This window comes from Cricetibacter osteomyelitidis (assembly GCF_004340985.1).
Taxonomy (GTDB): domain Bacteria; phylum Pseudomonadota; class Gammaproteobacteria; order Enterobacterales; family Pasteurellaceae; genus Cricetibacter; species Cricetibacter osteomyelitidis.
The window spans coordinates 1-50502 of the sequence record NZ_SLYB01000017.1 but is presented as its reverse complement, the minus strand read 5'-3'; the positions used below and the strand labels follow the sequence as shown (position 1 = coordinate 50502).

Annotated in this window: 44 protein-coding genes, 1 other RNA gene and 1 pseudogene; 15 read left to right on the top strand and 31 right to left on the bottom strand. The window is 40.7% G+C overall.

The window, feature by feature from the left end; all coding sequences use genetic code 11:
* Positions 1-125: 125 nt before the first annotated feature.
* From dapB to EDC44_RS08680, 4 genes are all read right to left on the bottom strand, one after another.
* Positions 126-938: a 4-hydroxy-tetrahydrodipicolinate reductase gene (dapB, locus tag EDC44_RS08695; RefSeq protein WP_131977509.1), complete on the bottom strand. Its 813-nt coding sequence runs from the start codon at positions 936-938 to the stop codon at positions 126-128.
* A 67-nt stretch (positions 939-1005) separates the two neighbouring features.
* Positions 1006-2097 carry a 23S rRNA (cytidine(2498)-2'-O)-methyltransferase RlmM gene (gene rlmM, locus EDC44_RS08690; protein ID WP_131977506.1) on the bottom strand — a complete coding sequence of 364 codons (1092 nt, stop codon included), beginning with the start codon at positions 2095-2097 and terminating at the stop codon, positions 1006-1008.
* A gap of 11 nt (positions 2098-2108) precedes the next feature.
* Complete coding sequence (locus EDC44_RS08685; RefSeq protein ID WP_131977503.1) at positions 2109-2507, bottom strand: DUF423 domain-containing protein; 399 nt, start codon at positions 2505-2507, stop codon at positions 2109-2111.
* A 9-nt stretch (positions 2508-2516) separates the two neighbouring features.
* Entirely contained in the window at positions 2517-3410 is an 894-nt protein-coding gene (locus EDC44_RS08680) for a transcriptional regulator GcvA (RefSeq protein WP_131977500.1), read from the bottom strand.
* Positions 3411-3862: 452 nt separating this feature from the next.
* On the opposite strand from EDC44_RS08680, the gene EDC44_RS08675 reads away from it, so the two are divergent.
* A complete protein-coding gene (locus EDC44_RS08675; RefSeq protein WP_131977497.1) occupies positions 3863-4897 on the top strand; it encodes a branched-chain amino acid aminotransferase in 1035 nt (344 codons plus the stop codon).
* Between the two features lie 66 nt (positions 4898-4963).
* Here EDC44_RS08675 and EDC44_RS08670 read toward each other — a convergent pair whose 3' ends face one another.
* The 5 genes from EDC44_RS08670 to proQ all read right to left on the bottom strand — a co-directional run bounded on the left by EDC44_RS08670 (position 4964) and on the right by proQ (position 10477).
* Positions 4964-5596, bottom strand: coding sequence for an MBL fold metallo-hydrolase (locus EDC44_RS08670; protein WP_131977494.1), 633 nt, complete (start codon positions 5594-5596; stop codon positions 4964-4966).
* A gap of 60 nt (positions 5597-5656) precedes the next feature.
* Positions 5657-6217, bottom strand: a complete 561-nt coding sequence (gene mepK / locus EDC44_RS08665) for a peptidoglycan L,D-endopeptidase MepK (RefSeq protein ID WP_131977491.1) — start codon at positions 6215-6217, stop codon at positions 5657-5659.
* A 113-nt stretch (positions 6218-6330) separates the two neighbouring features.
* Entirely contained in the window at positions 6331-7746 is a 1416-nt protein-coding gene (locus tag EDC44_RS08660; RefSeq protein WP_131977488.1) for a L,D-transpeptidase family protein, read from the bottom strand.
* Positions 7747-7752: 6 nt separating this feature from the next.
* Positions 7753-9786, bottom strand: a complete 2034-nt coding sequence (gene prc / locus EDC44_RS08655; RefSeq protein ID WP_131977485.1) for a carboxy terminal-processing peptidase — start codon at positions 9784-9786, stop codon at positions 7753-7755.
* A gap of 46 nt (positions 9787-9832) precedes the next feature.
* Positions 9833-10477 carry an RNA chaperone ProQ gene (proQ, locus tag EDC44_RS08650; RefSeq protein ID WP_131977464.1) on the bottom strand — a complete coding sequence of 215 codons (645 nt, stop codon included), beginning with the start codon at positions 10475-10477 and terminating at the stop codon, positions 9833-9835.
* A 223-nt stretch (positions 10478-10700) separates the two neighbouring features.
* Here proQ and EDC44_RS08645 point away from each other — a divergent pair, with 223 nt between their 5' ends.
* The gene (locus EDC44_RS08645) at positions 10701-11963 is read left to right on the top strand and encodes a paraquat-inducible protein A (RefSeq protein ID WP_131977461.1); all 1263 of its coding nucleotides are present in this window, start codon (positions 10701-10703) and stop codon (positions 11961-11963) included.
* A complete protein-coding gene (locus tag EDC44_RS08640) occupies positions 11935-14592 on the top strand; it encodes a PqiB family protein (protein ID WP_131977458.1) in 2658 nt (885 codons plus the stop codon). Before EDC44_RS08645 ends, EDC44_RS08640 begins: the two co-directional genes overlap by 29 nt.
* A gap of 194 nt (positions 14593-14786) precedes the next feature.
* Here EDC44_RS08640 and EDC44_RS08635 read toward each other — a convergent pair whose 3' ends face one another.
* From EDC44_RS08635 to selD, 3 genes are read right to left on the bottom strand one after another with little or no spacing between them, the layout of a single operon-like run.
* A complete protein-coding gene (locus EDC44_RS08635; RefSeq protein ID WP_131977455.1) occupies positions 14787-15395 on the bottom strand; it encodes a 7-carboxy-7-deazaguanine synthase QueE in 609 nt (202 codons plus the stop codon).
* Positions 15395-15820 carry a 6-carboxytetrahydropterin synthase QueD gene (gene queD / locus EDC44_RS08630; protein ID WP_131977451.1) on the bottom strand — a complete coding sequence of 142 codons (426 nt, stop codon included), beginning with the start codon at positions 15818-15820 and terminating at the stop codon, positions 15395-15397. The genes EDC44_RS08635 and queD overlap by 1 nt, the downstream gene beginning before the upstream one ends.
* 3 nt (positions 15821-15823) lie before the next feature.
* A complete protein-coding gene (gene selD, locus EDC44_RS08625; protein WP_131977448.1) occupies positions 15824-16876 on the bottom strand; it encodes a selenide, water dikinase SelD in 1053 nt (350 codons plus the stop codon).
* A gap of 116 nt (positions 16877-16992) precedes the next feature.
* Here selD and gntR point away from each other — a divergent pair, with 116 nt between their 5' ends.
* On the top strand, positions 16993-17991 hold the full coding sequence (gene gntR, locus EDC44_RS08620; RefSeq protein ID WP_131977445.1) for a gluconate operon transcriptional repressor GntR: 999 nt from the start codon (positions 16993-16995) through the stop codon (positions 17989-17991).
* 58 nt (positions 17992-18049) lie between these two features.
* Here gntR and EDC44_RS08615 read toward each other — a convergent pair whose 3' ends face one another.
* Positions 18050-18571 (bottom strand): gluconokinase, encoded by a 522-nt coding sequence (locus tag EDC44_RS08615; protein WP_131977442.1) that lies wholly within the window; start codon positions 18569-18571, stop codon positions 18050-18052.
* 238 nt (positions 18572-18809) lie between these two features.
* Between EDC44_RS08615 and idnD the strand changes: the two genes are divergently transcribed.
* The 7 genes from idnD to cydC all read left to right on the top strand — a co-directional run bounded on the left by idnD (position 18810) and on the right by cydC (position 27651).
* On the top strand, positions 18810-19844 hold the full coding sequence (gene idnD, locus EDC44_RS08610; RefSeq protein ID WP_165870246.1) for an L-idonate 5-dehydrogenase: 1035 nt from the start codon (positions 18810-18812) through the stop codon (positions 19842-19844).
* Positions 19845-19863: 19 nt separating this feature from the next.
* Positions 19864-20628: a gluconate 5-dehydrogenase gene (gene idnO, locus EDC44_RS08605; RefSeq protein ID WP_131977436.1), complete on the top strand. Its 765-nt coding sequence runs from the start codon at positions 19864-19866 to the stop codon at positions 20626-20628.
* A 24-nt stretch (positions 20629-20652) separates the two neighbouring features.
* Positions 20653-22002 carry a GntP family permease gene (locus tag EDC44_RS08600; protein ID WP_131977433.1) on the top strand — a complete coding sequence of 450 codons (1350 nt, stop codon included), beginning with the start codon at positions 20653-20655 and terminating at the stop codon, positions 22000-22002.
* Positions 22003-22123: 121 nt separating this feature from the next.
* Positions 22124-22969, top strand: a complete 846-nt coding sequence (locus EDC44_RS08595; protein ID WP_131977430.1) for a co-chaperone YbbN — start codon at positions 22124-22126, stop codon at positions 22967-22969.
* 66 nt (positions 22970-23035) lie between these two features.
* Positions 23036-23989, top strand: coding sequence for a thioredoxin-disulfide reductase (gene trxB / locus EDC44_RS08590; RefSeq protein ID WP_131977427.1), 954 nt, complete (start codon positions 23036-23038; stop codon positions 23987-23989).
* A gap of 147 nt (positions 23990-24136) precedes the next feature.
* A complete protein-coding gene (gene cydD / locus EDC44_RS08585; protein WP_131977424.1) occupies positions 24137-25924 on the top strand; it encodes a heme ABC transporter permease/ATP-binding protein CydD in 1788 nt (595 codons plus the stop codon).
* Positions 25924-27651 carry a heme ABC transporter ATP-binding protein/permease CydC gene (gene cydC, locus EDC44_RS08580; RefSeq protein ID WP_131977421.1) on the top strand — a complete coding sequence of 576 codons (1728 nt, stop codon included), beginning with the start codon at positions 25924-25926 and terminating at the stop codon, positions 27649-27651. The genes cydD and cydC overlap by 1 nt, the downstream gene beginning before the upstream one ends.
* Positions 27652-27669: 18 nt before the next feature.
* Here the strand turns inward: cydC and ffs are convergent.
* An RNA gene (ffs, locus tag EDC44_RS08575) (signal recognition particle sRNA small type) lies at positions 27670-27768 on the bottom strand.
* A gap of 193 nt (positions 27769-27961) precedes the next feature.
* Between ffs and EDC44_RS08570 the strand changes: the two genes are divergently transcribed.
* Entirely contained in the window at positions 27962-28870 is a 909-nt protein-coding gene (locus tag EDC44_RS08570; protein ID WP_131977418.1) for a mechanosensitive ion channel family protein, read from the top strand.
* Between the two features lie 117 nt (positions 28871-28987).
* Here EDC44_RS08570 and EDC44_RS08565 read toward each other — a convergent pair whose 3' ends face one another.
* The 8 genes from EDC44_RS08565 to EDC44_RS13100 form a co-directional block, all read right to left on the bottom strand.
* Complete coding sequence (locus EDC44_RS08565) at positions 28988-29458, bottom strand: YccF domain-containing protein (RefSeq protein WP_207896752.1); 471 nt, start codon at positions 29456-29458, stop codon at positions 28988-28990.
* Positions 29459-29492: 34 nt separating this feature from the next.
* Positions 29493-29822 (bottom strand): hypothetical protein, encoded by a 330-nt coding sequence (locus tag EDC44_RS08560; RefSeq protein WP_131977415.1) that lies wholly within the window; start codon positions 29820-29822, stop codon positions 29493-29495.
* Positions 29823-30071: 249 nt separating this feature from the next.
* Positions 30072-30986, bottom strand: coding sequence for a siderophore ABC transporter substrate-binding protein (locus EDC44_RS08555; protein WP_131977412.1), 915 nt, complete (start codon positions 30984-30986; stop codon positions 30072-30074).
* A gap of 36 nt (positions 30987-31022) precedes the next feature.
* Positions 31023-31784: an iron ABC transporter ATP-binding protein gene (locus EDC44_RS08550; protein WP_131977409.1), complete on the bottom strand. Its 762-nt coding sequence runs from the start codon at positions 31782-31784 to the stop codon at positions 31023-31025.
* On the bottom strand, positions 31775-32734 hold the full coding sequence (locus EDC44_RS08545) for an iron chelate uptake ABC transporter family permease subunit (protein ID WP_131977406.1): 960 nt from the start codon (positions 32732-32734) through the stop codon (positions 31775-31777). Before EDC44_RS08545 ends, EDC44_RS08550 begins: the two co-directional genes overlap by 10 nt.
* Positions 32727-33680 carry an ABC transporter permease gene (locus EDC44_RS08540; RefSeq protein ID WP_131977403.1) on the bottom strand — a complete coding sequence of 318 codons (954 nt, stop codon included), beginning with the start codon at positions 33678-33680 and terminating at the stop codon, positions 32727-32729. Before EDC44_RS08540 ends, EDC44_RS08545 begins: the two co-directional genes overlap by 8 nt.
* 109 nt (positions 33681-33789) lie before the next feature.
* Entirely contained in the window at positions 33790-36102 is a 2313-nt protein-coding gene (locus EDC44_RS08535; protein ID WP_131977400.1) for a copper-translocating P-type ATPase, read from the bottom strand.
* A complete protein-coding gene (locus tag EDC44_RS13100; RefSeq protein ID WP_131977397.1) occupies positions 36102-36500 on the bottom strand; it encodes a cation transporter in 399 nt (132 codons plus the stop codon). The genes EDC44_RS08535 and EDC44_RS13100 overlap by 1 nt, the downstream gene beginning before the upstream one ends.
* An 89-nt stretch (positions 36501-36589) precedes the next feature.
* On the opposite strand from EDC44_RS13100, the gene cueR reads away from it, so the two are divergent.
* Positions 36590-36979 carry a Cu(I)-responsive transcriptional regulator gene (cueR, locus tag EDC44_RS08525; protein ID WP_131977394.1) on the top strand — a complete coding sequence of 130 codons (390 nt, stop codon included), beginning with the start codon at positions 36590-36592 and terminating at the stop codon, positions 36977-36979.
* Here the strand turns inward: cueR and dinB are convergent.
* From dinB to greA, 4 genes are all read right to left on the bottom strand, one after another.
* Complete coding sequence (gene dinB, locus EDC44_RS08520) at positions 36965-38044, bottom strand: DNA polymerase IV (protein WP_131977391.1); 1080 nt, start codon at positions 38042-38044, stop codon at positions 36965-36967. The two genes, cueR and dinB, sit on opposite strands and share 15 nt — an antisense overlap.
* 83 nt (positions 38045-38127) lie before the next feature.
* Positions 38128-39696, bottom strand: coding sequence for a DUF2813 domain-containing protein (locus EDC44_RS08515; protein ID WP_131977388.1), 1569 nt, complete (start codon positions 39694-39696; stop codon positions 38128-38130).
* A gap of 228 nt (positions 39697-39924) precedes the next feature.
* Positions 39925-40221 carry a ribosome assembly RNA-binding protein YhbY gene (gene yhbY, locus EDC44_RS08510; protein WP_131977385.1) on the bottom strand — a complete coding sequence of 99 codons (297 nt, stop codon included), beginning with the start codon at positions 40219-40221 and terminating at the stop codon, positions 39925-39927.
* A gap of 14 nt (positions 40222-40235) precedes the next feature.
* Positions 40236-40712 carry a transcription elongation factor GreA gene (gene greA / locus EDC44_RS08505; RefSeq protein ID WP_131977383.1) on the bottom strand — a complete coding sequence of 159 codons (477 nt, stop codon included), beginning with the start codon at positions 40710-40712 and terminating at the stop codon, positions 40236-40238.
* 163 nt (positions 40713-40875) lie between these two features.
* On the opposite strand from greA, the gene dacB reads away from it, so the two are divergent.
* Positions 40876-42324, top strand: coding sequence for a serine-type D-Ala-D-Ala carboxypeptidase (gene dacB, locus EDC44_RS08500; protein ID WP_131977380.1), 1449 nt, complete (start codon positions 40876-40878; stop codon positions 42322-42324).
* 46 nt (positions 42325-42370) lie between these two features.
* Here dacB and EDC44_RS08495 read toward each other — a convergent pair whose 3' ends face one another.
* From EDC44_RS08495 to yfbV, 4 genes are all read right to left on the bottom strand, one after another.
* On the bottom strand, positions 42371-43750 hold the full coding sequence (locus EDC44_RS08495; protein ID WP_131977377.1) for an L-serine ammonia-lyase: 1380 nt from the start codon (positions 43748-43750) through the stop codon (positions 42371-42373).
* 78 nt (positions 43751-43828) lie between these two features.
* Positions 43829-45340 (bottom strand): amidophosphoribosyltransferase, encoded by a 1512-nt coding sequence (gene purF / locus EDC44_RS08490; protein ID WP_131977374.1) that lies wholly within the window; start codon positions 45338-45340, stop codon positions 43829-43831.
* A gap of 23 nt (positions 45341-45363) precedes the next feature.
* Positions 45364-45855, bottom strand: a complete 492-nt coding sequence (locus EDC44_RS08485) for a CvpA family protein (protein ID WP_131977371.1) — start codon at positions 45853-45855, stop codon at positions 45364-45366.
* Between the two features lie 73 nt (positions 45856-45928).
* Positions 45929-46369: a terminus macrodomain insulation protein YfbV gene (gene yfbV, locus EDC44_RS08480; protein ID WP_131977369.1), complete on the bottom strand. Its 441-nt coding sequence runs from the start codon at positions 46367-46369 to the stop codon at positions 45929-45931.
* 85 nt (positions 46370-46454) lie between these two features.
* On the opposite strand from yfbV, the gene EDC44_RS08475 reads away from it, so the two are divergent.
* Positions 46455-47630: an MFS transporter gene (locus EDC44_RS08475; protein ID WP_131977366.1), complete on the top strand. Its 1176-nt coding sequence runs from the start codon at positions 46455-46457 to the stop codon at positions 47628-47630.
* Between the two features lie 268 nt (positions 47631-47898).
* Here EDC44_RS08475 and EDC44_RS12985 read toward each other — a convergent pair.
* Positions 47899-50502 (bottom strand): annotated as a pseudogene (locus EDC44_RS12985) (hypothetical protein); the annotation flags it as partial.

Below are 50502 nucleotides of genomic sequence, written 5' to 3'. Positions count from 1 at the left end.
AGACGGTATTTTTGAGCATAGGCATTTCCTTTTCGATAGACCTATTAGAGCAAACCTCTAGATGTATGTCTAGAGGTTTGTCAGCGGTCTGAAGCAAGGTTCGACCTTGCTTTTTTGTTGGGCTTTTACAGATTATTCAAATCCAGTACATCGGTCATATCAAATAATCCGTGATCTTTTGTAGCAATCCATTTCGCTGCCCGCACTGCACCGTTGGCAAATGTCATTCGGCTGGATGCTTTATGAGCGATTTCTACCCGCTCGCCTTCATCGGCAAACCATACGGTATGTTCACCGACTACATCACCGGCACGTATGATTGCAAAACCGATTTCATCGCGTTTGCGTTCGCCGGTAATACCTTCGCGAGCAAATACACCATGCGTTTTTAGATCACGACCTAAGGTTTTAGCGATATGTTCACCCATTGAAAGTGCGGTACCGGATGGAGCATCTACTTTATGATGGTGATGGGCTTCAATCACTTCGATATCACAATAATCCCCCATCACTTTGGCGGCTTTCTCCAATAATTTAAACACTAAATTTACGCCCACGCTGTAATTTGAAGCAAACACAATACCGATTTTTTCGCCGGCAGCTTTGATCGCCGCCTTGCCTGCATCGTCAAATCCTGTGGTGCCGATAATCATATTTTTGTTATTCAACGTACAAAACGCAATATGCGCCAACGTGCCTTCCGGACGGGTAAAATCAATCAGAATATCAAATTGATCCTTTTGACTCGCTAAGTCATCAGTGACTTTTATGCCTAATGTCCCCACACCGGCCAATTCTCCGGCATCTGCCCCGTTCAAACTTGATCCTTTACGCTCAAAAGCCGCCCCGAGTTCAACGCCGTCTGCATTGTGGACAGCCTGAATTAATTGGCGTCCCATACGACCGCCCGCCCCTACGATTCCGATTTTTAATGTCATGTTGTTTTTCCTTCTGTAAGATCAATATTGCTATGTATTAAAATTTCTGTAATTTAAACCGCACTTTTTATTGCTTCAACTGCAAATGCACCGTAATTTCTTCTCTATCGTGATACAAATGCTTGGCTTGAATTCGGAATTTTAAGCCGTTGGAAGAAACTTCGTCAGCCAGTTGCTGTAAACATTGCTGCACTTCAAGATAGCGTTTTTTCATGGGCAGTTTCAAATTAAAAATAGTTTCGCGGCACCAACCGTTTACTAACCATTTCGCAATCAGTGACACAATACGGCTTGGCTGTTCCACCATATCACATACCAGCCAATCTATTTTACGGCGTTTCGGCGGTTGAAATTTAAAACCGTCTTCCGGACAATGTTCGATTCTGCCCGTATCGTGCAGACTGGCGGCCATTTTGCCGTGATCTACGGCATAAACAAATAAACCGCGTTTCACTAATTGATAAGTCCAACCACCGGGACAAGCGCCAAGATCCACACCGTACATATTTTCATTAAGCCGTTGACGTTCCTGTTCGGCGGGAATAAAGGTTAAAATCGCTTCTTCCAATTTCAGTGTAGAACGGCTTGGCGCCTCTGCCGGAAATTTAAGCCGCGGAATTCCCATAAAATGTGATGAATGATTGTTATTATAAGAATACCCGACATAGCAACTATTGGATTCAATGAAAAAAATATGCAAAGTCAGACCGCTCTTTTTCACTTCTTTATAATTCAACCAGCCTTGTTTTTTTAGCGCTTGACGTAATGGCACGGTGAATTTCCGACAAAATCCGGAAAGCTCTTTGGCTTCATTGGTATCGGCGGTTTCCACCCAAAGTTCGGTGCTTTGTTTTAAATTGATCTGCCCGGCAATTTGTTGATATTGCTCGATAATCGGTGAAATACGATCTGCCGGCTCCAGTTCATTCAATAAATCGGAAATGACGATCATTTGGCGGGCAAAGATTAGCCGATTAAAAGGAATTTCTCTGGCTAAACGATCAGCTTCATCCGGCTGATAACATTCAAAAATCACATAGCCACTACTTTCCACCACGCGGGCAAAACCGAACACGCCAAGTGCGATGGCTTTTTCGGTAATTTCTGCAGCCACTTCTTTCTCAAAGCCGATACGGCAATATAACGCTAATTTATTCAAAGGATTATCTCTTATTTTTGAGTAAAACTGTTGCGGATGGCAATAAATAATAACGTTAACCAGCCGATTAAAAAGGCAATTCCTCCCATTGGCACTAACATAACTACATTTTTATTGCCTGATAACGCCATAAAATAAAGGGTAAAGCTAAATAATACAATGCCTAAAGCCCAAAAAATACCGATAATATTCACCGCACTTTTACGACAAGCGGGAGCATTTTGTGCGGTAGCACTCACATAAAAGCCTAAGGCTAATAACGCAACGGTATGAAATGATTGATAACGCCAGCCCTTATCAATCCAATCCGCTTGCTGCAAAGTCAATTCCAATCCATGTGCGGCAAATGCACCGAATGCCACACAAATAAAGCCACTGACTGCACTTAAAATTAAAAGACGATTTCCCATATTTTCTCCTTATTCTACTTTTTTGCTTGCCATTGCCTGTAAAATCCATTGCTCGAATGCCTGCACTTTGCTTTCTTTCGTTTTTGTCTGCGGAATGACTAAATAAAATGCTTTCGGATCTTCAAGCTCACTCGGTAATGCAATTTGTAATTTATTTTGAGCAATCTCCTGTTGAGCCAACATTCTATTGGCTAATACAATACCTTGTCCCAGAATAGCCGCTTGCAATGCCATAAATGTGTGGCTAAACAACAATCCGTGCTGTACGTTTACGTCTTCAACGCGTAATTGCTCTAACATCATTTGCCAATTTTCTCGGCTATGTACATGAATTAAGGTATGATTTTTTAAATCATCAGGATGATAAATCGGATTTTCAGCCAACAACTTAGGTGAAGCGAGAATTTGTAGGTTTTCTTGCGCCAATAATTCGGATTGCAGATCATTCCAATGCCCGTAACCATAATAAACGGCGACATCAATTTCATCATTTAGACGACTTTCATCTTGATCAACGCCTTTTATGCGTACTTCAATTTCCGGATATTGTGCGTTAAATTCGGCAAGTCGGGGCACCAACCAATGAATACCAAATGTTTGCGGTACACTAATCGTTAAATGTTGTACATTTTTTTGTTGTACCAATTTATCGGTGACATTTGCCAATTTATTCAAAATGCAGCGAATATCATTAAAATAATTTGTACCGAGTTCCGTCAGTTCCAATGCTCGATTTTTACGCTTGAATAATTGAATGCCTAAAAAATCTTCTAATAGTTTTATTTGATGACTCACCGCCGCTTGGGTAACGAACATTTCTTCCGCGGCTTTGGTAAAGCTTAAATGGCGTGCCGCCGATTCGAAAGCTTTCAGTGAATTTAAGGGGGGCAATCGTTTAAACATTATTTTCCTTTTACACAATAATTACTCTTTACTTGAAGACAACTCTTTCAGATTAGTTTTTTCTATCCGTAGGATAAAAAAATATCAGTTGTCCGACAAAATTATTATCACTAGAATGCACGCATACTTAATGAGTAGCGATTCCTTACTTGTTAAAGAGTTTTTACATTTAAGTATGATGTTGTGTTTGCATATTAAGTAACTTGTTGTTACTTATTTACTTCCTGTATATTTTTAACCTGAATTTAGGTTTTCAAATATAAGCCGCTCAAGATATTGGGCGGCATTTTTTATTTGCCAGAATTCTACCACAATTTCCACCGCACTTTTACGGCTAATTTCCTGAAAATCACAAGAATTTTTTATATAATAGTTTTCAAGGCGTTAATATTGGCGTATAGTAAAAAAATTCTCTTTTTATCAAGCTACAACATTAAAAAAAGGACTCAACAATGCTTAAAGATCTAGACTGGGCGAATTTAGGATTCGGTTACACTAAAACCGATTATCGCTACATTGCATATTGGAAAGACGGCCAATGGTCAAAAGGTGAATTAACTCAAGATAACGTATTACATATTAGCGAAGGTTCCACTGCCCTTCACTACGGTCAGCAATGCTTTGAAGGTTTAAAAGCCTACCGCTGTAAAGATGGTTCAATTAACTTATTCCGTCCTGATGAAAATGCAAAACGTATGCAACGCAGTTGCGAGCGTTTATTAATGCCCAAAGTGCCGGTGGAAATGTTTGTGGATGCTTGTAAACAAGTGGTACAAGCCAACCAAGATTGGGTTGGTACTTACGGCAGCGGTGCAACCTTATATCTACGTCCGTTTTTAATCGGTGTGGGTGATAATGTAGGCGTGAGTCCGGCAACGGAATATATTTTCAGCATTTTCTGCTGTCCGGTAGGTGCTTACTTCAAGGGCGGTATGAAACCGACTAATTTCTTAATCTCCCGTGAATATGACCGTGCGGCACCGCACGGCACCGGCGCGGCTAAAGTAGGCGGTAACTATGCGGCAAGTTTATTACCGGGCAAATATGCAAAATCACATAACTTTGCGGACTGTATTTATTTAGATCCGGCCACACATACAAAAATTGAAGAAGTAGGTTCGGCAAACTTCTTTGGTATCACCAAAGATAATAAATTTATCACGCCATTATCACCGTCAATTTTACCGAGTATCACCAAATATTCATTACTCTATTTGGCAAAAAACCGCTTAGGTATGGAAACAATTGAAGGTGATGTATATGTAGATCAGATTGATCAATTTGTAGAAGCCGGTGCTTGTGGTACCGCAGCAGTTATTACGCCGATCGGTGGTGTGCAAGATGGTCAAGATAGCACTAAATTCCATGTATTCTATTCTGAAACCGAAGTAGGTCCGGTAACCAAACGTCTGTATGACGAATTAGTGGGTATTCAATTCGGTGATGTGGAAGCACCGGAAGGTTGGATTGTGAAAGCAGTCGAATAACTTAACTGAAGATTAGCAGATCAAATAGCGATAAATATTACTTTATCGCTATTTTTTATTACTAACTTACTGACGGGTAAAAGGATTATTTTCTTTTTCTTGACCAATTGTCGTATAAGATCCATGCCCTGCTACAATAATCATTTTATCATCAAGCATATATAACTTTTCTTTGATGGATTTTAACAAATCGGCATAATCCCCTTGCGGAAAATCGGTACGGCCGATACCGCCGTTAAATAACACATCTCCGGTAAATGCAATGTTATTATCATGATCAATAAAACCGATATGTCCCGGTGTATGCCCCGGTAAATGCAACACTTCAAAACGCAAATCGCCCACCTGAATTTTTTCGCCTTCCGTATCTAACCAACGATCCGGCTTAAATGTTGCTATTTCAAATAAACCAAATTGTTGAGATTGTTGCGGTAGCATATTGAACCAAAACTCATCGGCACTATTAGGACCTAAAATCTCAACTGCAAAGTGCTGTTTTAATTTCATCGCCGCGCCCACATGATCAAGATGACCATGTGTAAGCAGTATCACTTTTAAATTTAAACCTAATTCTTCAATACGCCGAATTAATTTTTCCGCTTCACCGCCCGGATCAATAATGGCAGCATTTTTCTGTTCATCCCACACCAACGTGCAATTCTGTTGAAATGCCGTAACCGGAATAATATCAAGTTTCATGTTATCCCCTACTTAATCAATAAAAAACCGCACAAAGTGCGGTCTGTTTTAGCCAAATTTTTATGAACCACGCCATGTGCGAACAGGACCTGTGTCAATATGCACAAAATTACTATAAGGATAATAACCGACACCGCCGTTATTTAAACTCTCTGCGGCACGACGCACTTTTGCAAGCGGTACGCCTTCAATTTTAAAATCAATAGCTTGACCGCGAACATGATAACTATTGCTTGCAACACCACGACTACGACGATGCATTACGGCATTAGTATATGCCGAGCGATAACCACAGATAATTTGAATTTCGGTATTGCGTAACCCTAAAGCACTTTGAATACGATACAATTTAGTAAACAGTTTTGGATCCATGCGACGCACTTGACCACTTCGACGATCACGCATCAGATAATTTAATTTATTTAAATTTGCGGAAGAAAAACCGGCACGTTCAGAAAAGCCTCCGCTAAACGTATCGCCGGTATTAATATTTCTAAAACGTAAAATTCTTGGTTTTGGTGTCGATAACGCCGCCAGTACCGTATTAGGTAAGCAGGTTACTCCCAATACAACTCCGCCTAACGACAGCCACTTACGCCGCTGCTGATCAATTCCGCTCATATTAAATTATCCTTATCACAATAGGTACAAATTCAACGTACCGTATTTTCGACAGCACGTTGAGAAAAAAGTTTAAAAAAACTTAATAAAAATTTATATTACAAAAAAACTAATTACATCAAATACTTTTTAATAATATCCCAATTAATATCTTTTGGCACGGCAACTTTGTCATAGCCATAAATATCCGGTGCGGTTTTTACTTGCCCGTCATCAACCCAAGCCGTTACATAATACAAATAAACCGGATTATCCGATTTAATGGTTGCCCAGGTGGTTTTACGACTGTCTAATACGGTTTGCTTTTTATTATCGGACCAACCCGCTTCTTTCAATAAAATAGTTGCAAGCTGATCAGCTTTCTCCACACGTACACAGCCGGAACTCAACGCACGCTTATTTTTACTAAACAATTTGCGTGATGGCGTATCATGTAAATAAATGGCATCGGAACTCGGCATATTAAATTTATAACGACCTAATGCCGTATTATCACTTGGTTTTTGCCGCAAATGGTACGGGAATTTCGCACCAATAGACGACCAATTAATACTCGACGGGCTAATGACCTGACCTTTGCTATTTAAGATCTCATAACCATAGCGTTGTAAATAACTAGGATCTTTACGAATTTTTGGTAACAAATCTTCATTAATTAAGCGAACCGGTGCATTCCAAGGCGGATTAACCACCACATTGCTTAATTTGCTGTACATGACCGGAGTTCTACGTTCATTTTTACCCACAATAACACGAGAATTCAGCACTAATTGTCCATCACGAACATAATTCAACTGATAGGTGGGAATATTAACAAAAATGCCGTTTTCAAAACTTGGTATTACGCGTAAACGCTGGGCGTTAATAGCCAGCCTAGCCAATTCATTCGTATTATTTTCCGTCATTAAACGTTGTACCGTTTGACGGTATAATTTATTACCGTTGGAAAGATTCTGCACAAATTGCAAATCTGTTTTATTTTTAACCGCACTTATCCATTCGGCAATCTGTTCTTTACTTGGTTGTTGTGCTTTATAACTCCCGCCATATAACCAGTTCTGTGCATTTTCTGATACGTTTTTCGCATAATACATATAATCTAAGAATGCATCACTCAACAAAATATCATAAGCCAATGATTGCGGTTCTTTATGATTAAACAGGCTGATTTGTTCTAAATTTTTTGCGGATTTACTCGAAATACCGCTGGCTACCATTGCCGCATAGTCATGCAAAAATTGTTTTTCTGCATTTTTATCAGACCATAGGAATGTATAGTCATTTTCAGCATACAGACGGGCAATTTCAGATTTAAATTGTAAGTTAGTCTCAGTTCCAATCACTTGTTGCAATTTAGCTTCTGCTTGAGCTTGCCACTCGCCGGTCAAACGTTTTTCCTCTTCCGGCGTTAATACGGCGAGCGGATCGTTTTTTGCCATCATTTGTAACTGAGCACATGCGGTGACCGAGAAGATACAAGATGTCAAAATAGTTACTTTTGCGAGTTTAGATGTGGACTGAATAAACATAAAAAATTACTTTCCTTCCTTATTTTGCATCAAATTGACTAAATCCGCTGCCATTTTTTCTGCTTCTTTTAAGATAAAATCAGGCGCCTCATAGTCTTTCGGTAAGGCATCTAAATTTTTCAAGGCTTTTTTTCCTTCACGCTTAAAGCGGGCATTTAAATCTTTCAAACGTTTGGCATCATCTTTATCATTTTCCGCTTTACGCGTTACATAATTCAATGAAAGCCATTTGCGTTCCGACAATTCTTTTGCTCGTGCGATATCTTCTTTTAAAGTGATAAATTCAGGATTCTTAGCCACACGTTCATCGTGTTTTTGTTTTAACGCACCGACCAATTCCCGAGCATTGCCCGCTTTCGAGTAAGTTGCCGCCGGCACTTTATCCCAAGGTAAGGCATTGTCTTCTTTCGATTCGCCGAATTCATCCATATCAATTAATGATGGAAATTCAACATCCGGTGCCACCCCTTTAAGTTGGGTACTACCGCCATTGATACGGTAGAATTTTTGAATTGTATATTGTAACGAGCCTTTTGGTTTTTGATCCAAATCGTACACGAAATTCAATCCGCGGCTTTGTTGTACAGTTCCTTTACCAAAAGTATTTTGTCCGACTACAATACCACGATCATAATCCTGGATCGCTGCGGCAAAAATTTCTGATGCGGATGCACTGAAACGATTGATCATCACCATTAACGGACCTTTGTACACTTGAGCACTGTCCGGGTCTTCATGTACACGAATGCGATCATAAGCATCTCGTACTTGCACCACCGGACCGTCACTGATAAATAAGCCGGTCAATTCCACTGCTTCCGTTAACGCACCGCCGCCGTTCTCACGTAAATCAATAATCACCGCTTGCACTTTTTTCTTTTCCGCATCGGCAAGTAATTTGCGTACATCTTCCGTTAAACCGATATAGAATCCCGGAATTTCAATGGTCGCAATATTCACACCATCGACTTTCGCCATTTCTAATTTTGCCGCACTGTCTTCCAAGCGAACTTTATCACGTACGATAGTTATAACTTTGGTTTTTCCGCCTTTTGCAGGTTCGATTTCAAGGCGAACTTTCGTACCTTTTTTACCTTTAATTTTGTCGACCACATCATCTATACGCCAACCGATAACATCTTCGATTTCACCGGTTGCTTGTCCGACACCGACGATTTTATCGCCGATTTGTAACTTTTTGCTACGTTCTGCCGGAGCACCTTTCACCAAACCTTTAATAGTGGTTTCACCGTCTTCCGATTGCAACGTCGCACCAATCCCTTCTAAAGATAAATTCATGCCTTCGTTAAAACTTTTTGCCTGACGAGGTGCTAAATAGCTGGTATGCGGATCAATTTCACGGGCAAATGCATTTAAAAATGTTTGTGTAATATCATCAGCTTTGGTTTGGGTTAAACGTTTAATGCCCAGATTATAACGTTTTACCAAAGTTTTCTTGATGTCAGACCATTTTTTATCTTTTAATTTTAATGAAATTACATCATTTTTTACACGAGCTAACCACAATGCTTTAGCTTCGTCTTCCGATTTTGGCCATGCGGCTTTTTTACGATCGATTTCAAGTTGATCGTCACCGGTCAAATCAGGTTCTTTGTCGATTAAAGAAAGCGCATATTGATAACGTTCGTATAATCGTTTAGTCATCAATTCATACACGGCAAATGCATCGGTCAACTTGCCTTGATTCAGGTCATCATCCAACGTATTGGCATATTTCTGACGCAACTCATCTACATCGGATTGTAAAAAAATGCTATGACTCGGATCGAGATAATCTAAATAACGATCAAAAATTAAATTGGAAAATGCGTCATTCAAGTCGAATTTTTTATAGTGTGACTGCACCAAACGAGCCGTTGCCCGCTTAGTAGCTAAATCGTTTTCTTCCGTCGGAGCCGGTAAAACAATTTCACTTGGTTTAATTTTCGGTTCAACCGCTTGAGTAAATGTACTATTAACAAGTAATAAACTGCTTAATACAAAACTCGCCAAATAAGTTTTTGATGTGGTTAATTTCATTATTTCTAAATATCTCTTAATGACAAAATAACTATGTAAAAATAAATTAAGCAAATAAACGATCGGTCGTGACATTAATCACCAACCCGTTATCCAATTGCACTCGCACCGCATCCTTCAAAACTTCTAATACAATCGCATTTTGTGTACGTTCGCCCGCTTTTACTTTCACTACGCTGTTTGCTTTCAATGTTGCCATATCCACTGCAACTAAATCCAATTTTGGTTTACGCGGTGCTTTTGGTTTATCGGATCTGACTTGATTTTCAACAGATTTACGCTGCGGACGTTTTTCTTTTTTATATTTTGCTGCATCCGGATTTGCCGCACGCTCCGCTGCACGTTTTTCCGCCAGTTTAGCTTTAGCTTCCGCTAATTGCTGTGCCGCATGAGCGGCGTGTTCTTGTTCTAATGCACCGCAATCGTTGCCTTGTAAATCCACGCGTACCGCTCCCACTTTGCAACCGTGTAAATAACGCCAGTTTGCCGTATATTGACGTAATGCATGGCGAAGCTGCGTTTTGCTGACCCGTTCATCATCCGCCAAGGCTTCCGCTAAATCTTGGAAAATACCGATTTTAAGTGGTTTGGCTTCACCTTCCAGAGAAAAACAAAGCGGAAATTTTTCTGCTAAGTACGCAATAATTTCTTTATTATTTGTTAATTTTTGGATTTCAACATTTTCAGACATACAAATTTTACACCGTTATCAAAATAAAATAATTATTTATCAGGTTCCCCCCAATATCACATAACGGCATAGTTTAGCTTAATTTAGCAAAAAATGACAATTATTAATCACTGATTTTGTAAAAATCTTGTAAAAATAACCGCACTTTACATTTCTGACCTTGAGAAATTTTATCAAATTTATATACTACTCTAACCTATATATGACTGAACGAGAGATCCTAATGTCGGCAGAAAACTTAGCTTTAAAAAACGTGAAACAAATTATCCGCTGCAATGATTGTAATGCGGTAGTTTCCGTTCCCTATTTATCGCCGACTCAGAATGCCATTTGCCCCCGTTGTCACTATAATTTGCGTTCCGGTAATCGTTGGACTTTAAGACGTTGTAATATCATAGCCGTGGCAATTTTATTCTTAATTCCTTTTGCGTTATGGTCACCGCTAATTGATATTGACTTATTGGGCGAACATATCGGTGCCAGTGTTTGGCTGGGAATTTGGAAAATGGCCACAGCAGGTTATGAATACACCGCATTTTTAGTGTTTATTTGTGCGATTTTCACCCCGATTTTCTTTGTGCTGTTAGTGGTGATTTTGCGGATATTGCAAGTTTTTAAGCGTCGTTCCCGTTTGGTACTAACAACCTTAAGCTATATTAAACCCTGGGTAATGTTTGATGTGTATTTTCTCTCGCTGTGCGTGGCTGCATTTAAAGTACGGTCTTATGCTCCGTTAGAATTAAATATCAATTTAATTGCTTTTATCAGCACCACCATTTTAATGACATTGCTGTTTATTAAGCTCAACTTACGGGCGCTATGGGAAGAATTTTATCCGGAACTAAATCCCTTAGAAAAAGTCGGCGAAAATGCACCGCACTTTTGTACTAACTGCGAATATACTTTTAGCACGCCGACTCACAACCGCAAACATCAGGATATTTGTCCCCGTTGTCACGACCGCATTAATTTAGACGATAACGTACGATTGCAAAAAACCTGGGCGACTCTGATTGCCGGGATGATTATGCTGATTCCGGCTAATGTGTTGCCGATTTCTTATACTTCCCTTGCGGGTGCGGTGAGCGGTGATACGCTGATGTCCGGTGTGATTACATTTATGGAAATGGGGAGTTATTTCATTGCTTTTGTGGTGTTTACCGCCAGTATTTTTGTACCGTTCAGCAAAGTGATTATTATGCTTTATTTGCTGATTTGTATTCAATTTAATTTGCACAAATCCATCCATTTTCAAATGAAATTATTACATATCGTGCATTTTATAGGCCGTTGGTCAATGCTCGATCTTTTTGTCTTAGCCTTAATGATGACACTGGTTTCCCGCGGTCAGATTATTAACTTTTCGGTGGGACCCGCTGCCTTATATTTTGGTTCTGCCGTATTTTTAACTATGTTATCAACCTCTTACTTTGATAGCCGTTTACTCTGGAAAATTTATGACAAACGAAACAAACAAACAAAATAATGAATTAACGGAAAATATCACTAATACGGAGGCAAATATCCGTCAAATTCGTCGAATTTCGCCATTTTGGTTATTGCCTTTTATTGCCTTCTGTATCGGTGCAGTGCTGTTTTTTCAAATCGTACAGGAACAGGGAAAAAGCATCACCATTCTCTTTGCCAATGGCGATGGTTTAGTGGCCAATAAAACTCAAATTCAATATCAAGGTTTACAAATCGGTACGGTTAAAAAAGTGAGTTTCACCGACGACCTCAAACAGGTGGAAGTCGAAGCCAATATCTATCCGGAAGCAAAAACCTTATTGCGTAAAAACACTAAATTCTGGCTGGTAAAACCGACGGTTTCCCTTGCCGGGGTATCCGGTTTGGAATCCTTGGTTTCGGGTAATTATATCACGTTGCAACCCGGCGACGGCGACTCGGAAGATGAATTTGTAGCAGAAGTAGAAGGCCCTATTGCAGAAGTGAAAGACGGCGATTTACTGGTGCGTCTATTAGCCGATGACTTAGGATCAATTTCTGCCGGAGCTTCGGTATATTATAAAAAAATGCCTGTGGGCACAGTGTCCGACTATCGTTTTACCGCGGATCAAAAGAAAGTGGAAATTGATTTGATCATTGAAAAAGCTTATGCCAATTTAGTGAAAAAAGATTCCCGTTTCTGGAATATCAGCGGGGTTGATGCCAGCCTGAATGCCGGCGGGTTAAATGTCAAAATGGATAGTCTGACATCCATAATTCAAGGTGCGGTTGCTTTTGATTCACCGGAAAAAAGCGATATTGCGATGCAAGGACAACGCTATCTGCTCTATAAAGATCTGAAGTCCGCCGGTCGCGGTTTAGTGATTAATATTACGCTACCCTCAGTGCTCGGTCTTGAGGTAAACAAAACACCGGTTTTTTATAAAAATACTCAGGTGGGCATGTTATCTGAAATCAATGCGGAAAATCCTTATACGGAGCAAGCGGCAAAAGGTCAACTCGTGATCGATCCGAATTTAGCCTCATTGCTGAAAACCCATTCTGAAATTATCTTGAATGATAAACGTCCGTCTTTAACGGAAATTAGCAGTGTCGAACAACTGTTCCGCGGGACATCCTTTGAAATTATTGCCGGTGACGGCGAACCCCGTACGGAATTTGCGGTGATCCGCCAAAGCGAACGTTTATTGAAAGAACCTAATACGTTGGTGCTGACGCTGACATCACCGGATACCTATGGCGTGTCAGCCGGTCAACCGATTTATTATAACGGTATCACCATCGGTGAAGTGATGTCACAAGATATTACGGCGGATAAAATCAGCTTTAAAGCCGCCATTATGAGTGAATATCGTAATCTCATTAACAAAGACAGTAAATTTATTGCGGCATCGAACTTTGATGTGTCTGTCGGTGTGGACGGTGTACAAATAGGAGCGGCTAATCCAAGACAATGGTTACAAGGCGGCGTGCGTGTATTAACCAAAAAATCGGAAAATCCTACCGCACTTACGAGCTATCCGCTCTATGACAATGTAGAAAATGCCGAAGCCGGTATTTTAGCGGATAATATTAATCCTACAATCACACTCACGGCCACTCAGCTGCCAAGTTTAGAGCGCGGTTCATTGGTGCTGTATCGCCAATATGAAGTGGGTAAAATATTGGATATCCGTCCGACCAGCAAAAATTTCCAAATCGATGTGTTTATTTATCCGAAACATCGCCATTTACTTACCGATAAAAGTCTGTTCTGGGCGGAAAGTGCCGCTCAAGTAGATATCACCCCTAAAGGCATTAATGTACAAGCCGGTCCGCTCACCCGTACGCTCAAAGGGGCAATTAGTTTTGACAATTCCGGTAACGGCAACAAAATCTTATATCCGAATGAATTACGGGCGAAATCTGCCGGTAATGAAATCACTTTAACTGCCGCCGATGCCGGCAATTTAAGCAAAGGAATGACATTGCGTTATATGGGATTAACCATTGGTGAGATCGAACAAATTAATCTGGATCAAGCCAATAACCGCATTACCGCCAAAGCATTGATTAACCCGCAATATATGAATATTGTGGCAAAAGAAAACAGCCGTTTTAAAGTGATAGCGCCGCAAATTTCCGCCGGAGCCATTGAAAACTTGGATGCATTGCTGCAGCCCTATATTGATGTGACTGCAGGTAACGGGGCAAGAAAAACGAAATTTACCTTGAGTCAAACCGCTGAAAACCCACATCGTTTTAATGACGGTTTCCCGATTATCGTGGAAACCAATGATGCATTAAACTTAACCACAGGATCGCCGGTGCTTTATCGTGGAGTGGAAGTAGGCACAATCCGCAAAATGGAATTGAACAATTTAGGTGATCGGGTATTGATTCATTTAGTCATTTTGCCGAAACATCAGCATTTAGTGCGTAAAAATTCAGAATTTTGGGTCGCTTCCGGCTATAACTTTGAATTAGGTTGGAAAGGAGCGGAATTTCATACAGGCTCAGTACAACAGTTATTGAAAGGCGGCATCTCATTCTCCAACCCGACCGGTACGGTGGTTCAACCGCAAGCTAAAGCCAATCAGCGCTTTTTATTACGGATAAAACGCCCGGACGAAGCACCAAATTGGAATCAGGCAACAATGCCTAACTAACCCGAAAAATCAAAAGTAAAAAAACGGGTGTTATTATCAACATACATCCGTTTTCGCCGAAACATACGCCAGGCGTGCAAGCCACTTGAATTTTCGTATAAGAAAAATAATTATTTTCCACCGCACTTTGCAACGCCACGTTCACTTTCGGCGACGGCGGTAAATCCGGCTATCCGATTTCAAAATGAATCGCATTATTCAATTCCTATCAATTTATGCGTTTGCAAACTCAGTTGCCATTTAGGTTTATTTGTCCGCTGATTAAGTTTGCCGAGTTGGGTAATGGTATCCAATAAATTCATTTCACCGTCGGTTTCGCAAGGAGAAAGATAATAATGCTTCGCTTTGATCCGGTTTTCCATTTGTTCGCAAAACGCCAACACATCTCCGTCAGCGACAATTCGCACTTCGTGGGCAAAAGGAATACAACGGCGTTGATATTTATGTTGATACATTCGCTTAGGGCTGGTGGCAATATAATCAATTTGCAACGGAATCGGCTTAAGTCCGTTGGTTTCAATCGCCAGAAAATAATTTTCTGATTTAAGACTTTCCAGTAAAATTTCCAATTTAGGCACAACTGTCGGCTCACCGCCGGTGATAATCACATTTTTCGCCGAAAACGACCGCACTTTTGTTAAAATCCGCTCTAAGCTCCAGCTTTCGTATTGATTATAATTGGTATCACACCATGGACAGGCAAGATTACACTTGCCGAACCGTATGAAAATGCTCGGCATACCGGTATTAAACCCTTCGCCCTGCAAACTTTCAAAAATTTCAACGATGTTGTAGGTGAGCATTATTCGCTATACTCACAAAATGATGTGGGCGTTTCCCATAAACGAATGGCGGACACCGGCAGATTCTGTTCATTTTTAAGGCGATTAAAAATAAAACGTGCCATTTCCTCTGCGGTGGTGCGTTTATCCAAAGCAAAGGTTTTTGATTTTAACTCTTGCAACAATGTGGCGATTTTGCTTTCGCGTTCGCTGGTTTGATCGTAAATAAAAGCATGATCCATCGGATCTAAAATGAATTGCTGCACAATGGCTTTTAAATCGGAAAAATCAATTACCATGCCTTTTTTCGGTCCGTTAGGATAGAGCTCGCCACTGATTTCTACCTGCAATTTATAGGTATGACCGTGCAAATTCTGACATTTTCCGTCATGACCATCCAGTATATGTGCCATATCGAAACTGAATTCTTTTGAAACTTTAAACATAAATTACTCTATAATTTCCACCAACACCGTCGTATCCGCTTTCGCCGGCAATAATTGCCCCACCGAGAATAACGCCACGTTATTGGCTTGTGCCAGGGCTTTAACTTTATCTTCCGCCTCAGGTTTAACGGCAATAAGCAAGCCGCCGGAGGTTTGCGGATCGCATAATACGGCTTTTTGTAAATCAGTGATATTGCCCACTAAATGCCCGTAACTTTCAAAATTACGGCCTGTACCGCCCGGCACGCAGCCTTCCGCTATATAATCCGCTACACCATCTAAAGTTTTAATACCGCTAAAATTAATTTCGGCAGTGAGATTAGAACCTTCGCAGATTTCAATTAAATGACCAAGCAATCCGAACCCGGTCACATCTGTCATTGCGGATACTTCATCCAGTTGAGAGAACTGACTGCCGATTAAATTCATTTGACACATCACGTCACGAGCCAAATTTTTATGTTCCGGTTTGAGTTTGCCTTTTTTCTCTGCCGTAGTCAAAATGCCGATTCCCAACGGTTTGGTTAAATACAGTTTGCAACCCGCTTGGGCGGTGGCGTTACGTTTCACTTTCGCCGTATCAATAACACCCGTTACCGCCAAGCCGAACATCGGTTCCGGTGCATCAATGGAATGACCGCCTGCTAAAGCGATACCCGCTTCCGCACAAGCTGCCCGGCCGCCTTCAGTAATTTGTTGAGCGATAGATGCCGACAAGACTTTGGTCGGAAAGCCCAAAATCGCAACAGCCATAATAGGCTTGCCACCCATAGCGAAAATGTCACTAATGGCATTCGTCGCAGCAATACGACCAAAATCAAAAGGATCATCTACAATCGGCATAAAGAAATCCGTTGTGCTGATGATCGAAATTCCATTCCCCAGATCATACACAGCAGCATCGTCTTTCGTATCGTTACCTACCAACAAATTTGGGTCAACAAACGGCGGCATTTCAGAATGTAAAATTTCCACTAAAACCTTAGGCGATATTTTACAGCCTCAACCCGCACCGTGACTGTATTGTGTCAGCCGTATATCCTTTATTTCGTCCATATATTATCCTGTTAAAAATTTTATTAATTCTAGCACAAAAAGTGCGGTGAGAATTTATAATATTTTTTCTTTTTTATTTTTACGCTAAAATGACACAAAAATAGATCCGATAGATAATGATGAAACATAAACGCCCTACTTTACAAGATATAGCCGATCATCTTGGCATTACTAAAATGACGATTAGTCGCTATTTGAGAAATCCCGCCTCAGTTGCACAACATACCCAACAGCGTATTGCTCAAGCAATCGAACAGTTCGGTTATATTCCCAATCGTGCTCCTGAAATATTGTCCAATGCACGCAGTAAAGCTATTGGTGTTCTTGTGCCTTCACTGACAAACCATGTTTTTGCCGATGTGATAAAAGGAATTGAATTAATTACCGATAAGGCAGGATACCAAACCATGCTGGCTCATAATGGTTATAGTATTGTCAAAGAGGAACAGCGTATCGAATCGCTATTATCATACAATATCGACGGTCTAATTTTATCTGAAAATGAGCATTCTCCCCGTACGCTGAAAATGCTGGAAACCGCCAATATTCCGGTCATTGAAATTATGGATTCGGCACAATGCGGTATTCAGCAAGCTATCGGTTTTGATAACATTGCCGCAGCACAAGCAATGGTTGAAACGATGATTAAACGCGGACATAAAAATATCGTTTATTTTTCCGCCCGAATGGATAAACGCACCCGTTTAAAAATGCAAGGCTATGAAAATGCAATGAAAAAACATCAGTTAAAACCGCATAGCCTAATTACTGAAGAGTCATCGTCATTTACTTTAGGGGCGGCTCAATTACGTCAGACCTTAACGCAATATCCGGATACGGACGGTATTTTCTGTACTAACGATGACTTAGCCATCGGTGCGTTATTTGAGTGTCAGCGTTTAGGCATTGTGATTCCACAGCAAATTGCGATAGCCGGATTCCACGGCCACGATGTAGGGCAATCGTTAACGCCGCAACTTGCCAGTGTGATTACTCCACGCTTGGAAATGGGAAAACGTGCCGCTCAGGAATTATTAGATCGGCTTAATAATATTCCGCAGCAAAGTTCAATTATCGATCTCGGTTATCAAATTCATTTAGGAGAAAGTGTATAAATAAAAAGACACCGCACTTTTGTGCTTATTAGAAACTTAAAGTGAGGTGAAATTTTTATTAAATCAGTGGTTTTAATGCTGTGATACAACGCTCTACAACATCCTCAAAACTGCCGTTAATATCAATAGGGATCACATCGGTTTCATCGGCCTGCGGTACTTCCAAAGTATCAAATTGGCTTTTCAACATTTCGGTTTTCATATAATGCCCTTTACGTTGCTGCATACGTTGCAGCACCAACTCAAAACTGCCGTGTAAAAATAAAAATTTAACCTGTTCATTACCGTCTCGAATCAAATCGCGGTATTTTTTCTTTAATGCCGAACACACGATAATTCCAATTTCACTTTTCTTTTCAAGGCTAAATGCCGCATCACGAATACGCTCAAGCCAAGGTGCACGGTCATCATCATTAAGCGGTTGCCCTTGCCCCATTTTGATAATATTCGCTCTTGGATGTAGATCATCCCCATCAATTAATTTAATCCCCAAACGATGTGCCACTTCTGTTCCAACGGACGTTTTGCCCGTGCTGGACACTCCCATTAAAATAAAACTTTTACCTTGAATTTTTTCCATTGTATAGCCCTCTAATAGTTGTTTTATTCTTTATACCTTAAATTTCCGAGTAATGTTACTGGTAACTTTTAATTCTGTGATCTTAATCATATTATAATTTTATATTTATCCCAATAAAATCGTAATTTAAATAAATTTTGTGAAGTTCATCACAAATTTTAACATTAACCCTTTACTCATTATTGAATAAAAAGTATGTTACGGGTAACTTCAAACAACATCTTGAAAGGTGAATCTAATGGAAACGTTATCTTGTGTCGTAAAAGGAGCAAAAGACGTTGATGTTATTAGTCAACAAATCGAATATTCCGGCAAATCCGACCGCACTTTAGTACAAATCACTCGCGGAGGGATCTGCGGTTCAGACTTACATTACTATCAACACGGCAAAATCGGAAATTTTGAAGTTAAACATCCGATGATTTTAGGTCATGAAGTCATCGGTAAAATAGTTCAGACTACATCGGAAAAATTTATAGTAGGGCAAAAAGTTGCCATTAATCCAGGCAAACCGTGCAATCAATGTAAATATTGCTTAGCCGGTGAAAGTAATCAATGTGAAACTATGCGTTTCTTCGGCAGTGCAATGTATGACCCGCATGTTGATGGAGGATTTACACAATTTAAAGAAGTAGATACTGCACAATGTATCAATTATCCGCAAAATGCTCCTGATGAAGTGATGGTTTTTGCCGAACCTTTAGCCGTCGCTATTCATGCAGTAAAACAAGCCGGAGATGTGCAAGGAAAACGTTTATTTGTTTCAGGTGTAGGTCCTATCGGTTGTTTGGTTGTGGCTGCGGCAAAAGTCTTAGGCGCAAAAGAAATCGTAACGGCTGATTTAAGTCAACGCTGTTTGGATATTGCTACTGAAATGGGGGCAACCAAAGCACTTTTAGCTAATGAAGATTTTTCCGAATATCAGCAACATAAAGGGGAATTTGATATTTCCTTTGAAGTTTCCGGTCATCCGTCTTCTATCGAACGTTGTTTAGCCGTAACCAAAGCAAAAGGCACTATTATCCAAATAGGTATGGGCGGAAATGTGCCTAATTTTCCTGTAATGACCTTAATCGCAAAAGAAATTAACTGGAAAGGTACGTTCCGTTTTGTGGAAGAGTTTAATACTGCCGTGGAATGGCTTGGTAGCGGAAAACTCAATCCACTACCGTTACTTTCTGCTACATTCCCATTCCAAGAATTGGAACAAGCAATGATTACAGCCGGCAATAAAAATGAAATTGCTAAAGTACAACTCACCTTTGGCGAATAAATTATCAATGGAGCGTATTATGAGTGAACTCTTTTCTTTAAATAATAAATTAATTTTAATTACCGGTTCTGCCCGCGGTATCGGGCGATTATTAGCTCAAGGTGTTGCGGAACACGGTGCTACCGTCATTATTAACAGTACGCAACAAGATAAATCTCAAGCTGTTGCGGATGAATTAAACGCTCAAGGTTTTAAAGCTCATGCGGTTGCCTTTGATGTGACTGATTCAAGTGCGGTGCAAAAATCCATTGATTTTATTGAACACAATATCGGTGCTATTGATGTATTGATCAACAATGCCGGCATTCAACGTCGCTATCCATTCTGTGAATTTCCGGAAAAAGATTATGATGACATCATGAATATTAACCAAAAAGGTGTTTTCCTTGTATCTCAAGCTGTTGCCCGTTATATGATTACGAGAAAACAAGGAAAAATCATTAATATCGGTTCTGTGCAAAGTGAATTGGGACGAGACACTATCACACCTTATGCAGCTTCAAAAGGCGCGGTAAAAATGTTCACTCGAGGAATGTGTGTAGAGCTCGCCCGCTACAATATTCAAGTAAACGGCATTGCCCCGGGTTATTTTGCGACGGAATTAACAAAGGCATTAGTGGACAATAAAGAATTTAGCGATTGGCTATGTAAACGTACACCGGCTGCTCGTTGGGGCAAACCGGAAGAATTAATTGGTGCAGCTGTATTTTTATCCTCAAAAGCATCTGATTTTGTGAATGGTCATCTACTATTCGTTGATGGCGGAATGGTAGCTGCCGTATAAAAATTTAGTCTAGGAGATTTTATTATGCTAATTGTTATTATGATCGCATCAATTCTATTGTTGCTTCTCTTAATTATGAAATTTAAGGTGCATGCTTTTGTCGCTTTAATTATTGTCAGCTTACTCACGGCACTGGCGACCGGTATTCCCGTCGAAAAAATCTTGCCGACATTACTTGGCGGCTTCGGTAATACCCTTGCTGCCGTTGCCTTGCTCGTTGGTTTAGGTGCTATGATCGGTCGTTTGCTAGAAGTGACCGGTGGTGCAAAAGTACTGGCGGATACACTCATTAATAAATTTGGTGAAGCTAAAGCACCGCTGGCATTAGGGGTTGCCTCATTATTATTCGGTTTTCCGATTTTCTTTGATGCGGGTCTCGTGGTAATGCTACCGATTATTTTCAGCGTTGCAAAACAATTTGGCGGTTCAGTAATCCGTTATGCATTTCCGGCAGCCGGTTCATTTGCCGTTATGCACGCTTTTTCCGTACCGCATCCCGGTCCGGTTGCAGCAGGTGATTTACTGGGCGCGAACATAGGGCTATTAACTGTTGTCGGTATTGCTTGTGCTATCCCGACTTGGTATATTTCCTGCTATTTGTTCGGCACATTTTTAGGTAAAAAAATTCATTTGGATTTGCCTAAAGCCTTTCTGAATGCGACTGCAATCAGTGAAACGGTAAATCTAAATCCGCCAAGTTTCAAAAAAGTACTTACTATCTTATTACTTCCACTAGTACTTATTTTGCTGGATACAGGTTTAAATACTTTGAGTGTTGCGGGTATTATTGATGGTAAACAAATGTGGGTAGAATCCTTACGCTTATTAGGGAAAACGCCTATCGCATTGTTAATCACATTAATCGTCTCAATTATTCTGTTAAAAGATCAACGCAGCTATGAACAAATTGAAAAAATCTGTGATAATTCACTCGGTCCAATTTGTGCAATCGTGTTAGTAACCGGCGCCGGCGGTATGTTTGGTGGCGTATTACGTGCAAGCGGTATCGGTGATGTTCTAGCCGGTATGCTCGCAGATACAGGAATGCCTATCATCGTGGCAGCCTTTATTATCTCAATGGCGTTACGTATCGCTCAGGGCTCTGCTACTGTTGCATTAACAACTACATCAGCGTTGATTTCACCAACTGTCGCAGTGGCAACAGATTTAACGCAATTTGATTTATCTTTCATTGTGATTGCTATTGCCGCCGGTTCTACCGCATTTTCACATGTAAACGATTCAGGTTTCTGGTTAGTGAGCCGGTTCTTAGAAATGGACACCAAAACCACATTAAAAACATGGACTGTGCAAGAAACTATCATTGGTATAGTTGGATTTGGTATCGCCTGCCTCGGTAGTGTATTACTCTAATTCAAAATAACCTGAAAAAATCCGTCTTTAAAACAGGCGGATTTTTTACCGCACTTTGCTTGCATTTATCTCAATTGAACCCTATATTCTCATTATCATTCTTTAATTCACTGAGAAAATTATGCAAAATATTATCGAAATCACAGAACAAAACCTTAACGAAGTGTTGCAGATGTCGCAGCAATCCCCTCTTGTCATGACGTTTTATGCACCAAGTCACGAAACTTCTGCAAAATTCACCGCACTTTTACAACAAATCGCCGAACAATCCCAAGGTCAGTTTGTGCTGGCAAAAGTGGATTGCGAAACCCAGCAAATGATCGCGGCACAATTCCAAATCCGAGCATTGCCAAGCACGTATTTATTTAAAGAAGGGCAAGCGTTAGATGCTTTCCAAGGTTCATTGCCGGAAGCGGAATTAAAACAACGTTTATCGCTGATTTTGCCGAAAGAAGAAGAAATCAAATTTAATTTAGCATTGGATTTTTTAGCTGCGGAAAACTATGCGGAAGCCTTGCCATTACTGAAAGAGGCGTGGGAATTATCCGATAAGAAAAACAGCGATATTGCTCTGCTTTATGCGGAAACCTATATTGCGATGAAAAAAACCGAACCGGCACAAGCCATTTTGGATCAAATTCCTATTCAAGATCGCGACAGCCGTTGGCAAGGCTTGACGGCACAAATCGACCTATTGCGCAAAGCCGCCGATACACCGGAAATTCAGCAATTACAAGCGGATTTCGCCAAACATCCGACCAACGAAATTGCGTTAAAGCTGTCAATTCAACTGCATCAAGCCAACCGCAATGAAGAAGCGTTGGAATTGCTGCTCGGCATTTTACGCCAAGATCTTAGTACGGAAAACGGCGAAGTAAAAAAACAATTTTTAGCGATTTTAGCGGCAATCGGCACCGACCCGCTGGCAAATAAATACCGCCGATTAATGTATTCTCTATTGTATTGATTAGTAGCTTAAATAATACTCACTCTTTATAATAAACCTAATTTTAATTTATTAAGGACAACCATTATGAGCGAATTTAAACACAGCAAACTATTAATTTTAGGTTCCGGCCCGGCGGGTTATACGGCGGCAATTTATGCGGCTCGTGCCAATTTAAAACCGGTATTGGTCACTGGAATGCAGCAAGGCGGCCAGTTGACTACCACCGATGAAATCGAAAACTGGCCGGGAGCCTTTGAACACACCACCGGCACGGGATTAATGCAGAATATGTTACAACACGCAGAAAAATTTGAAGCGGAAATCGTGTTCGATCATATCAATAAAGTGGATCTGTCCGGTCGCCCGTTTAAATTATACGGTGACGTACAAAATTTCAGCTGTGATGCCTTAATTATTGCCACCGGTGCTTCTGCCCGTTATTTAGGTTTAGAGTCAGAAGAAAATTACAAAGGCCGTGGCGTATCCGCTTGTGCAACTTGTGACGGTTTTTTCTATCGTAATAAACCTGTTGCCGTAGTAGGCGGCGGCAATACGGCGGTGGAAGAAGCACTCTATTTAGCCAATATTGCCAGCGAAGTGCATTTAATTCACCGCCGTGACAGCTTCCGTGCAGAAAAAATCCTACTTGATCGTCTGCAAAAACGTGTGGAAGAAGGCAAAATCATTCTACATACCGACCGCACTTTAGATGAAGTATTGGGCGATAATATGGGTGTGACCGGCGTACGTTTGAAAAACACCAAATCCGATGCCACCGAAGAAGTGAAATTAGACGGTTTATTTATCGCCATCGGTCACGCACCGAATACAGAAATTTTCGCTGATCAGCTGGAATTAAATAACGGCTATATCATGGTGAAATCAGGTTTGGAAGGCAACGCCACAGCCACTTCGGTAGAAGGCGTATTTGCAGCCGGAGATGTGATGGATCACAATTACCGCCAAGCCATCACCTCTGCGGGAACAGGCTGTATGGCGGCACTGGATGCAGAACGTTTCCTGGATGCTCAAGAATAGTATTTTAATATACATATAAAAATACGGTCGGTTTTGTAAAAAATCGGTCGTTTTTTCTACCTATTTTTATTTATATTCACTACAAAAGCTGAAAATATCCCGCACTTCCCGTATAATCTACACATTTTTAATAAATGATACCCAATTATGGATAAAACGCGTCAACGATATCTACAAAAATGGCTTCGAGCACAGCAGAAGCCGGTGAAAAAATTACTCAATCTCAATATTTTACTGACTACCCTATCATCGGTTATTTTGGTAGGGCAAACTTGGTTATTGGCTTGGGTATTGCATAGTTTGATTATGCTGAACACAAAACCCACCGAATTGTTACCGCACTTTGGCGGTTTATTATTAGGCTTTGCTTTGCGTGGTGTGATTTTATGGTGGCGGGAAAAAATCGGCTTTAAATGCGGGCAACAATTACGCAATATTATCCGCCAACAAATTTTAAACAAAATTCATCAAGTGGGTCCTGCCACGATTGCCAATAAACCCGCTGGCAGTTGGGCGACAATTATGTTGGAACAGGTAGAAAATCTGCATAATTTTTATGCCCGTTATTTGCCGCAACAAATGTTGTCCCTTATTGTGCCGATAGTGATTTTAATAGCCGTGTTTCCGCTCAACTGGGCGGCGGGAGCGATTTTGCTCGGCACCGCTCCCCTTGTACCGATTTTTATGATTTTAGTAGGCATTGCGGCGGCGGACAGTAGTCAGAAAAATATGGCAACACTCGCTAAACTGGGCGGTCAGTTTTTAGATCGTTTGCGAGGTTTAGAAACTTTACGCCTTTTCAACTGCACGTTGAAACAAACACAACATATTGAAAAATCAACGGAAGATTTTCGTATCAGTACAATGGATGTGTTGAAAATGGCCTTTTTGTCATCTGCCGTATTAGAGTTTTTTACTTCTATTTCGATTGCGGTGATGGCGGTCTATTTCGGGTTCAGCTATTTAGGACAAATCGAATTCGGTACCTACGGCACAGGGATCACCTTATTTGTCGGTTTTTTCTGCTTAATTCTGGCACCGGAATTTTATCAGCCCTTACGGGATTTAGGCACTTACTATCACGACCGCGCAGCAGCAATCGGAGCGGCAGATGCTATTGTGGATTTCTTAGAACAACCGACGACCACGACCATCCAATCAGCACAATCTGAAGGGTTTACAACCAATACAACGGAAAATATAACCGAAAGTGCGGTAGAAATTACGGCAGAAAATCTTATCATACTTTCACCGCAAGGGGACAAGCTCAGCCAACCGCTTAACTTCCGCTTGGTTCCGCAATCACATACCGCATTAGTGGGACAAAGCGGTGCGGGCAAAACATCCTTGATGAATGTGTTATTAGGCTTTTTACCATATGAAGGTTCTTTGAAAATCAATGGAATGGAATTAAACCACCTGGACATCACACAATGGCGGCAACAAATCGCTTGGGTAGGACAAAATCCATTGTTACTACAAGGCACGATCAAAGAAAACCTGTTATTAGGGGAAATTCAAGCCACTGATGCCGAAATTGACGAAGCCCTTCGCTTGGCATTGGCAAAAGAATTTACCGATAAACTCGGCTTAAATCGCGAAATCAAAGACGGCGGTATAGGGGTGTCTGTTGGACAGGCTCAACGTTTAGCCATTGCCCGAGCATTGTTGCGTCAAGGCAAATTATTGCTGTTAGACGAACCGACGGCAAGCCTGGATGCACAATCGGAAAACCAAGTGCTGCAAGCCTTGCATAATATCAGCCGTAATCAAACCAGCCTAATGATCACACACCGCATTGAAGATCTGAAATCTTGCGATCAAATTTTAGCCATGAAACAAGGTCGGATCGTGCAACAAGGTACATTCAGCGATTTACAGCAAAAAGGCTTCTTTGCAGAGTTATTGGCAGAGCGAAATCAGGATATTAAATAATGAAATCACTACTTCCTTTTTTACATTTATTTAAGCACGCCAAATTCACCCTGTTTTTAGGGTTAGTGTTAATGATCAGCGGGCTGGCAGCCAGCATAGGCTTGCTTACTTTGTCCGGCTGGTTCTTATCCGCCACGGCAATTGCGGGAGCGGGGACCTTATTTAACTTTTTCTACCCGTCCGCCGGAGTTCGCGGCTTGGCTATTGCCCGCACTGTCGCTCGTTATTTTGAAAAATATGTCACCCACGATGCTACTTTCCGTGTGTTGGCAAAATTGCGAGTGCAGGTATTCAGTAAAATTATTCCGCTGAGTCCTGCCGTGTTAAATCGCTATCGCAACAGCGATTTATTAAACCGTATAGTGGCCGACGTGGATACCCTCGACAGCCTGTATTTACGCTTGGTTGCTCCGTTTATCAGTGCCATTACGGTGATCTTATTTATCACAATAGGTTTAAGTTTTGTGCATTTACCGACGGCGTTATTTATGGGCGTAACCCTAACTTTATTGCTGTGCATTATTCCCACAATATTTTATAAATTGGGAACAAAATTCGGGGTGAGTTTAACCCAATCCCGAGCTCTTTACCGCGAGCAATTTGTGGAATTTATTCAAGCTCAAGCGGAATTATTGCTGTTTAATGCGGAAGATTTAGTGAAACATCGCTTAAATCAAACGGAACGTCAATGGCAGCAATATCAACAACAAGAAGCCGATTTATCAGGATTATCCACCGCACTTATGCTGTTTTGCAACGGCATTATGGTGGTTGCCGTATTATGGCTGGCGGCCAATGCGGATTTAGGCGAAGGCTTATATAAAGCGGCATTTGTGGGATTATTAACCTTCACTGCGTTGGCATCTTTTGAGATTCTGATGCCTTTAGGTGCTGCATTTTTGCATATCGGACAAGTGATCGCATCGGCGGATCGTGTCAGTGAAATTATCGAACAACAGCCTTTAGTGCAATTTAACGGTACGGCGGAATTTACCCAAAATACAGAAAATCTGATTCAAATCCGAAATATCACGTTCAGCTATCCGCAACGCTCTGAAATTGCCCTAAACGCCCTAAATTTAACCATAAAGTGCGGTGAAAAAGTGGCGATTTTAGGCAAAACCGGCAGCGGTAAATCCACTTTAATTCAATTATTGGTGCGTAATTATGATCCGCAACAAGGTCAGATTCTATTAGCCGATAAACCGTTGCAACATTACAGCGAAACCGCACTTCGCAGTCAAATTTGTCTGCTCACCCAGCGGGTACACGTTTTCAGCGATACGTTGCGTAATAATCTGTTATTAGTGAATAAGGATCTTGACGATACCACAATGCTTGATGTGCTTAATCAAGTGGGATTAAGCAAACTGACGGAGCAAGAGCAAGGTCTGGATTTATGGCTTGGTGATGGCGGTCGTCCGCTTTCCGGTGGTGAACAACGCCGTTTGGGGCTGGCTCGTATTTTATTAAGCAACACCCCGATTCTGCTGCTCGATGAACCCACAGAAGGTTTGGATCGCGAAACGGAACGTCGTATTTTACAGTTGATTTTACAAAAAGCAGAAAATCGCACCTTGATTATGGTCACTCACCGTTTAACCGCATTGGAACAGTTTGATAAACTTTGCATAATTGATAATGCCGAATTAATCGAACAAGGTGATTATCAAGCCTTAATCAATCAAGAAAACGGCTATTTCAGAAAGCTGGCGGAGAGAGTTTAACTGAAAAGTTGGGTGGAAACCCACCCAGCTTGATCTCGGCACACGGAATTTCTGACGCTGGCTGCTTTCTTCCGAACCTGACCTGATACACCAGACACCATTGCGAGGAACCAAATGGGTTTCCATAGAATAACCGCGAATTGCGATTAGGCGTGCATTATGCAATAACTCGCCGTTGATTGCAAACATATTTTTTTATCTTTTTTGCAACTAATCTCTAATATACTTGTCTTAAACAAGCCTTTGTGCAATAAATTTTTAAAATTTTAACCGCACTTTTTTATTTTATTCATTTCGAGAAGGAAAGACTATGGCAGTTGAACAAGCTCAAGAAGTTGTAGAACAAATTGATGTTCAAGAACAAGCATCCAAAATGATCGACACCGTCACATCAATGGATATGAATACGCTATTAAATGATTGGCTGATTCCATACGGCGGCAAAATTCTTATTGCTGTCGCCATTTATATTATTGGTAAAGGATTAGCTCGTTTTATCAGTAAATTACTGGGTAAAGCCGTATTAGTATCCAGCAAAGATGAAATGTTGCAAAGTTTCGTTTCATCCATCAGCTATTTTTTAATACTGCTAATCGTAATCATCGCCGCATTATCTCAATTAGGCATTAACACCAGTTCATTGGTTGCACTAATTGGTGCTGCGGGTTTGGCAATCGGTCTGGCATTGCAAAACTCCTTACAGAACTTTGCATCTGGCGTGATGTTACTAATTTTCAAACCATTCCGCAAAGGTGATTTCATTGAAACAAGCGGCATGATGGGAACCGTGAAACAAATGGGTTTATTAGTATTAGAATTGCGTACCGGTGATAATAAAACCGTTTTAATTCCAAACGGCAAAGTTTTCTCCGACAGCATCGTGAACTACTCGAATAACGAAACTCGTCGTATCGACTTTATTTTCGATATCAGCTATGAGTCCGATATTGCCAAAGCCAAAGAAATTGTGGCCCGTTTATTAAAAGCCGATGCCCGCGTGTTGCAAAATCCTAAACCGACTATCGCAGTAGGTGCGTTAGCGGCAAACAGCGTGCAATTATTTGTGCGACCATGGGTAGGCACCGGCGATTACTGGGGCGTGCATTTTGATATCACTGAAAAAGTAAAATTAGAATTTGATCAAGCAGGAATTTCAATTCCTTACAATCAACTATCGCTCCATCTTCCGGAAGGTAATGAAATTTCAATTAGTAAATAATTTTCTGAAAAAGCGACCGCATTAAATGCGGTCGTTGTTTTTGTCTATTACACCTAAATTTTACGTTTTAAAAATGACACAAGCATTCTCCGTAAAGTGTTGTATTTTGTGTTTCTGTTATTTTATCCCTAATAATTTATCTGCGTGTTTAGCTGCCTTTCTACGTTCTAATTCATCTTTAGTTGATATTGGCACACATATTTTTCCTACTGGGTTAAATGCTGTTCCAAGGGATTTTGCAAAAACAACCGCATTAGGAATAGTAAAGATAAATATGCAATTTAAAATAACTACTATCAAGCCACCGAGAAAACTAATCCAACCATAAAATATGACATAAAAAATCATTACTATCATTGAATAAGCCTGCCATATAGCATTTTGTTTTACGTCCATAGCATTTTTACTTATCATTGATGTTGTGAATGGGAATAAGCAAAATTTTGAGTATTGAATTAGCCCAAGCCCAATTGGCGCAGTAATCACTAAAGAGGTTAAAATTATCCCCATGATAAAATTGCCTAATGCAAGTAAAAATCCACCCGCAAAAAACCAAATAACATTACCTACAATTCTCAATCCTGACATAAAATTTCTCCTTTATTTAAGTAATTCAAAAGTATCAAAAATAACCCGTAAATATTGTCCTTCTTTTAGAAACATACGTTGAATTAGTAAAAATTTCGTGAGCAATCACATTTTCTATTATCCTGTTAGGTACTTTCAGGACAAAAACTGTGCCTGTTTTATCGTTAGATGTTGTCGTAATTTTATACTCACCGGCTGGAATGTCAACGCCGACTTTATAAGTACCACTATCATATACCTTATTCGTATCTTTTTTTAATTTTTCTCTTGATTCTGAGATTACTTCTTCTTGAAACAAATTTTCAATATTAATAACGTCAACGTATTTTACTTCTGCAACTTGTTTACCATTATCAAAAGCCAAGACACCTTGATTAATCCTTTCTCCATTTTAAGCATAACGGACAAGGTGGTCTTTAGAGACGAGCATTTCGAAACTAAGCATTTCAAGCTCGTATTGAAGTGTATGGGGATTTTTGACATAGGCATATCCTTTGTTGATACGCCTATTAGCTCCGGGTAATCGCTTTTTGTCTAGAGATTTGTCAGCAGTCTGAGGTTGCCAAAGCAGCCTTTATTTTTTTGCAAAATTTCTTATTTTTTTACCGCACTTTTATTTTGTCACGGCGTTCTCAATTTCCGCCGCCATCATTTCCGTGCCTTCTAAACCGCCGAATGCTAAATACCAGTTAGCCGGTTGCAAATACACAATATTGCCGTTTTTCGCCGCTTTGGTTTGATTGATGATTTCATTATTTAATACTTTTTGTGCATTACCCGCTTTTTCGGTTATCGCCGATGTGCGATCAACCACTAATAAATAATCCGGATTTTGCTCTAACACATATTCAAAACCCACTTTCATACCGTGAGTCGATGATTTGATATTTTTATCCACCGGTGTAAAACCAAATTTTTGATAAACCAAGCTATAACGGGAAGTATCACCATAAGCACTGATATTGCTTTCATTGACTAAAATTACCAATGCGGTTTTATCTTTGGTGAGTTTTTGCAACTCAGTTACTTTATCGTTTAATGCGGCTAATTTTGATTGTGCTTCCGCTTCTTTATTGAAAATTTGCCCCAAAGCCGTCACATTTTGCTCAATGCCCTGATAGAAATTATTGTAATCATTTTGCACAATAAAGACCGGTGCAATTTCTTTTAAACGATCAAATACTTTCAGCTGACGTGAGCCTGCTACGATCAAATCCGGTGCTAATTCATTGATTTTCTCAAAAGACGGCTCCGGCATTGTGCCTACGTTGGTATATTTCGCATCATTAAATTCTTGCAAATATTGCGGAGTATAAATGCCGTTGGTGATACCGACAATTTTATCTTTTTCACCTAAAGCACGAATCGTATCCGCCGCAGCTAAATCCAGCACCACCACTTTTTGCGGGTTTTGCGGTACAACTTGCTCACCTGCAGCATTTTTCACTGTAATATCTGTGGCAATCGCCGTAGTCACACTAAGTAAACCGCATAAGGCAACGGCTAAAGCGGATAATATTTTTTTCATAATAATGTCCTTTTTGAGTTGATGGTTAAAATTAAATTAACGGAAATAAACTGCGATACGCTGCTGATTAATTTCCTGAATCGGGATTTGCATATCATAAATCTCTGCCAGCACGTCGGTCTGCATAATGTCATTCACCGTGCCTTGCTGCACCAGTTTGCCGTCTTTCATAGCAATAATATAATCGGAATAGCAGGAGGCAAAATTAATATCGTGGATCACAATGACCACGGTTTTATTCAGTTCCGAGACTAATTTTCGCAACACCTGCATAATCTGCACGGAATGTTTCATATCCAGATTATTCAGTGGTTCATCGAGCAAAATATAATCCGTATCCTGTGCCAAGGTCATTGCGATATAAGCTCGTTGCCGCTGACCACCGCTCAGTTGGGTGATATATTGATGGCGGTATTCCTCTAAATTCATATAGGCAATGGCATTATCAATAAAAGTGCGGTCGTTTTTGGTTAAATTTCCTTTGGAATAAGGAAAACGGCCGAAAGCTACTAATTCTTCCACAGTCAAACGCAGATTGATATGATTGGATTGCTTTAAGATCGCTAATTTTTTGGCAATTTCCTCGCTTTTCTGTGTGTTTAAATTGCGATCATGAAGAAACACATCGCCACTGTCCGCAGCTAATAAACGACTGATAATGCTCAACACAGTACTTTTGCCTGCTCCGTTCGGACCGATAAAAGACGTAATTTTGCCCGTCGGGATCTGCACGGACACATTATCCACGACCTTTTTTTTGCCGTAACTTTTATTAATATTTTTAATCTCTATTGCCATTTTTTATTTGCTCTTAACAGTAAATAGATAAAATACACACCGCCCGCAAAGTTTACGATAATGCCTAATGTGGTGTTGAACGTAAATACCTGCGACACCAACAATTGTCCGAATACTAAAGTAATAATACTAATCAGCATTGCCGCCGGAATTAGCATTTTATGCCGATAAGTGCGGATATATTCAAAGGTGACATTCATAACCAATAATCCAAGGAAGGTCAACGGTCCCACAAGTGCGGTGGAAATAGACGTTAAAATCGCCACTAAAATAAGTAATTCTCTGGTCATTTTTTGATAAGGTACACCAAGATTAATCGCGAGATCCCGCCCTAATGCCAGCACATCAAAATATTTCCAATAACGCAGAGAATATAGCATTGTTAAAATCAACAACCCCAATGCGAACCATAAAATATTAGTATTAATGCGGTTGAAGCTGGCAAAGCCGATATCTTGCGTGATCTGAAATTCGTTCGGATCAATCAACACTTCCATAAAAGTGGTTAAACTTTGGAAAAACGTACCGAATATAATTCCCACCAATAGTAAAAAGAAAATATTCTGCTCCTCTTTGCGGAACAGAAAATAATATAATCCCAAGGCAAATAACACCATGGCTCCGGTGGAAATCAAAAATAATAAAATCGAATCAATCGTCAGTAACGTAGCAGAACCAAAGGTAAAAATAATCAAGGTTTGGATCAGCAAATATAAAGAATCTAAACCCAGAATACTCGGCGTTAAAATACGATTATTCACTACGGTCTGAAAAATCATCGTCGCCAACGCAATAGCCGCACCGGTCACTACGATAGCGGTTAAACTGAGACTGCGGTGATATAACGCATACTGCCAACGGCTTGGCAGGTTATACATTAAATATAACGCCAAAGACAGCACGGTAAAAACCGCTAAAATAATTAATTGTTGACCGCACTTTTTATTCATATTTCGACCGTTTTAATAATAAATACAAGAAAATCGCACTACCGAATACGCCGACCACCGCATTAATGGAAATTTCATAAGGATAGATCACCGAACGGCCTAAAATATCGCAGAATAGTACGAACACAGCCCCTAAAAGCGCGGTATGAGAAAGCACTTTTTTCAAATTATCGCCTAAATAAAGGGTAACCAAATTCGGAATAATCAAGCCCAAAAACGGAATCACACCTACGGACACAATAATAATAGACGAGACCGTCGCCACAATCGCCAAGCCTAAATACAATACTTGCTTATAATTCAAACCTAAATTTGTGGCAAAGTCTTCTCCCATTCCCACAATGGAAAAACGGTTAGCAAACAAATAAGCTACAATTAAGGCAGGCAAACTTACATAGAGCAATTCATAACGCCCTGCCATCACAAGGGAAAAATCTCCTTGCAACCAACCGGAGAGATTTTGTAATAAGTCCTGTTGATAGGCAATAAACGCCGTAATGGAGCTGATGATATTGCCAAACATAATACCGACCAACGGCACAAAAATAGTATCTTTAAATTTTAGGCGGGAAAGAATAGACATAAACAGCAATGTGCCTATAAAAGACACAACCACCGCAATCACGGTTTTCAGCAACATTGATGCCGTCGGAAATAATAAAATTGCAATTAGAATCCCTAAACGGGCAGAATCCATCGTCCCCGCTGTTGTCGGTGATACAAAACGGTTACGACTCAACTGCTGCATCACCAAACCGCAAATACTCAACGCCGCACCGGCAATGATAATACTAATTAAGCGCGGCAAACGACTAATCAAAAAAATCCGCCATTGTTCCGTATCCAGTGCCAATAAGCCGTCTAAATTTACCGTACTCACACCGATAAAAAGCGACACCACGGAAAAGATCAACAATAATAAAATAAGATAACGCCGTTTGATCATAAAATCCAAATGAGAATAGTTTGCATAATCCCGCAATATTAACATTTTTTGGGGGAAATTCAAGAAAGGAAAAAGAAAGGGAACAACTTTTGCTGCTCCCTATAAATGCTTACTGTTTCGGTACAAACTTCAACAACCGATTGGCATTACTTGCGACAGTGATAGACGATAACGCCATTGCGGCACCGCCGACCATCGGGTTGAGCAAAATGCCAAAGAACGGGTATAACACACCGGCAGCAATGGGGATACCTAGAGAGTTATACACGAAAGCACCGAACAAATTTTGTTTCATATTATGTAATGTGCCCTTAGCGAGAGCCAAGCCGTCGGCAACACCGTGGATGCTGGAACGCATTAGAGTGAGTTCGGCAGTTTCGATAGCCACATCCGTGCCCCCTCCCATTGCAACGCCAACATTGGCTTGAGCTAATGCCGGTGCATCGTTAATGCCGTCGCCGACCATCATGACTTTGCGACCTTGGGCTTGCAATGTTTGAATCGCTGCGGCTTTACCTTCCGGCAATACACCGGCAATCACGCACTCAATGCCTGCTTCTTTGGCAATAGCTTGAGCTGTTTTCTCTTGATCGCCGGTAAGCATTACCAAATGATAACCCTGTTTATACAAACGTTGTAAGGCTTCCATGCTGTCATCACGCAATGGATCACGGATTGCCAGGATACCGACCAGTTGATTATCCACCGCTAAAAAGACGATGGTCGCCCCTTTTTCGCTTTCAACCGTCACCACACTTTTAGCCATTGATGTATCCACATTATGCTGTTGCAACAAAGCCTCATTCCCCAATAACAAGGTTTGATTATTTGTCACACCACTAATGCCTAATCCTTTTAAAGTATTAAAGTTATTTATTTGTGACAAAGTGATTTTTTTATCATTCGCCAATTTCAACACGGCTTTCGCCAATGGGTGATTTGCACCTTGCTCCAAACCGGCAGCCAGAGCGATCACTTGATTTTCGCTAAATCCGTTAAAAGAATAAAGTGCGGTCACTTTTGGCTGACCTTTAGTCAGTGTGCCGGTTTTATCAAATACAATGGTATCCACTTCGCTGGCTTTTTGTAGTGCATCAGCATCACGCACCAACACGCCCAATTCTGCCGCACGGCCAACACCTGCGATAATAGACATCGGCGTTGCCAAGCCTAAAGCACAAGGGCAAGCAATAATCAATACAGTTGTGAACACCACAAAAGAATAACGAGCATCGTAAAAATACCACACCACGGCAGCCAACACGGCAATCGCCACAACAATCGGCACAAATACTGATGCGATTTTATCCGCCAACTGACCGATTTGCGGTTTACTGCTTTGAGCCTGACGCACCAGTTTGATAATATTCGCCAAGGTGGTATTACGACCGATTTGCTCGGCTATCATTAAAGCGCTGCCATCCGTAATCAACGTACCGGCATTGACTTTATCATTGATATTTTTCTGTACCGGCACCGGTTCACCGGTAAGCATAGATTCATCTACCCACACCGAACCTTGCGTAATGGAACCGTCTACGGAAACTCTGTCACCGGTTAATAAACGCAGTTTATTGCCTTGTTTCACGTCATTGAGCGGAATGTCACGTTCGCCTTGTTCATCGGCAATACGAGCCGTTTTTGGCGTGAGATCCAATAATCGCTCCAATGCACTGGATGAACGTTGCTTTGCTTTAGCTTCCAGCATTTTACCCAAATTGATTAAACCGATAATCATTGTGCCTGATTCAAAATATAAATGCCGCGAATCTTGCGGAAACCAGTCCGGTTTGAGTGCAATAATCATGGAAAACGACCAGGCCACACCTGTGCCTAATGCCACCAAAGTATCCATTGTGGCAGAGCCGCTCAATAAGGCTTTCCACGCCCGTTGATAAAAATGGCCGCCCGTCAACCACATTACGACCATCGTCACCATCCCCACGACAATCCAATAAGGTTGCGTTTCAGCCGTGACGGTCATATTATCGCCAAGCAAGCCCCATGCCATTAAACCAAACCCCACAATCAACGCTACAATGGCTTGCCATTTGCGTTGTTTGATTTCGTAAATGGTTTGAATCTGTTGTTTTTCCCGACGTTTATTTTCGTCTTCAATGACTTCCGCGCCATAACCGGCTTTCACCACTGCATCGATCATCGCTTGCGGCTCGGCTTCACCGAATACCAATGCGGTACGCTCTGCCAAATTCACCCGCACCGCCTCAACATTCGGCACGGCTTTCAGTGCGTTTTCCACTTTCAACACACAAGCGACACAGCTTAATCCGTCCAGCAATAATAAACTGGATTCCGCCTGATCCTGATTTTCTATTTTATTTTCCGGTGCTATTTCAGTTATCCGTTTTTCAACTGTTTGATTTTCGGCCGGACTCTTTTCAGCTGCGGCAGGATCAGGCATTACTGCTTTACCGACGCTTCATACCCTGCAGCCACGATGGCATCAATCGCCGCTTGTACATTTACATTGCCATAGATTTTCGCTTCTGTTTTGCTTACATCAAAAATTTCTGCATTTTCCACCGCACTTAGGGCTTTTTCCATATTTTTAATGCAATGCCCACAACTTAAACCGTTTAATGCTAAATACACGCTTGGTTCACCGGCAAGCTCTGCACCATAGTCTTCTGCTTTCACCGCCTCAATTAAGATTTGCGGATCCACATCTCCTACTACTTTAGCAAATTCTTTGGTGACGGTAACGGTTTCTACTCCGTCGATTTTTTCTAATACTTGAGTGACATTTTTTACACAATGTCCGCAAGATAAACCGCTTAACGCTAAAATTGTTGTTGTCATAACAAGCTCCTTGTTGAAATATTTTTTGACGGTGCTACTATAAACCTTGCCCTAACAGGAAGGTCAAGCACTTTATCAAGGATAAAATAATGAATATTGCTGAAATAGCCAAACAGACGGAATTGTCCGCCAAAACCATTCGTTTTTATGAAGAAAAAGGATTGATCACACCGCCGGATCGCGCAGCAAACGGTTATCGTCAATATAATCAGTCTCATATCAATGAGTTGAATTTATTACATCAAGCCCGCTTGGTAGGATTCTCCCTGCCGGAAGCCAAAGATCTGATGGAACTCTACCGCGATCCGCATCGTCGCAGTGCAGATGTGAAAAAACGGACATTAGAAAAAATCGCCGAAATCGATCGCCAAATTGAAAAACTCAAGACCATGAAACAGCAGTTAATTGAACTTGCCGACCAATGTCCCGGCGATGAATCCTGTTGTTGTCCGATTATTAATGGGTTAGCCAAGATTTAAGGTCATCTGCTCCGTTTCATCATTTTCCGGTAAATTCACGTGTAAACCGATTAACCGCACAGTGCGGCCGTTGCAACGCTGCCAAACGGCTTGTAATAACTGTGCAAAAGTTTCTTGGGAAAAATCCACCGCACTTTTATCCAATGTGGTGGTTTGAAAATCATCAAATTTTAATTTAACGCCGAGTTTATGCAGCGTTTCCGGCTGAATATTTTGCCGCCGAATACGGCGTTCCAGTTCCTTATATTGGGTTTTCAAAATCGGTAATGCCTGCTCTACAGTGGAAATATCCTGCAATAAGGTATTTTCCACGCCGATAGATTTCCGCTCACGGTGCGTTTCAATTTTTCGTTCATCAATGCCGTGACTAAACTGCCAAATGCGTTTGCCCATTTTGCCGAAATGCTGTATAAACAGCGGTAAATTAGACCGCTGCACATCTTGGCACAGTTCGAATCCCAAAGCAGATAATTTTTGTGCGGTGACTTTGCCCACTCCGGGAATTTTCTTTAAGGGCAGTGTTTTAACAAAGTGCGCTACGTTTTCTGGCGTAATCACAAATTGTCCGTTGGGTTTATTTTGATCGGACGCAATTTTGGCTAAAAATTTCAGCGGTGCTATACCGGCAGAGGCGGTAAGATGCAATTCATCCAAAATCGTTTGGCGGATTTCTTGTGCGATCCACGTCGCCGAACCGGAACATTGCTCGCAATCCGTCACATCCAAATAGGCTTCGTCCAAAGAAAGGGGTTCGATAATCTGCGTATAACGGCGGAAAATCTGATGAATTTGGGCAGATACCTGTTTATACAAGGTAAAATTCGGTTTTACCAAAATCAGATCCGGGCAGAGTTTCACCGCTCTGGCGGATGCCATTGCACTGTGCAGACCGAATTTGCGGGCTTCATAATTACAAGTAGCCAATACGCCCCGTTGTTCCGGCAAACCACCCACGGCAATAGGCTTGCCCCGCAAATGGGGATTTTCCCACATTTCTACGGCGGCATAAAAACAGTCCATATCAATATGAATGATTTTTCGTGATTTTGGCTTCGGTTCCGGCATTGATAATAAAACAAAAGTGCGGTTAAAATTTTTAAATATTTTACCGCACTTTACTATATAAATAAACAGTATTTTATAACCTGTTATTGCTGTGTTCTTGCCAATAATAATACTTTTGAAAACAATCGTTTAAATAAAATAGGAATGGATTGACTGCCGCGTTTTTCGATTTCATCGGAAATGGCAATAGCCAAATCAGGTTTGGATGTACGCTGGATAGCCTTTTGAATAATGCGGGATACGGGATTGCTTTTCATCGGAATCCAATGAGCCAGACGAATAAAAATATCATCAAAACCTTCACTATAAAAGAAATGTTCAATATCTACTTTTGGCAATGTGGTAATCCGCTGACTCATTGTTTCTCCTTCGGGCAACATTGTTCGTACCACTTCCGTATATTTTTTGCCCGCTTCATCGCCGTCCGTCAACACATACCATTCAATGCCCATGGCTTTCACATATTTAATCAGCGGCCGCAAACCGGACTGAGCAAATTCCACAATACGGATACCTTCCATTTCCAAATTGATATTTAATAATTTTGCCAATTCCGACAAAATCCATACTTCCGTTTCCCCTTCTACCAAGATCCACATTCGGGCGAATAATGCTAAACTACGGTTATAATGCACATGAAAAGTCAAACGACGCAAATCTTCTTTGCTCAAATCCCGCCGTTGCAGTTGAAAACTTTGCGTACGATCCGTGTAACGTACCAAGCGGCAAATAGATCGCAGCTCCACTTGTGATAAAAGTTCAACGGAATTGGTAGTTGTAATTCGCTGAATAGGCAGATAACCTGCCATTTCCCAAGCAATTGCCATCATTCTCGGATGTAAGCGGGCTTCCAGATCTTCTAATAAGATGATCGGTCGGGTAAATTTACCAAAACGAATTTTTTCATGACTACTAAATAATCCCGATAAATGAGCGAATAATTGGTGGGCTAATTGCCTGGAACTATCTTGTTGCAAGCGTTGGCACAATGAATGAACTCTTGCCCATAGCAATGAAATATCCTTCACCGGTATATCTATCAGTTGTTGATCAAGTAAATAATATTGCAATAACAAGCCGGTAGCGATAATTTCTTTTTGTAAATCGGAATCTGTTTTCGGTAACGGTAAAGGGTGCAAATTATAATAATGCCGTTGCAAACGGGCATCACGAAAACGATAGACGGGATGACGGGAAATCAAAGTAAAAACCAGTGATTCAGTATTTTCTGTTTCTATCGGATCGCCATTTTCATTTAAAAACGAATACTCGGTTATCACTGAATTATCCGCCCGCCAATCCCCTGTTACCCGTAAATAAATCCGTTCGAAGCCGTCTTGGTGTCTGGCAAAAATGGGGCGATAGAGATAATTATAGGATTCGTTACTCTCTTTTTGATTACTTTCGGAAAAGGTGAATAATAAGGTGAGATGGCGTAATTTTGTGATTTTTTCATTTTCATAATGAATATGAAAATCCGAAGATTGAAATTGATACAGCACTTTTTCAGGATTCAAAATCAATCGTAAGGCATCCAATAAACTGGATTTACCCCAAGCATTTTCACCAATCAGCACCATATTAGGATGCAAATTAATAGACAATCGGTTAATTCCACGAAATCCCACTACATCCACTTGCCGTAAATACATTTGCCACTCCTTGCATCAAAAATTTAGTAAAATTCTACCGCACTTTCTGTTAATCGGATATAAAAAAAGCACGAACATTAACATTCGTGCTTTTTGATAATTTATTATAGAAGTATATGCAACGTGATTACCATTGATAACCTACACCGATAAGCCCTACATCGCCGCGGCTGTTTGTGCTATATCAAGGGAATTAAGAGGAATGCCGCATCCCCAATAAAATAAACGTTATTTTTTAGGTAAAACGATTTTCTTCTCTTCGCTTTCACGATATAACACTAAAATATGACCAATCGTCTGCACTGCTTCCGCACCGGATTCACGCACGATGGCATCAATAATCAGCTGTTTGGTTTCGCGATCTGCTCCGGCAATTCTTACTTTGATCAATTCATGATGATCCAATGCGTTGTCAATTTCCGCCAACACGCCTTCCGTAAGACCGTTTCCGCCCAGCATTACCACCGGATTTAAGTGATGTGCCAAGCCTTTAAGAAATTGTTTTTGTTTGGTTGTTAATGACATAATGTTCCTACTTATTAAATATAATTTACTTCGATAATATCGAATTCCACCGCTCCGCCCGGAGTAGTAATGTTTACGGTATCGTCCACATCTTTGCCGATTAAACCGCGGGCAATCGGTGAGTTCACTGAAATCAAACCTTCTTTGATATTGGCTTCATCATCGCCGACAATGCGATAAGTCACTTCTTCGTCAGTGGCATTGTTCACCAACACCACCGTCGCCCCAAAGATCACTTTGCCGTTATTCGGGATTTTGGTGACATCAATCACCTGGCTGTGCGATAACTTGCTTTCAATTTCCTGAATACGACCTTCGCAAAAACCTTGTTGTTCACGAGCGGCATGATACTCTGCATTTTCTTTTAAATCGCCGTGTTCGCGTGCTTCTGCAATGGCTTTAATAATTTCCGGACGACGGGTGTTTTTCAAAAAATCCAGTTCTTCTTTTAATTGTTCGGCTCCGCGAACAGTCATTGGAATTTGTTTCATTTTTTCTTAATTTTCCTTTATTTCAATAAAAAAGAAATCGCAACATTGTGCGGCTATGCTACAATATTGAACTTCTAAAAACGGTTAAAATGATTTAACCACATATTATTCAATTTATCGCACAAAATAGCAACCTAAAATAGCAAACATCGCAGTATATCTTATGAACAATTTTTCACAATTTAAACGCCGTCTAACCCGAAGTGCGGTCATTTTCAGCTCATTTTTCTCCGCGTTTTCTTTCGCCGAAGTGAATATCGCACAATATGTTCAGTCTTTACCAAAAGGGGCAAGTGTCGGATTTATCGCAAAAAATTTAACCAATAATCAAATTGAAGCCAGCTATAACAGCGATATTTTTATGCTGCCTGCCAGTACACAAAAAGTTTTCACAGCATTAGCGGCCAAACTGACATTAGATGAAAATTTTAAATTTCAGACCGCACTTCTCACCAATGGCAAAGTGGAAAACGGTCAACTAAACGGTGATTTGATTGTGCGTTTCACCGGTGATCCCGATCTCACCAGCGGTCAGCTTTATAATTTATTGGCTCAGTTGAAAAAACAAGGTATTACAAATATTAAAGGGAATTTGATTTTAGACACTTCAATCTTTACCAGTCACGACCGAGCTTCCGGTTGGATCTGGAATGATTTAACCATGTGTTTTAATTCCCCGCCGGCAGCCGTGAATATTGATAACAACTGTTTTTATGTAGATTTAGATGCCACTCAGTCGCCGGGTGAATTAGTGAAATTCAATGTGCCGTCACAGTATCCGATTCAAGTATTCGGTCAGGTGCGTATTGCCGATAAGGGCGATGCGGCTTATTGTCAGTTGGATGCAGTGGTGCACGATAATAATCGCTACCAAATTAAAGGTTGTTTAGGCCGTCAAACCAAACCTTTCGGTTTAAGCTTTGCGGTGCAAGATCCCGATGCTTATGCCGCAGCGATTATTCAACGTCAATTAGTACGTTTAGGGATCCAATTTAACGGGCAAGTGTGGCTGCCGATGTCGCCACAACAAGGCACATTATTGGCAGAACATTATTCTCAACCGTTACAGACCTTATTGAAAAAAATGATGAAAAAATCGGATAATCAAATTGCCGATGCGTTATTCCGTACGGTGGCCTATCATCATTTCAAACGTCCGGCATCTTTTAATTTAGGCACCTTAGCCATTCGCCAGATTTTGCAATCCAAAGCAGGAATTAAATTCGGTCATGCAATGCTGATCGATGGTTCCGGTTTATCTCGCCATAATCTGGTTTCTGCCGATATGATGCTGCAAGCCTTAGATTATATTGCCAAAAATGAAGACAAACTGCACCTATTGGAAACCTTCCCCATTGCCGGTGTGGACGGTACAATCAGCGGACGCGGTTCTATGATCAAAGCACCTTTGGTGAAAAATATTATCGCCAAAACAGGATCATTGAAAGGGGTTTATAATTTAGCGGGCTTTATGACAAACGCCCGCGGCGAACGGGTCGCATTCGTGCAATTTATCAACGGCTACTCCACCGGTGATTTAGAAAATAAAACCAAACGGGCTCCGCTAGTGCAATTTGAAAATGGGGTTTATATGGGATTGTATAATCAATAATTTTTCAAAAAAATGACCGCACTTTCAAAAGAACGGTCATTTTGTTTTAATCACAAGGTGCAATCTTAATTGCCAATCCGCCGGTGGATGTTTCGCGATATTTGGCGTTCATATCCTTGCCGGTTTCAAACATGGTTTCAATCACTTTATCCAAACTGACCCGCGGAATGCCGGAACGACGCAATGCCATTCTGCTGGCATTAACCGCTTTCACTGAGGCAATAGCATTGCGTTCAATGCACGGCACTTGCACTTGTCCGCCCACAGGATCACAGGTCAACCCCAAGTTATGTTCCATGGCTATTTCCGCCGCGGTACATACTTGCTCCGGCGAACCGCCTAAAATTTCAGTTAACCCGGCTGCCGCCATTGAACAGGCAACGCCGACTTCCCCTTGACAGCCCACTTCAGCTCCGGAAATGGATGCATTCATTTTATATAAAGAACCGATTAACGATGTAGTAAGCAAATAACGTTCAATCGTTTCTTGACTAAGCGGTGCCACAAATTTTTCATAATAAGCCAATACCGCCGGCACGATACCACAAGCACCGTTGGTTGGTGCGGTTACTACACGTCCGCCGGCTGCATTTTCTTCATTCACCGCAAGGGCAAACAGATTGATCCAGTCGATGACTTCCATCGGATCATTAGACATACTCTGAGATGCTTGCAAAGTGCGGTGTAGCGCTCCCGCCCGACGAACGACTTTTAACGGCCCGGGCAATAAACCTTCTGCCTGCAACCCTTGTTGAATACAAGCCTCCATGGTTTGCCATATTTTCAGCAAATAATCCGATAATGCTTTCTCTGAATGCAATGCCAATTCATTTTGACGGGCGAAACCGGAAATAGACAAACCTAAATCCTTGCAATATTGCAAAATATCCGTTGCGTAACGATAAGGATAAGGCACTGGCTGTTCATTGTCTTGCATTTCACCAAAATGGGCTTCATCCACAATAAAACCACCGCCAATAGAATAAAAAGTTTTCATATAAATCGGTGTTTGTTCGTGATACGCCGAAAGCACCATGGCATTTTCATGGCGAGGCAGAAATTCAAAATGAAAAGGAATATCCTGATAAAAATTAAAGGGAATTACTTTGGAATTAGCCGCATCCGCTTCATTTAAGGTGATTTCATAATACTGTTTAATACGCCTGATAGTCGGATCGATGTGAGCAATATCCACGTTATCCGGCAGATACCCCATCAACCCCATCACAATGGCCGTATCGGTATTATGTCCGCGTCCGGTCAAAGCTAAAGAACCGTACACATCCGCCACAATTCGAGTAGTTTGCTCAAATTTACTGTTTTGCAGCAATTCATCAATAAATTGTTTAGCTGCTTTCATCGGCCCGACGGTATGAGAACTGGACGGTCCAATGCCAATTTTGAATATATTAAAAACACTGATCATAAAAATTCTCAAAAATATTATAAAAAAAGACCGCGCTTTATGAACAAAAGTGCGGTAATTTCTAATAAAGTTTAACGATTAAGCTTCATTATGCATTTCTAAATTAGTCGCATCTTTTTCACGTTTTTTCTTAGCCGAATCATTACGTTGGTTAGCAATGTTGTCTAAGTATTCCGGTGTAATATCGCCGGTCACATACTCACCGGTAAAGACGGAACAATCAAACTTTTGAATTGCCGGATTTTCTTGTTGTACAGAAGCGGTTAATGCCTCAAGATCCTGGAAGATCAAACCGTCCACACCAATTAATTTTGCCACTTCATCGACATCTCGCCCATAGGCAATTAACTCGTTTTTAGTCGGCATATCAATACCATACACGTTCGGATAGCGAATTTCCGGTGCGGCAGAGGCAAAATAGATTTTTTTCGCTCCCGCTGCACGTGCCATATCCACGATTTGTTCTGATGTGGTACCGCGTACGATAGAATCATCCACTAATAATACATTTTTACCTTTAAATTCCGATGAGATCGTATTTAATTTACGACGTACCGCACTGGTACGTTGTGCTTGTCCCGGCATAATAAAGGTACGCCCTACGTAGCGGTTTTTCACAAAACCCTGGCGATACGGTTTGCCTAATACATGAGCAATACGCAATGCGATATCATTAGAGGTTTCCGGCACCGGAATAACCACATCAATATCCGCATCTTTCCATTGTTTCGCAATTTTTTCGCCTAAACGCTCCCCCATATGCACACGAGCGGCATACACAGACACACCGTCAATGCAAGAATCCGGGCGGGCAAAATAAACAAATTCAAAAATACACGGATTTAAGACCGAATTTTCTGCACAGATTTCTGAATACATTTCGCCGTCAAAGGTAATATACACCGCTTCACCCGGCTGTATGTCACGCACAAATTCAAAACCTAAGGTATCTAACGCCACGGTTTCAGAGGCAAATATATATTCCGGTTTACCGTTGGCATCTCTTTTGCCTAATACTAAGGGTCGAATGCCGTGCGGATCTCGAAAGGCGACTAAACCGTGACCGATAATCATAGCTACACAAGCATAAGCACCGCTGATATCCGCATTGGTTTTTTTAATTGCCGTAAAGATATCTGCCGGCATTAAATGTTCTACATCAATATGATCAAGATGATATGCTAAAATATTCAGCAATGCCTCGGAATCGGAATTAGTATTCACATGACGACGAGCCAATTTGAACAACTTTTCTTTTAATTCCGTAAAATTGGTTAAATTCCCATTATGCACCAAAGTCAAACCATAAGGCGAATTCACATAAAACGGCTGAGCTTCCGATACGCTGGAACTGCCTGCCGTAGGATAACGCACATGACCGATTCCGGCATTACCTTGCAAACGTTGCATATGAATTTGTTGGAAAATATCGCTTACCAAGCCATTTGCTTTACGCAGGCGGAAACGATTTTCATCATCTATCGTCACAATACCGGCGGCATCTTGTCCGCGGTGTTGTAAAACGGTTAAAGCGTCATAAATGGATTGGTTCACCGGAGTTTGTCCAACGATGCCTACAATACCGCACATAAATCTGTACCCTCTATATTAACTTACTGATTTAACGTTGATTTTAAAAAACTGGAACTGGCTTGCAATTGTTCAAAAAACCATTCCACAATAAACCCGAAGTGCGGGATTAATTGAGACTCTTTCCACCATTCGCTTTGCTCAAAATTAGTGAAAGTATCAATAAAGAATAATAATGCGGCAACAATTAACACGCCCCGCATTAAACCAAAACAAGCACCTAACACACGATCTGTGCCGGATAAACCAGTTTTGTCCACTAATTGACTAATAACATAATTGACTACTGCACCGACAATTAAGGTGGCAATAAACAGAATACCGATAGCCGTGCCGTTACGCACATACTCCGATTCTATTTGGGTGAAAAAATTAGCTAGATAAGGGTAAAAATTGCTGGCTACTAAAAATGCACCTATCCAACTGGCTAGTGACATCACTTCGCGTACAAAGCCACGAAACAAACTGACAATAATAGAAAAAACAATAATACCGATGATAATATAATCGATCATAAAAATCTCTGATAAATAAAAATTTATGCGTGCCTATTCTACTACAATCATCAAGGTTTAAAAAGTCACTTCCTTACAATTCATCCCAAAAAGATTGTTCTAATTTTTGTTCTGCCAACTTCAAAATACGGGCAAAATCCAAATAATTCGGCGTAGTTTGCACTTGCGGCAAAGCGATATTTTTAGCTTTCAGCTGTTCGGAAATTTTATCAAACCACACCGCACTTTGTGTCGGCAAGGATTTATTCGCTCTTTTGCCCAACCAATATAAATCTTGAAAAGGAATGCACAATGCAAAAACAGCAGTAATCACCATGGCACTTAAATCATTCATCCCCTTGCCGAATAAAACCCACCAACAGATGGAAAATACGGCGACAAAAGGCATAATACGTTGTGCAAATTTCGTACTTTTGATAATCCGATTTTCCGGAAAAATCATTCCAAGTTTGGCAACCTGCGGCCAAGTATTCAAGTAAAGTTGACCTTGTTTTAAGGTGTGAAAAAATGACATTAATGATCCTTATTGCAAAATATTTGTTTATGCTAACATAAAAAGTGCGGTAAAATTAAGCAAAGTTTTTATTACTATCCTTATCATGCACACAGATATTCACGCTAAACCCGCAAATCTCATTGCTTTCGCCTTTTTGTTAATTGCTTTTCTCACCGGCATCGCATCAGCGTTTCAACTGCCTACATTAAGTTTGTTCTTATCCAAAGAAATTCAAGTATCACCATTGATGGTAGGTTGTTTTTATTCCATTAATGCGGTAATCGGCATCACTGTCAGCCAACTGGTTGCCGCTTATTCCGACAAACAAGACGATCGCCGCAAAATAATGATTTTCTGCTGTTTAACCGCCGTGGTCGGTTGCTTGATTTTTGCCTATATCCGCAATTATTACATTTTAGTGCTATTCGGTACGGTATTAATCGGCTTAGGTTCGGCTTCCAATCCGCAAACCTTTGCCTTCGCCCGCGAATATGCCGAAAGCAGCGGACGGGAAGCTGTGATGTTCACCACTATTTTACGTACTCAAATTTCACTGGCCTGGATCGTCGGCCCACCGCTTTCTTTTATGATTGCAACAAATTGGGGATTTAACTGGATGTATCTGGTTGCCGCATTGGCATTTTTATTTTGCGCCGTCATCACATTTGCCCTATTACCTAAAGTTTCACGCAAACAAATTAATACACCTCAACAAGTTCAAGAAGCCCCGCGAAAAAACCGCAAAAGCACCTTGTATTTATTTATCGTCTGTTTTCTGGGATGGACTTGTAACAGCGTCTATTTGATCAATATGCCGCTATATGTGATCAACGATCTGCATTTACCGGAAAAAATTGCGGGGATATTAATGGGAACAGCTGCCGGATTAGAAATTCCTGTGATGTTGCTGGCCAGCTATCTCAATCGTTATATCAGTAAAAAACAGCTAATGTTCACCGCACTTATTGCCTGCATGCTATTTTATCTCGGCTTGTTATTTGCTCAAGAAACCTGGCAGTTGTTGGCATTACAAGTGCTTAACGCTATATTTATCGGCATCCTGGCAACGGTGGGTATGCTCTATTTTCAAGATCTGATGCCTCGCCAGATGGGAGCAGCCACCACGTTATTCAGCAACGCCGCAAAAAGCAGCTGGATTCTAGGCGGTCCTATTGCAGGCATTATCTCGCAATATTGGTATTATAATACAGTGTTTTATGTATGTATTATTGCAGCCATAATATCTGTCGGATTAATGATTAAAGTGAAAAGTTGCTAATTAAATAATAGGGCGTATCCTTACGCCTTCAAACTGCTGACAAACCTCTAAACCTCTCTATCTGGAACCAATGTCTTAACGGCATAGCCCCCATATCATTCAAAAAAATCAGGGAAAATCCTTGCTTAAACAGGATTTAGCACAAATAAACTGAAAAAGGAATTTAAAGTAAAAAATAAACCCACCCGATTTCAACAATCAGATGGGTTTATCGTTGGTTTAAGGATTAAACTTTATTACTTAATCCTTAGTGAGGACTCCCGGTACATTAATTCAATGTTAAGGTTTTAAATGGACTTTCAACTACATGATCATGAATCGTAAACTTAAGATTTGGATTATCTTTAAAGTTTTCATACAGATAACGCAACTCTCTTGATGTTACGGCATTGTAATGCTCATAATTCGGATCAAATAATTTTTTCAGATTTTCCATATTGATCTCTGTCTTATTTGAATTAAATCTCATTGTATTAGTGACCAATCCATCTAATGCAAAATACACTTTTCCACCTCGCTCTAAGGTTTCTTTTGCAATCAACTTAGTTTTTTCAGAAAAGAAATCCATTCTTGAGTTATTCAATTCCTGCTGAGCCGCATTGTATTGTTCAATCACATCATTCTGTTCTTTAGTGAAAGAAGGCGATGTTTGGGGATCATCAATATCCACCAATTCATTTTTCTTCAATTCTTGCATTAAGTGGCGTTCCTTTTCATTAAATTCAGCCATTCGATTTAACGCATCAATTACCTCTGGATTTTTCAATAATTCGCTGATGATTTTTTTGTTATCTTCAACATTTGCCTTATTGATTCTGCTCCGAGGAGAGCTTGCTAACACATTATCAGCCGCAGGATCTTTAAATTGAGCAATATGATCAATATCCTGTTCGGTTACTTGTCCTTTCTTGACTTTATCCGCCAACTTAGAAAGATTGCTGAATTCATAACCTAGGTTCAGTTCACCGATATAACTATCAGCGAGGATAGGGTTGCGTTTTGCTTTATCTGCCTGATTAGCTCTATGAATCAAAACTTCCCGACCTTTTTGTAAACCATAAACTAATGCGTTATCACCAAATCCGACCGACTCTTCTTTAGCCGTTTCAAGGTTATTGTTTTTATTTGGTAAATGCTCGATGCTTTTAATATCGGCTGTTCCCTCAAAGTTATTGTCCTTATTTAGTGAATGCTCGATCGTTTTAACATCAGCTTTTCCCTCAAGGTTGTTGTCCTTATTTGGTGAATGCTCGATCTTTTTAACATCGGCTTTTCCCTCTTTATAACCTTTATCGACCAATTTACTTAATTCATCTCCTAATTTATGCCCAGAAAAAAACGCTTCTCTTTCTTGAGGCTGCTTTTTATAGGCTTCGAGATTAGCTAAGCTCGAGTTGATATAATAAGTACCGTTTAATGCCATTAAGTTAGCATCGTTTCTCATATGTTCAGGCAATTTATCTTTATGGCGGATAATTTGTGCCTGATCATGATGAGTGAGTTCGTGGACGATAGTATCCAGAATCTCTTTATTATTTTGTTTTTTTGAACGTAAAAAACTGAGGATTGGTGTTGCATTCATTTGAACCAAATTATCACCGTAAGATCCTTGCTTCAGTGCAAACGGGTTATTGCCAGTAAACTCTAGATCTGCCCGTCTTCCTTCAATGCCGGTAACCTCTTGTAATGCCTCAAATTTTGCTTGCTCAACCATACGAAATAGTTGTTGAATCCCTTCTTCGTTGCCTGATAGTTTTTGTTTCATCAGTTGGTGGAAAGCACTATTTGAGTCTAATTTATCCACAATTTTACGGTTAATCTCATGTCGAGAATTTAAATAAGCCTCATCCAATTCTATTTTGCTCAAGGCTTTACCCATATTTTTTACGTTGTTACCTTCAAACCCTTCGATGGTATCCGGTCGATGAATTTTCTTACCGATTTCCTTAGCTTTAGTCGCTAAAGCAGTCGCATCTTCCACATTTAATCCATAAGCAAGTTCTTGTAATGCTTTAAGTAAATGCTCTTTTGGTAAAGTTTCTGCATTTTCAGCCAGAATTTTCAATTTTTTCTCGGCTTCTTTTGCACTATCCCGTTCACGAGCTTTACGCTTAGCTTCCTCAAAAAGCTTTTTAGAATCAATGGTTGATGTAGCTTCATCAGAACGTTTATCTGCTTGCTTCGCTTTTGGTTTGCTATCAGCTAACGTCGGTGCAGATTCAGGTGCACGATTGTTATTGTTGTTAGCGTTACCTTCCCGAATAGCAGGAATTTCTGCATAATCGCTTTCAGCGTGATTGCCTTTTGTGCTACCAGCTTGTGGTAATTCAGGTAATTCACGTTTAGCTCTGTTTTTGCTTTCGCTTGCTGCCGGAATTTCCGCATAGTCACTTTCAGCGTGGTTACCTTTTGTATTACCGCTTTGTGGTAATTCAGGTAATGCACGTTTCGCTTTATTTTCAACCGCACTTGCTGCCGGAATTTCTGCATAATCACTTTCAGCATGGTTGCCTTTCGTATTACCCGCTTGTGGTAATTCAGGTAATGCACGTTTAGATCTGTTTTTGATCTCGCTTGCTGCCGGAGCTTCTGCTTCATGACTTGCTGTGTTATCAACCTTTGTGCTGCTTTCTGTTGTCGCTTTAGCACCCTTAATTGTCATGTAATCGGCGTTATCTTCACTTGGTACGCTTTGTTTCACACCAAATAAGTCATCTTTTTCTTTCGCTAAACGAGCCGCTTTATCTTCAGCAGATTCTGTTTTAGGCTTTTTCTTGCTTGGATCAATTTGGGCATATAAACCTGCATTTTCATCTGCCTGTGCAGCCGGTTTTTCTGCTTCGGTAAATTTCGGTTTTGCCTCTTCAATTGA

Excerpts from the sequence above, each read along its gene's own strand:
- EDC44_RS08595 (WP_131977430.1), top strand. The coding sequence starts at position 22,124 with ATGCAAAATATTATCGAAATCACAGAACAAAACCTTAACGAAGTGTTG.
- EDC44_RS08680 (WP_131977500.1), bottom strand. The coding sequence starts at position 3,410 with ATGTTTAAACGATTGCCCCCCTTAAATTCACTGAAAGCTTTCGAATCG.
- gntR (WP_131977445.1), top strand. The coding sequence starts at position 16,993 with ATGATGAAACATAAACGCCCTACTTTACAAGATATAGCCGATCATCTT.
- cydD (WP_131977424.1), top strand. The coding sequence starts at position 24,137 with ATGGATAAAACGCGTCAACGATATCTACAAAAATGGCTTCGAGCACAG.
- EDC44_RS08495 (WP_131977377.1), bottom strand. The coding sequence starts at position 43,750 with ATGATCAGTGTTTTTAATATATTCAAAATTGGCATTGGACCGTCCAGT.
- proQ (WP_131977464.1), bottom strand. The coding sequence starts at position 10,477 with ATGTCTGAAAATGTTGAAATCCAAAAATTAACAAATAATAAAGAAATT.
- idnD (WP_165870246.1), top strand. The coding sequence starts at position 18,810 with ATGGAAACGTTATCTTGTGTCGTAAAAGGAGCAAAAGACGTTGATGTT.
- EDC44_RS08535 (WP_131977400.1), bottom strand. The coding sequence starts at position 36,102 with ATGCCTGATCCTGCCGCAGCTGAAAAGAGTCCGGCCGAAAATCAAACA.
- yhbY (WP_131977385.1), bottom strand. The coding sequence starts at position 40,221 with ATGTCATTAACAACCAAACAAAAACAATTTCTTAAAGGCTTGGCACAT.
- greA (WP_131977383.1), bottom strand. The coding sequence starts at position 40,712 with ATGAAACAAATTCCAATGACTGTTCGCGGAGCCGAACAATTAAAAGAA.
- cydC (WP_131977421.1), top strand. The coding sequence starts at position 25,924 with ATGAAATCACTACTTCCTTTTTTACATTTATTTAAGCACGCCAAATTC.
- EDC44_RS08565 (WP_207896752.1), bottom strand. The coding sequence starts at position 29,458 with ATGTCAGGATTGAGAATTGTAGGTAATGTTATTTGGTTTTTTGCGGGT.
- EDC44_RS08660 (WP_131977488.1), bottom strand. The coding sequence starts at position 7,746 with ATGTTTATTCAGTCCACATCTAAACTCGCAAAAGTAACTATTTTGACA.
- EDC44_RS08475 (WP_131977366.1), top strand. The coding sequence starts at position 46,455 with ATGCACACAGATATTCACGCTAAACCCGCAAATCTCATTGCTTTCGCC.
- EDC44_RS08540 (WP_131977403.1), bottom strand. The coding sequence starts at position 33,680 with ATGATCAAACGGCGTTATCTTATTTTATTATTGTTGATCTTTTCCGTG.
- purF (WP_131977374.1), bottom strand. The coding sequence starts at position 45,340 with ATGTGCGGTATTGTAGGCATCGTTGGACAAACTCCGGTGAACCAATCC.
- EDC44_RS08615 (WP_131977442.1), bottom strand. The coding sequence starts at position 18,571 with ATGGAAAAAATTCAAGGTAAAAGTTTTATTTTAATGGGAGTGTCCAGC.
- EDC44_RS13100 (WP_131977397.1), bottom strand. The coding sequence starts at position 36,500 with ATGACAACAACAATTTTAGCGTTAAGCGGTTTATCTTGCGGACATTGT.
- cueR (WP_131977394.1), top strand. The coding sequence starts at position 36,590 with ATGAATATTGCTGAAATAGCCAAACAGACGGAATTGTCCGCCAAAACC.
- EDC44_RS08670 (WP_131977494.1), bottom strand. The coding sequence starts at position 5,596 with ATGAAACTTGATATTATTCCGGTTACGGCATTTCAACAGAATTGCACG.
- EDC44_RS08645 (WP_131977461.1), top strand. The coding sequence starts at position 10,701 with ATGTCGGCAGAAAACTTAGCTTTAAAAAACGTGAAACAAATTATCCGC.
- EDC44_RS08635 (WP_131977455.1), bottom strand. The coding sequence starts at position 15,395 with ATGCTCACCTACAACATCGTTGAAATTTTTGAAAGTTTGCAGGGCGAA.
- EDC44_RS08600 (WP_131977433.1), top strand. The coding sequence starts at position 20,653 with ATGCTAATTGTTATTATGATCGCATCAATTCTATTGTTGCTTCTCTTA.
- prc (WP_131977485.1), bottom strand. The coding sequence starts at position 9,786 with ATGAAATTAACCACATCAAAAACTTATTTGGCGAGTTTTGTATTAAGC.
- mepK (WP_131977491.1), bottom strand. The coding sequence starts at position 6,217 with ATGAGCGGAATTGATCAGCAGCGGCGTAAGTGGCTGTCGTTAGGCGGA.
- dapB (WP_131977509.1), bottom strand. The coding sequence starts at position 938 with ATGACATTAAAAATCGGAATCGTAGGGGCGGGCGGTCGTATGGGACGC.
- idnO (WP_131977436.1), top strand. The coding sequence starts at position 19,864 with ATGAGTGAACTCTTTTCTTTAAATAATAAATTAATTTTAATTACCGGT.
- EDC44_RS08570 (WP_131977418.1), top strand. The coding sequence starts at position 27,962 with ATGGCAGTTGAACAAGCTCAAGAAGTTGTAGAACAAATTGATGTTCAA.
- dinB (WP_131977391.1), bottom strand. The coding sequence starts at position 38,044 with ATGCCGGAACCGAAGCCAAAATCACGAAAAATCATTCATATTGATATG.
- EDC44_RS08685 (WP_131977503.1), bottom strand. The coding sequence starts at position 2,507 with ATGGGAAATCGTCTTTTAATTTTAAGTGCAGTCAGTGGCTTTATTTGT.
- EDC44_RS08550 (WP_131977409.1), bottom strand. The coding sequence starts at position 31,784 with ATGGCAATAGAGATTAAAAATATTAATAAAAGTTACGGCAAAAAAAAG.
- EDC44_RS08640 (WP_131977458.1), top strand. The coding sequence starts at position 11,935 with ATGACAAACGAAACAAACAAACAAAATAATGAATTAACGGAAAATATC.
- yfbV (WP_131977369.1), bottom strand. The coding sequence starts at position 46,369 with ATGTCATTTTTTCACACCTTAAAACAAGGTCAACTTTACTTGAATACT.
- EDC44_RS08545 (WP_131977406.1), bottom strand. The coding sequence starts at position 32,734 with ATGAATAAAAAGTGCGGTCAACAATTAATTATTTTAGCGGTTTTTACC.
- trxB (WP_131977427.1), top strand. The coding sequence starts at position 23,036 with ATGAGCGAATTTAAACACAGCAAACTATTAATTTTAGGTTCCGGCCCG.
- EDC44_RS08675 (WP_131977497.1), top strand. The coding sequence starts at position 3,863 with ATGCTTAAAGATCTAGACTGGGCGAATTTAGGATTCGGTTACACTAAA.
- EDC44_RS08555 (WP_131977412.1), bottom strand. The coding sequence starts at position 30,986 with ATGAAAAAAATATTATCCGCTTTAGCCGTTGCCTTATGCGGTTTACTT.
- dacB (WP_131977380.1), top strand. The coding sequence starts at position 40,876 with ATGAACAATTTTTCACAATTTAAACGCCGTCTAACCCGAAGTGCGGTC.
- EDC44_RS08515 (WP_131977388.1), bottom strand. The coding sequence starts at position 39,696 with ATGTATTTACGGCAAGTGGATGTAGTGGGATTTCGTGGAATTAACCGA.
- queD (WP_131977451.1), bottom strand. The coding sequence starts at position 15,820 with ATGTTTAAAGTTTCAAAAGAATTCAGTTTCGATATGGCACATATACTG.
- EDC44_RS08485 (WP_131977371.1), bottom strand. The coding sequence starts at position 45,855 with ATGATCGATTATATTATCATCGGTATTATTGTTTTTTCTATTATTGTC.